This window comes from Streptomyces sp. NPDC001941 (assembly GCF_040296945.1).
In the GTDB taxonomy this organism is placed as follows: Bacteria; Actinomycetota; Actinomycetes; order Streptomycetales; family Streptomycetaceae; genus Streptomyces.
In genome coordinates, this window is record NZ_JBEOYE010000079.1 from 1 (window position 1) to 41,522 (window position 41,522).

General features: G+C 73.1%; 44 protein-coding genes and 1 pseudogene. 17 read left to right on the forward strand and 28 right to left on the reverse strand.

The window, feature by feature from the left end:
* Positions 1 to 16: 16 nt before the first annotated feature.
* On the reverse strand, positions 17 to 544 hold the full coding sequence (locus ABT160_RS35735) for a DUF1707 SHOCT-like domain-containing protein (protein WP_351652151.1): 528 nt from the start codon (positions 542 to 544) through the stop codon (positions 17 to 19).
* 405 nt (positions 545 to 949) lie between these two features.
* Here ABT160_RS35735 and ABT160_RS35740 point away from each other — a divergent pair, with 405 nt between their 5' ends.
* Entirely contained in the window at positions 950 to 1,348 is a 399-nt protein-coding gene (locus ABT160_RS35740) for a hypothetical protein (protein WP_351652152.1), read from the forward strand.
* Positions 1,349 to 1,595: 247 nt separating this feature from the next.
* Here ABT160_RS35740 and ABT160_RS35745 read toward each other — a convergent pair whose 3' ends face one another.
* Positions 1,596 to 1,832, reverse strand: coding sequence for a hypothetical protein (locus ABT160_RS35745; RefSeq protein ID WP_351652153.1), 237 nt, complete (start codon positions 1,830 to 1,832; stop codon positions 1,596 to 1,598).
* Between the two features lie 183 nt (positions 1,833 to 2,015).
* On the opposite strand from ABT160_RS35745, the gene ABT160_RS35750 reads away from it, so the two are divergent.
* Both ABT160_RS35750 and ABT160_RS35755 read left to right on the forward strand, forming a co-directional pair.
* Entirely contained in the window at positions 2,016 to 3,224 is a 1,209-nt protein-coding gene (locus tag ABT160_RS35750) for a helix-turn-helix domain-containing protein (RefSeq protein WP_351652154.1), read from the forward strand.
* Between the two features lie 63 nt (positions 3,225 to 3,287).
* Entirely contained in the window at positions 3,288 to 3,788 is a 501-nt protein-coding gene (locus ABT160_RS35755) for a GNAT family N-acetyltransferase (RefSeq protein WP_351652155.1), read from the forward strand.
* A 26-nt stretch (positions 3,789 to 3,814) separates the two neighbouring features.
* Here the strand turns inward: ABT160_RS35755 and ABT160_RS35760 are convergent, their stop codons facing one another.
* From ABT160_RS35760 to ABT160_RS35770, 3 genes and pseudogenes are all read right to left on the reverse strand, one after another.
* Positions 3,815 to 4,465 (reverse strand): maltokinase N-terminal cap-like domain-containing protein, encoded by a 651-nt coding sequence (locus tag ABT160_RS35760; protein ID WP_351652156.1) that lies wholly within the window; start codon positions 4,463 to 4,465, stop codon positions 3,815 to 3,817.
* Positions 4,466 to 4,673: 208 nt separating this feature from the next.
* The gene (locus ABT160_RS35765) at positions 4,674 to 5,222 is read right to left on the reverse strand and encodes an SRPBCC family protein (protein ID WP_351652157.1); all 549 of its coding nucleotides are present in this window, start codon (positions 5,220 to 5,222) and stop codon (positions 4,674 to 4,676) included.
* 126 nt (positions 5,223 to 5,348) lie between these two features.
* Positions 5,349 to 5,432, reverse strand: a pseudogene (locus ABT160_RS35770) (VOC family protein); the annotation flags it as partial.
* A 220-nt stretch (positions 5,433 to 5,652) separates the two neighbouring features.
* On the opposite strand from ABT160_RS35770, the gene ABT160_RS35775 reads away from it, so the two are divergent.
* Together ABT160_RS35775 and ABT160_RS35780 are read left to right on the forward strand one after the other, a co-directional pair.
* Positions 5,653 to 5,868 (forward strand): DUF6243 family protein, encoded by a 216-nt coding sequence (locus tag ABT160_RS35775; protein ID WP_351652158.1) that lies wholly within the window; start codon positions 5,653 to 5,655, stop codon positions 5,866 to 5,868.
* 145 nt (positions 5,869 to 6,013) lie between these two features.
* Complete coding sequence (locus tag ABT160_RS35780) at positions 6,014 to 6,580, forward strand: NUDIX domain-containing protein (protein WP_351652159.1); 567 nt, start codon at positions 6,014 to 6,016, stop codon at positions 6,578 to 6,580.
* A 27-nt stretch (positions 6,581 to 6,607) separates the two neighbouring features.
* Here ABT160_RS35780 and ABT160_RS35785 read toward each other — a convergent pair whose 3' ends face one another.
* Together ABT160_RS35785 and ABT160_RS35790 are read right to left on the reverse strand one after the other, a co-directional pair.
* Entirely contained in the window at positions 6,608 to 7,705 is a 1,098-nt protein-coding gene (locus tag ABT160_RS35785) for a ScyD/ScyE family protein (protein WP_351652160.1), read from the reverse strand.
* A 426-nt stretch (positions 7,706 to 8,131) separates the two neighbouring features.
* Positions 8,132 to 8,680 carry a GNAT family N-acetyltransferase gene (locus tag ABT160_RS35790; RefSeq protein ID WP_351652161.1) on the reverse strand — a complete coding sequence of 183 codons (549 nt, stop codon included), beginning with the start codon at positions 8,678 to 8,680 and terminating at the stop codon, positions 8,132 to 8,134.
* Positions 8,681 to 9,199: 519 nt separating this feature from the next.
* On the opposite strand from ABT160_RS35790, the gene ABT160_RS35795 reads away from it, so the two are divergent.
* The 3 genes from ABT160_RS35795 to ABT160_RS35805 are packed head-to-tail and all read left to right on the forward strand — an operon-like array spanning position 9,200 to position 12,116.
* Entirely contained in the window at positions 9,200 to 10,291 is a 1,092-nt protein-coding gene (locus ABT160_RS35795) for a hypothetical protein (RefSeq protein ID WP_351652162.1), read from the forward strand.
* Entirely contained in the window at positions 10,284 to 10,949 is a 666-nt protein-coding gene (locus ABT160_RS35800) for a vWA domain-containing protein (protein ID WP_351652163.1), read from the forward strand. The genes ABT160_RS35795 and ABT160_RS35800 overlap by 8 nt, the downstream gene beginning before the upstream one ends.
* A gap of 36 nt (positions 10,950 to 10,985) precedes the next feature.
* On the forward strand, positions 10,986 to 12,116 hold the full coding sequence (locus tag ABT160_RS35805) for a hypothetical protein (RefSeq protein ID WP_351652164.1): 1,131 nt from the start codon (positions 10,986 to 10,988) through the stop codon (positions 12,114 to 12,116).
* 47 nt (positions 12,117 to 12,163) lie between these two features.
* Here the strand turns inward: ABT160_RS35805 and ABT160_RS35810 are convergent, their stop codons facing one another.
* From ABT160_RS35810 to ABT160_RS35825, 4 genes are all read right to left on the reverse strand, one after another.
* Positions 12,164 to 13,732: an alanine/glycine:cation symporter family protein gene (locus tag ABT160_RS35810; protein WP_351652165.1), complete on the reverse strand. Its 1,569-nt coding sequence runs from the start codon at positions 13,730 to 13,732 to the stop codon at positions 12,164 to 12,166.
* Positions 13,733 to 13,856: 124 nt separating this feature from the next.
* Positions 13,857 to 14,963, reverse strand: coding sequence for a glutamate ligase domain-containing protein (locus tag ABT160_RS35815; RefSeq protein ID WP_351652166.1), 1,107 nt, complete (start codon positions 14,961 to 14,963; stop codon positions 13,857 to 13,859).
* Between the two features lie 165 nt (positions 14,964 to 15,128).
* The gene (locus ABT160_RS35820; protein ID WP_351652167.1) at positions 15,129 to 15,548 is read right to left on the reverse strand and encodes a GPI anchored serine-threonine rich family protein; all 420 of its coding nucleotides are present in this window, start codon (positions 15,546 to 15,548) and stop codon (positions 15,129 to 15,131) included.
* 135 nt (positions 15,549 to 15,683) lie between these two features.
* Positions 15,684 to 16,487: a hypothetical protein gene (locus tag ABT160_RS35825; RefSeq protein ID WP_351652168.1), complete on the reverse strand. Its 804-nt coding sequence runs from the start codon at positions 16,485 to 16,487 to the stop codon at positions 15,684 to 15,686.
* Positions 16,488 to 16,901: 414 nt separating this feature from the next.
* Here ABT160_RS35825 and ABT160_RS35830 point away from each other — a divergent pair, with 414 nt between their 5' ends.
* On the forward strand, positions 16,902 to 17,225 hold the full coding sequence (locus ABT160_RS35830; RefSeq protein ID WP_351652169.1) for a hypothetical protein: 324 nt from the start codon (positions 16,902 to 16,904) through the stop codon (positions 17,223 to 17,225).
* Between the two features lie 80 nt (positions 17,226 to 17,305).
* Positions 17,306 to 17,731, forward strand: coding sequence for an OsmC family protein (locus ABT160_RS35835; RefSeq protein WP_351652170.1), 426 nt, complete (start codon positions 17,306 to 17,308; stop codon positions 17,729 to 17,731).
* 169 nt (positions 17,732 to 17,900) lie between these two features.
* Here ABT160_RS35835 and ABT160_RS35840 read toward each other — a convergent pair whose 3' ends face one another.
* The 11 genes from ABT160_RS35840 to ABT160_RS35890 form a co-directional block, all read right to left on the reverse strand.
* Entirely contained in the window at positions 17,901 to 19,337 is a 1,437-nt protein-coding gene (locus ABT160_RS35840) for an amino acid permease (protein WP_351652171.1), read from the reverse strand.
* 111 nt (positions 19,338 to 19,448) lie between these two features.
* On the reverse strand, positions 19,449 to 21,224 hold the full coding sequence (locus ABT160_RS35845) for an LVIVD repeat-containing protein (RefSeq protein ID WP_351652172.1): 1,776 nt from the start codon (positions 21,222 to 21,224) through the stop codon (positions 19,449 to 19,451).
* Between the two features lie 213 nt (positions 21,225 to 21,437).
* On the reverse strand, positions 21,438 to 22,673 hold the full coding sequence (gene kynU, locus ABT160_RS35850) for a kynureninase (RefSeq protein ID WP_351652173.1): 1,236 nt from the start codon (positions 22,671 to 22,673) through the stop codon (positions 21,438 to 21,440).
* A complete protein-coding gene (gene dmpG, locus ABT160_RS35855) occupies positions 22,667 to 23,725 on the reverse strand; it encodes a 4-hydroxy-2-oxovalerate aldolase (protein ID WP_351652174.1) in 1,059 nt (352 codons plus the stop codon). The genes kynU and dmpG overlap by 7 nt, the downstream gene beginning before the upstream one ends.
* Positions 23,722 to 24,636 (reverse strand): acetaldehyde dehydrogenase (acetylating), encoded by a 915-nt coding sequence (locus ABT160_RS35860; protein WP_351652175.1) that lies wholly within the window; start codon positions 24,634 to 24,636, stop codon positions 23,722 to 23,724. Before ABT160_RS35860 ends, dmpG begins: the two co-directional genes overlap by 4 nt.
* Positions 24,633 to 25,655: an amidohydrolase family protein gene (locus ABT160_RS35865; RefSeq protein ID WP_351652176.1), complete on the reverse strand. Its 1,023-nt coding sequence runs from the start codon at positions 25,653 to 25,655 to the stop codon at positions 24,633 to 24,635. The genes ABT160_RS35860 and ABT160_RS35865 overlap by 4 nt, the downstream gene beginning before the upstream one ends.
* Positions 25,652 to 26,221, reverse strand: a complete 570-nt coding sequence (locus tag ABT160_RS35870; RefSeq protein ID WP_351652177.1) for a 3-hydroxyanthranilate 3,4-dioxygenase — start codon at positions 26,219 to 26,221, stop codon at positions 25,652 to 25,654. Before ABT160_RS35870 ends, ABT160_RS35865 begins: the two co-directional genes overlap by 4 nt.
* Positions 26,218 to 26,646: a RidA family protein gene (locus ABT160_RS35875; protein WP_351652178.1), complete on the reverse strand. Its 429-nt coding sequence runs from the start codon at positions 26,644 to 26,646 to the stop codon at positions 26,218 to 26,220. Before ABT160_RS35875 ends, ABT160_RS35870 begins: the two co-directional genes overlap by 4 nt.
* Entirely contained in the window at positions 26,643 to 27,392 is a 750-nt protein-coding gene (locus ABT160_RS35880) for a 2-keto-4-pentenoate hydratase (protein WP_351652179.1), read from the reverse strand. The genes ABT160_RS35875 and ABT160_RS35880 overlap by 4 nt, the downstream gene beginning before the upstream one ends.
* On the reverse strand, positions 27,389 to 28,270 hold the full coding sequence (locus ABT160_RS35885) for a 2-keto-4-pentenoate hydratase (RefSeq protein ID WP_502984362.1): 882 nt from the start codon (positions 28,268 to 28,270) through the stop codon (positions 27,389 to 27,391). Before ABT160_RS35885 ends, ABT160_RS35880 begins: the two co-directional genes overlap by 4 nt.
* Positions 28,267 to 29,694, reverse strand: coding sequence for a 2-hydroxymuconic semialdehyde dehydrogenase (locus ABT160_RS35890; protein WP_351652181.1), 1,428 nt, complete (start codon positions 29,692 to 29,694; stop codon positions 28,267 to 28,269). Before ABT160_RS35890 ends, ABT160_RS35885 begins: the two co-directional genes overlap by 4 nt.
* A gap of 303 nt (positions 29,695 to 29,997) precedes the next feature.
* On the opposite strand from ABT160_RS35890, the gene ABT160_RS35895 reads away from it, so the two are divergent.
* Together ABT160_RS35895 and ABT160_RS35900 are read left to right on the forward strand one after the other, a co-directional pair.
* Positions 29,998 to 30,960, forward strand: coding sequence for a LysR substrate-binding domain-containing protein (locus tag ABT160_RS35895; RefSeq protein WP_351652182.1), 963 nt, complete (start codon positions 29,998 to 30,000; stop codon positions 30,958 to 30,960).
* Between the two features lie 213 nt (positions 30,961 to 31,173).
* Complete coding sequence (locus ABT160_RS35900; protein WP_351652183.1) at positions 31,174 to 31,983, forward strand: thioredoxin domain-containing protein; 810 nt, start codon at positions 31,174 to 31,176, stop codon at positions 31,981 to 31,983.
* 103 nt (positions 31,984 to 32,086) lie between these two features.
* Here ABT160_RS35900 and ABT160_RS35905 read toward each other — a convergent pair whose 3' ends face one another.
* Together ABT160_RS35905 and ABT160_RS35910 are read right to left on the reverse strand one after the other, a co-directional pair.
* Positions 32,087 to 32,605 carry a hypothetical protein gene (locus ABT160_RS35905; RefSeq protein WP_351652184.1) on the reverse strand — a complete coding sequence of 173 codons (519 nt, stop codon included), beginning with the start codon at positions 32,603 to 32,605 and terminating at the stop codon, positions 32,087 to 32,089.
* A 91-nt stretch (positions 32,606 to 32,696) separates the two neighbouring features.
* The gene (locus ABT160_RS35910) at positions 32,697 to 33,275 is read right to left on the reverse strand and encodes a TetR/AcrR family transcriptional regulator (RefSeq protein WP_351652185.1); all 579 of its coding nucleotides are present in this window, start codon (positions 33,273 to 33,275) and stop codon (positions 32,697 to 32,699) included.
* 87 nt (positions 33,276 to 33,362) lie between these two features.
* On the opposite strand from ABT160_RS35910, the gene ABT160_RS35915 reads away from it, so the two are divergent.
* On the forward strand, positions 33,363 to 34,256 hold the full coding sequence (locus tag ABT160_RS35915) for an NADP-dependent oxidoreductase (protein ID WP_351652186.1): 894 nt from the start codon (positions 33,363 to 33,365) through the stop codon (positions 34,254 to 34,256).
* 61 nt (positions 34,257 to 34,317) lie between these two features.
* Here the strand turns inward: ABT160_RS35915 and ABT160_RS35920 are convergent, their stop codons facing one another.
* On the reverse strand, positions 34,318 to 35,601 hold the full coding sequence (locus tag ABT160_RS35920; RefSeq protein ID WP_351652187.1) for a choice-of-anchor A family protein: 1,284 nt from the start codon (positions 35,599 to 35,601) through the stop codon (positions 34,318 to 34,320).
* A gap of 218 nt (positions 35,602 to 35,819) precedes the next feature.
* On the opposite strand from ABT160_RS35920, the gene ABT160_RS35925 reads away from it, so the two are divergent.
* Together ABT160_RS35925 and ABT160_RS35930 are read left to right on the forward strand one after the other, a co-directional pair.
* Positions 35,820 to 36,368 (forward strand): GNAT family N-acetyltransferase, encoded by a 549-nt coding sequence (locus ABT160_RS35925; protein ID WP_351652188.1) that lies wholly within the window; start codon positions 35,820 to 35,822, stop codon positions 36,366 to 36,368.
* Positions 36,369 to 36,448: 80 nt separating this feature from the next.
* On the forward strand, positions 36,449 to 36,889 hold the full coding sequence (locus tag ABT160_RS35930) for a hypothetical protein (RefSeq protein ID WP_351652189.1): 441 nt from the start codon (positions 36,449 to 36,451) through the stop codon (positions 36,887 to 36,889).
* A 72-nt stretch (positions 36,890 to 36,961) separates the two neighbouring features.
* Here the strand turns inward: ABT160_RS35930 and ABT160_RS35935 are convergent, their stop codons facing one another.
* From ABT160_RS35935 to ABT160_RS35945, 3 genes are all read right to left on the reverse strand, one after another.
* Positions 36,962 to 37,477 (reverse strand): hypothetical protein, encoded by a 516-nt coding sequence (locus ABT160_RS35935; RefSeq protein WP_351652190.1) that lies wholly within the window; start codon positions 37,475 to 37,477, stop codon positions 36,962 to 36,964.
* 104 nt (positions 37,478 to 37,581) lie between these two features.
* On the reverse strand, positions 37,582 to 38,763 hold the full coding sequence (locus ABT160_RS35940; RefSeq protein WP_351652191.1) for a helix-turn-helix domain-containing protein: 1,182 nt from the start codon (positions 38,761 to 38,763) through the stop codon (positions 37,582 to 37,584).
* Between the two features lie 104 nt (positions 38,764 to 38,867).
* The gene (locus ABT160_RS35945) at positions 38,868 to 39,509 is read right to left on the reverse strand and encodes an HAD family hydrolase (RefSeq protein ID WP_351652192.1); all 642 of its coding nucleotides are present in this window, start codon (positions 39,507 to 39,509) and stop codon (positions 38,868 to 38,870) included.
* Between the two features lie 330 nt (positions 39,510 to 39,839).
* On the opposite strand from ABT160_RS35945, the gene ABT160_RS35950 reads away from it, so the two are divergent.
* Both ABT160_RS35950 and ABT160_RS35955 read left to right on the forward strand, forming a co-directional pair.
* Positions 39,840 to 41,174 carry a N,N-dimethylformamidase beta subunit family domain-containing protein gene (locus tag ABT160_RS35950; protein ID WP_351652193.1) on the forward strand — a complete coding sequence of 445 codons (1,335 nt, stop codon included), beginning with the start codon at positions 39,840 to 39,842 and terminating at the stop codon, positions 41,172 to 41,174.
* A gap of 126 nt (positions 41,175 to 41,300) precedes the next feature.
* On the forward strand, positions 41,301 to 41,510 hold the full coding sequence (locus ABT160_RS35955; protein ID WP_351652194.1) for a hypothetical protein: 210 nt from the start codon (positions 41,301 to 41,303) through the stop codon (positions 41,508 to 41,510).
* Positions 41,511 to 41,522: the final 12 nt, after the last annotated feature.

The following is a 41,522-nucleotide window of genomic DNA, read 5'->3' on the forward strand; positions in this document are numbered from 1 at the left end:
CACTGCCTACCATCGATCACCGCAAGGTCGTTCCGCTGCCGCACGACCCCCGCCTGGAGGCCCTCTTGCACCGCCGCACCGCGCTCTCCGTGTCCACCACGGTCCCCGGCGGCACGACCAGCGTCAGCCGCCCGCCCGTCATCTCCGCGTCGATCCGCAGCACCTCCTGCGTGACCACCGCTTCGCTGAGGTCGAGCGTCACGTCGCACCAGTCCGTGTCGAGCTCCAGCCGCCTCGGCACCACCCAGCGCCCGGTGCGCGTGACCGGGCTGAAGCGCTGCTCGACCCGCACCACGTCCTTGACCTCGGCCACCGCACCACCGCCCGTGCTCGACACCGGCGGCAGATCGGCGGTGAGGACGGCCAGTTGACCCACCGTACGGGCCGCGTCGGCCGCTTCGAGGCGCTCGTCCAGTTCGTCCGGCGTCAGCCGGCCGTCCCCGGCCGCGACCCGCAGCACCTCCATCGCCCGGTCGCGGTCGGCGTGCGAGGCGCGCAGCTCGGGGGCCGGCACGGTCCCCGTGGGTGTGATCTCTCCCGGCATGGTTCCGTCCTGGTCCAGTCGTCCCTCTCCGCGCGTCGCGGGCAGCGGCGCGACGGGCTGCCAGACTCACGGTATATCGCGATAGTCCTCCCGGCCAAGCCCACCGCGGCCGTACGCCACCGGCCGTACGTCACCGGCCGTACGCCACCGGGACAGCGGCCGCCCTCACGCCGTGCCCAGGGGATGGAGCTCCCCTGAAGCGCGGCGCGCAGAGGGGCGCACGCCCCGGCGCGGGTGGTGCGCCGCGCGCTGCGGCGATCAGGGCAAGATCCGCGTACTCCGCATGATCGACAGCCCGTGTGTGGACAACTGACCTGCGAGCTGTCCCCCTTCACGGCTCGCCAACAGCCGCCCCGTCCAGGGCGGTTCCCCGTCCCACGCTCGTCCCCACGAAAGGACCTGCCCATGCGCGCTCGTCGACGAGCGGCCCCCCGGGCCGCCGCCCTCTGCGCCACCGTGTTCCTCGCCCTCGGGGCGCACACCGCCACGGCGGCCGCCGACCCGAACCCACCCGCCACCGACGCCCCGGCCACGGCGGTCTCGGAGCCGCGTCCCCAGCAGCCCGGTGACGACCCTGCCACCACCCACTGGTCCTACGCCGACCCGGACGGCCACGGCACGTACAGCGTCAGCGTCGACCCCGGCAAGCGCATCACCATCACCGCCGACGAGGGGCTCCGCCCCGGCCACATGGACTGCGCTCCGGCCGCCACCCTGACCCACACCAGCAAGTCCCCCACCACGACCACGACCATCAAGTACAGCGCGTGCGGGCACAGTTCCATCACCGTGTCCCGTCCGTAGGGGCCCGTAGCCGCCGTACGTAGCAGAGAGGCCCGGGGCCGGCGAACACAGCCGGCCCCGGGCCGTACGGAATCCACCGCCTTCAACCAGCTCGACCACGTCACATCGCCAGTTACCGAAGCCGGTAATGGCCGGCAGACTGAATGCGGCCCGTTCAGCGAATTCGCGCGATGCCGCAGGACAGTCAGAACCGGCCCTCCCCATCCGGTCGAGTCGAACGCGAGCCGGCGACACGCTGCCGGGCTCGTCAACGACCTCGTCCGTCGGCGCGGGTGGCGGCGCGGCGGGTGCGGTGTTCCCGACGGTCGGTCCACCAGGTGAGGCGATCGGACGAGTCCTGCGGGAACACCGTCTGGATGGCGGTCGCCACCAGCGAGAGCAGCAGGCAGATGGCCACCCCCCACCAGGGGGCGCCCGCCAGTGCGGTTGCCAGACCGCTCACCGCGCCGACCGAGGCCGGGACCAGGTTCGGGGTGACGGCCATGCCGGGACTCCTCGCTCGAAACGGACCGCGCCGCCGCACCGGTGGCGCCCCCTCCAGCCTCGACATGGCGTGAACTGTGCGGGAGGGGGAAGAAATCGTTTCCAGCGGGGTGGTAACGGCTGTCGGGGTGGGCAGCCGGTTCCCCGCACCGTCAACGCAGGTGGGCGGGGTAGTGGGGGCCCGATGAGCGCGGTTGAGGAACAGCACGACCCCGTCCGGGAGTACGCAGCCGGTCTGCGCACGGCGGTGGCCCCCTTCCTTGCCGGGGGCGGCACCCAACGTGAGTTGGCCCGGGGCCTGACCGTGGCCCCGGCCACCCTGTCGCGTTACCTGGGCGGGGAACGCGTCGCCTCCCGGGCCGTCCTCGACGCCCTGCTCGGCTTCCTCCGGGAACGGGACCGGACCGTGGACGAGGAGGCGGCGGCCCGGCTGCGGGAGCTGTGCCAGCGCGCGCACCGTTCCAGCGGTTCCCCCGGAGTCCGGCTCACCGAAGCCCGGGGCGAGCTGGCGGCCCTGCGGGAGGAACACCGCCGGGCACTGCGGGCGGCCGAGGAGGCCTGCGCACGGCTCACCGGCGAGCGGGACGCGGCCCTGGCCCGGGCCCGTAGGGCCGAAGAGGCCGTCGAGCTGCACCAGGCGCACGTACTGGAGCAGGACAAACAACTGCGGCACTCCCAGGAGGAGAACGGCCGGAACGCCGTGGAGCTGGCCGGCGAGCGGGAACGGTCCGAGGACCGCCGGAAGGAAACCGCCGCCCTCCGCGCCCAAGTCAGGTCGCTGGAGGGGGAGGTCAGCACCCTGCGCGGGGAGAACGGGCCGCCGCCCGGCAAGCAGTACCGGACCGCCGTCGGGAACTCGGCTCGGCACGGGGGCCCGTTCGTGATGGTGGAGGGCGTTCCCGAAAGCGGGAACGGCCCCGCCACGCCCCCGGTGGCCGAGACGACCGGCGGGCCCGGGAACGGCGGCTTCGCCTGGGGGCCGGGCGGGCGGCCGAGCGACCTCGTCCTGGCCCTACGGCTGCTGCGCGGCCGGGACCTCGACGGCGAGCGGCGCTCCGAGTCCACAGTGCTCCGCGACGGCCTCGCCGTCGCCGTGCACCTGGCGCAGATCTGGCTACTGGGCGCAACTCTCTCGGCCTGCCTACGGGCACAGGACCGGCCCTCGGAGTGGGTGCTGCTCCTCTTCGCCAGTCTGGGGTTCTGCTACGCCCTGCTCTGCGGGGCCTGGGCCTACCGCCGGGCCGACTCCTACCCGGGGACGGGCATCCGCGCACCGAACACTCTGGTCACCCTGGCGGTCTGCACCGCGATCCCCGGCGGGGTGGCCGTGCCCGCCCTGCTCGACCTGGACGTCCCGGGCCGCTGGCTGGCCGAGGCAGTCGGCCTCCTGTGATCCCGCCGTCCGGGCCTCACGCCTGATGGAGGGCCGGGACCGCGCGGACGGCAGGATGGGGGCATGCAGATCAGCCCCATCGAGACCGCCGGACTGACCCTCGTCCCGCTCGCCGTGTCGCACGCCGCCGAGATGGCCGGGATCCTCGCCGATCCGGCCCTGCACTCCTTCATCGGCGGGACCCCTTGCTCGGCCGAGGAGTTGACGGCGCGGTACGAGCGCCTGGTCGCCGGTTCCCCGGACCCCGCCCAGCTCTGGTGGAACTGGGTGGTACGGCTCCGCGACGAGAACCGCCTCACCGGCACGGTGCAGGCCACGCTCACCCGTACCGACGGCGGCTGGACTGCGGAGGTCGCCTGGGTCGTCGGCACCGCCTGGCAGGGGCGCGGCATCGCGAGCGAGGCGGCGCGCGGTCTGGTCGACGGGCTGCGGGCGCAGGGGGTGCGGGACGTCCACGCCCACGTGCACCCCGAGCACACGGCCTCCGCCGCCGTGGCGAGGGCCGCCGGTCTCGCGCCGACCGACCGGGTGCGGGACGGCGAGATCAGGTGGGAGCTTCCCTGAGGGCCCAAGAAGAGCTGCCCCCGTCCCTACTCCACGACGGCGAAAGCCCCCTCGACGCGCGCGCCCCCGGGCGTGCGCCACGCACCGGCGAGGTGTCCGTGCCCACCGGCCGGCGCGCCGGGGCGCAGGACCCGGTTGACGCGGATCCGGCTGCCCGGGAGCAGCGTCAGCAGGGTGCCGTCCACGTCGTCCTCAACGGCCTTCAGCCCGGCGCACAGGGACCCCTCACCGTCGTACACCGCCGTGACGTTCCGGTCGGGCACATCGCTCAGCTGCTGGTCCTGGGCCTGGGCGCGGCCCTCGATCAGGGCGGCCAACTCGGCCACCGCGACCGGGTCGTGGCACGCGTCGTACGCGTAGCGCGTGCCCAGGACCCCGTGCTCCATGGTGCCGATGAGAGCGCCCTCGGCCCCTTCCAGCGGGGCACCCCGGTAGGACATGGGAACCAGGTACGTGACCGGCTCCACCCGCTCGTCGCCCTCCCCCGCGCCCGACACGTCGGCGATCACGGCGAACTCGATGCCCACCTCGCCCGCCGGGTCGTCCACCCGGAAGCCGCCCGCCTTCACCAGCTCCGGCCCGGCCGGACCGCCCGCGTACCAGGCTCGGGTGGGGAGCCAGGCGTGGAGCAGCTCCAGCTTCGTGGGCTTCAGGACGGTCTGGTGGATCACGGCCATGGCAGGGGCTCACTTCCGGGGCGTGCGGGCGGTACGAGGTGCGGGGGCGCCGGGCTCGCGTCCGGTACCGGTGTGGTGTGCGCCATCGTAGGACGGTGCACTGACACCACTGCCCGTGTCCCCGTGTCCCTGTGTCCCTGTATGCCCGTGTCCCCGTGTGCTGCCGCACAGGACTCGCGTGTGATGAGTGTGACGAGGACGGACCCGGCTACGGCGCCGTCATCAGCCCCGCGTTCGCCTCTCCGCCGGTGTACGACCACTGCGCCGGCAGGTCCCTGCGCGGCGGGCGCCCCGGGGCGACCACGCGGGCCAGGATGCCGAGCGTCGCCCGGAGCGCCGACTCCGGGACCATCGGGAAGATGCCGCGCTCCTGGTACCGCGGCAGAGCGCCGCTCCAGTCGTAGTACGAGACCACGTGGGTGCCCCGAGGCTGCTGCGGCGTCAAGTGGTACCCGTACCGGTGCTGTACCTGCTCCCCGCCCGCCATCCCGACGGTCCACTCGATGTGACGGGCGGGCGCGAACGCGGTGATCGTGACCTCGACGTCGTACCAGCGCGGCATCTCGTCGTTCAGCGCCGAACGGTCCATCCGTACGGTGAAGCCGTCACCGACCCTCCGTACCGGTCCGCCCCAGGCCGCCTGGAGCATGCCGGAGCTGTCGATGTCCACGTGTCCGTGCGGATCGCACAGCACAGCGAACACCTGCGCGGCAGGCGCGTCCACCACTCGCTCGGCTTCCAGCCGTTGGGTCTGCATGCTGCCACTGTGACCGGCCCCGTCGCGCCGGTCGCCGCATCCGGGCGAGCTACGCCCGAACGAGCGAACCGGCCCGGACGGGACCACGCCACCGGCCCGCGGCCGTGCGACCCCCACCCGGTCGTGTCAGGCCGGTTCCCACAGTTCGACGCGGTGGCCCTCCGGGTCGATCACCCAGCCGAAGCGCCCCACGCCTTCCATGTCCTGGGTGATCGGAAACACCGGGCGCTCGCCGAAGGCCCGGCCGACGCCGGGGCGGCAAAGAGCATGGCAGGCGGGGCCGACGGAACCGGGTAACGTAATTGTCATGTTCTTCCAGACGCCGATTTACGAGTGAGAGCGTTACGGGCCCCGCTGACGTCCTTCGACGTCACCGCCCGCCCCCACCGATGAATCCGCAGATCACTTCACGCCACCACCGGGAGAACCCGTGACCGACAGCAAGAACATCAACAACCCCGTGGGCCAGGGCGGCGGCCAGCGCAAGAAGCTGTCCCGCGCCGAACGGCAGAACAACGGTCCCCACCGCAACCTCGACCGCCAGGGTGCCGCCGACCAGAAGGCGGAGCTGGTACGCAAGATGCGCGAGAAGGTACACGCGGCCGAGGACACCGGCGAGGCGGGCGACGACACCGCACAGAGCTGACGCACCGCCGCCGCAGGGCGGCACCGCACGGAACAGGGCCCGGTCCGCGACACGCAGGCGCCGCCCGTGCCATCCGTCCTATTTGCTACATTCCGCGCCACAGGGATTCGGCGATCACAGCTGCTGAGGCGGATGCGGAGCGTGCATGGACCTCTCCATGACGGCGGGGGTGGAAACGGCGACGGCGACGGGTTTCGCCGACAGGAGCCCGGACGGGGGCGGGACGGACACCCGTGACGCCGTCGACTACGTGGACGTCGACGACCGCCTCGTCTCGACCGGTCCGCACGGCCGCGCCTCCGACAGCGGGCTGCACCACCGCACCGCCGCCACCATCCTGCTCAGCGAGGACGGCAGCCAGGTCCTGCTCTACCGGCGGCCCCTCGCCTCGCGGTTCTACCCGGGCCACCACGACGTGCTCGTCGGTGGGGCGCCCCGGGCCGGAGAAACGTACCGCCAGGCCGCCGGACGCCGGCTGGCCGAGCAGCTGCGCGTGCGGCCCGCCCTGCACGAGGTGCTGCGGCTGCGCGCCGCCACCCCGGCCGGACCCTGCCACCTCACCGTGCACCTCGCCGATCTGCACGGGCCGCTGCGGCCCGATCCGTTGCGGATCCCCCACCACGAAGTGGTCCCGCTGGTGGGGCTGCTGACGGAACCGCCGGAGCCGTTCGTGCCCACGGGGCTCGTCGTGCTCCGGCGGTTGTTCGGCTGAATCCACGCGTGCCCTGGAGTCAGCCGCTCACGGCAGCGGGATGCGCAGCACCCTTCCCGTACCGGCGCACGTGCCGCAGTCGGTGACGTAGGCCGCGCCGTCCTTGATGGTCAGGCCGCCGGGGCCGGTCAGGTCGGTGGTGACGATCTTCCGGGTGCCGTTCCGCTCGACCTTGATCAGTGCTCCGGACGGGTCGCCGGACAGCATGCCGTTGTGGGCGAGTTCGAGCACGTGGAGCGCGCCCCTGCGGTCGAACGCGAGGTCGATGATGCTCGTGAACCCGCCCGCCACGACCGTCGGTTCCTCACCCGGCACCACGCGGAACACGCTGGCCTTGCCGACCGGGAACGGGAACCCGGTGAGCTGGCCGACGTAGTACGCCCCGTCCGGGCCCACGGCCACCGCGGTGGGCACGGCCTGTGCGGTGATCTTGGTGCCGGGCGGCAGCCCGAGTTCCACGGGCGCGTCGACCTCCTGGCCCGGGAAGGCGGCCAGGGTGGAGACCCGCCCGTTCGGCGCGACGCGGACGAGCGTGTTGGCGGCCGAGTCGACCACGACCGCGCCGCTCCCCGTGACCGCCACGGAGTTGGGGTTGCCGCCGTCCGGGTCGGTCTTCGCCGCGTGCCCGGCGATGTCGGCGACCGGGACGACGCGGTTGCCCGCCGCCGTGAGCAGCCAGCCGATGTTGTGGCCCCCGGACGGCAGGGTGTCGCGCTTCGCGGGCGCGATGGCGAGGCCGGCGGTGAACACCGGGACGCCGCCGACCACCGCGACGTCCGACGGGCCGATGGCCCGCGCGCCGTCCGGTGCGGCGATCGAGGGGAGGCCCGTCACCACGCGCCGCTGGGTGCCGCGGCTGACCTTGGTGACGGCGCCGGTGGTGCCGAAGCACTCGAGTTCGGCCTGCGGCCCGGGTAAGCAGGGGCCGGGGCCCCCGACGCCGGACTCGGCGACGTACAGCGAACCGTCCGGCGCGAAGGCCAGGCCGTGCGGGTTGTCGAGGCCGGTCGCGACGGTCGTGACGCCCTGGCCGGAGCCCTGCTCGGCTTCGGCGGCGGCGGGGGTGAACAGGGTGAGCAGGATCGCGGCGCCGAGCGCCGGGGTCATGCGGGTGCGAGTGGTCACGTGAAGTCCTTCCAGAGCGGGCTCGTCCAGTGGTCGGGGCTGGGCTGGGCTTTTCTGGGTCGGGCTGGGCTCGGCCGTCGGGGCCGGGCCGGGCCCCGCCTGCCGGGCCCGGTCCGATGGCGCCGGGCGTGACGAGGGCAGGGCAGGGCACGGCCTGGTGGGGCCGGGGCCGGATCGGGCCGCGCCGGGCTGAGCCGGGCCGGGCGCGGTGCTTGATCGCGGGCCCTCAGGATCGCCGCCGCACCGCGACACGGGCGCAAGGCCGGCGATGTGCGGGATGCGGTGTGTGGGACTCGGTATGCGGGGTGCGGTACGCGGGGTGCGATATGTGGGATGTGGTGTGCAGTATGCGGGGTGCGCGCTGCGGCACACTCGGCCGCGAACTACCTTCCGGTGTCGTGCCGTTGCAGGAGGCCGACCGCCTCCTCAGAGTCCCCGGCTCCCCCGCGGCTGCCACTCCTCCGCCAGCAGGCCGAGCAGCACCTCGTCCAGGAACTCGCCCAGCACCCACGCCGAGGAGCGCAGGACACCCTCCCGTACGAAACCGTTGCGCTCGGCCGCGCGCAGCATCGCGGCGTTGTCCGCCAGGGTGTCGACCTGGAGCCGGTGCAGGCCCCGCACCACGAAGCCGTAGTGGCACAGCGTCGCGACCACGTCCGTGCTGTGCCCCCTCCCCCGGTACGACGGGCGCAGGCCCATGCCGATGTGGGCCGAGCGGCTGTGGGTGTCGATGCCCCACAGCACCGCCGAGCCCATCAGCGCACCGCTCTCCAACTCCACCACGGAGAAGGGGATGTGGCCCTGCTCGGTGTCGTCCACGAAGAGGCCCGTCGCCTTGGAACCGGGGGTGAACGGCCGCCAGGGCTTCGCCTGGGCACGCGAGTGGGAGACCACGTCGTCGTACAGCTCGGCCTGCAGCACCGGGATGTCGTCCTCGTGCCGGGCCCTGAGCCCGACCTTCTCGCCCTTCAGCATGCGCTTTTCCTATCTGACCTGGTCAGCGTCGCGCAATCGCATTCCGCGAGCCCCGCCCGGGCAGCGGCGGGCGGGGCCTGCGACCCGTCGGCCTCGACGTCCGGCGCCAACATCCGCGTCGGTGTCAGGGTCAGGGTCAGCGCCGGTGTCAGCGCACGTACGGGACCACGACCGTCACCAGCGCCGCGATCACCGCAAGGACCTCCAGCACCAGCCGGATCCACCACTGGTGGCGCTGGTACCAGAGGGGGGTCTTCTGCTCGTTCATCCTTCGCTTCCTCTCGGCCTGTCGGCTCGCCGGCTCCTGTCGGCCCGCTCCTGAGTCACCGTGCGTGACAAGCGGGGCGACTAGTGACAAGTGCCGGTAGTCGGTGACCAAGTGGCGGTAGTCTCAAGGCCATTGCTGACAACCCGCCTCTGTTGTCAGCGTTTGACTGCCGCGGTGGCCGACTCTTGACGCTTCTTGCCGTCGCTCCGTGCGACCGGGCCACCGCTGCCGGGAGCCGAGGGGAGCAGTGCGTGACCGAGGACGATCTCCCCGACGGAGCGCACGGCGCTCTGGTGAAGGCGCTCGAGGACCTTCACGAGCGCGCCGCCAAGCCCTCGTTGCGCAAGCTCGCCGAGCTGACCAAGGCGAAGGGCAGGGACGGCGAGGGCGTCAGCTACGAGACGATCCGGAAGATGCTGCTCGGCGCCGGTCTGCCCGGGTGGGACAAGTGGAAGATCGTCGTACGGCACTTATGCCTGATCGAAGGCCACCAGGACCCCTCCGCGGTGGAGCTCCACTTCCGGGACCTGTGGCGCCGGGCCCGGGCCGAGGACCCCACGCCCGGCACGACGCACTCCCCGCACCCCGAGCCGCCCCCACCCTCGCCCGTCTCCCCGCCCCCCTCCCCCTCCCCTCCCGTCTTCTCCCGCGAGACGGCCCTGCGCAACGCACGCGCCGAGGAACTGCTCACCGCCCTCTACGCCCGTGCCGAGGCCGACGCCGAGCAGATACGCGACGCCGCCCGCGCGGAGGCGGCGGCGACGGAGCCGCGGAAGGAGCGACCACCACAACCGGAAGCGCCCGGCGCCCCCCGCTCGGCAGCCCCGCACCGCCGCCTGCCCGGGTTCAGCACCCACACCCTCGCCGTGCTGGGGCTCCACGCGGCGTCCGGCCTGCTGGTGGGCATGGTGATCGGCCTGCTGGTGAAGGGCGCGGTCCTCCCCGCCACCTCGCACGAGCAGTACAACGGCGTGATCGGCGCGATCGCGGGGCTGTTCGTGGGCACGTTCGCGGGCACGGTGATCGCCAGCATGGGCGCCGCCCGGGTCGGGAAGCTCTACCTCATCCGCGAGGCGCTGGGCGGGCTCGCCGGCTGGGGCGGTTTCGCCGGGCTGTTCCTCGGGGTGTCCGCGGGGATCCAGGAGGGCAGGGTGGTCGGCGTGGCCCTGCTGACGGCCGTCGAGGGCGCTCTCTTCGGCTTCGCGCTGGGCGGGATCGTGTACGTGGTGCGGTTCCTGCACCCCGGGACGGAGGCCGCACCGGCCGACGACGTGCCCGGGCCCGCTTCCGGCCCCGGCCGCGATGCCTTCACCTCGCCGCTGGAGGCCCACCGCCTTGACTGACCCCGTCGACCGGCTCCCGGTCCTTCCCGTGTACGTCGCCGCGGACGAGTCCACGTCCATGCGGCCCTTCGCCCGCGACCTCAACGCCGGTGTCGACGCGCTGCACCGGGCGCTGCTGTCCGAGCCGATGGCGGCGGCACGCGTGCGCATCTGCCTGCTGGGCTTCGCCGACGGACCGGTCGTACGGCTGCCGCTGACCGACCTGCGGGACGTCGAGTCGATGCCCGAGCTGAAGCCGACGGGGATGACCCGGTACGGCACCCTGTTCCGGTTCCTCGCGGAGCAGATCCCGGACGACGTGGCGACCCTGCGCGAGAGCGGCCTGCGGGTGATGCGCCCGGTGGTCTTCTTCCTGACGGACGGGCTGCCGACGGACGACTGGCCCGCCGCACACCACGAGTTGACGTCCCGTCATCTCAGCAGAACAGCCCCGCACATCGTCGCCTGCGGCTTGGGCGCCGCCGACGCCCCGGTGGTGGCGGCCGTCGCCACCGAGCCGGGGTTCGGCTTCGTCCCGGGCGAGGCGCTCGACGTACCGCGGGCCGTGGACCGGTTCTTCTCCGCCCTGACGCTCAGCGTGGTGAAGTCCGCGCGGGTGCTTCCCGGCCTGGTCGTGGAAGTGCCCGAAGGCTTCCAGATCGCGATCGACGAGATCTGACGAGACCCGGTGACGGGGGACGGGGGACGGGGTCCGATGGAACCGAGGAGCGGGGCCGCCGGCGCGGCCGGCGTCGACAAGGACCGGATGGTCCTCGGCGACCGGCTCGGCGACGGCGGGCAGGGCACCGTGTACGCGGTACCGCGCCTGCGGATCAACCGGGAATGGGAGGTCGCGTACAAGGAGTACCGCCGCCCGGCCCTGGCCGCGCTCGACGCCGACGTCCTCGACGGCTTGGTCGCGCTGCTGCCCTCGCTCGACTTCGAGAGCGGACGCTGGCTCGGCGAGCACACCGCCTGGCCCGCCGCCGTGGTCCGGGAGAACGGCCGGACCGTGGGGTTCCTCATGCGGACGGCGCCGGACGCCTTCCGCCGCGAGATGGCGTTCGACCCCGGGGTCAGACGGGTGGCCGGCCTGGAGTTCCTGCTCAACTCCCCTGCGTACGTGAAGCGGGCCCTCGGCACCGACCCGTCACCGCGCCAGCGCGTACGGCTCCTGGCGAACCTCGCCCGGCTCCTCGCCGAGCTGCACGACCTGGACATCGCGGTCGGCGACCTCTCCCCGAAGAACGTGCTGTTCGCGCTCGAACCCTCGCCGCGCTGCTTCCTGATGGACTGCGACTCGGTACGGTTCCGGGGCCGCAGCGCCCTGCCCCAGGTGCAGACGCCCGGCTGGTCGCTGCCCCAGGGCGAGCCGCCCGCGACGGCGGCGGGCGACGTGTTCAAGTTCGCGCTGCTCGCCGTGCGCCTGCTCGCCGGTGACCAGGACACGCGGAAGGCCGACGCCCTGGAGGCGGTGGACCCGCGGCTGGGCCGCCTCGCCGAACGCAGCCTCAGGGCGGAGGACCCCGCCGCCCGGCCCACGGCGCGGGAGTGGCAGCGGTGCTTGGAGGAGGCGACCGGGCGGACCCGGACGGGTACCAAGACCGGGACCGGGACCGGGACCGGGACCGGGACGGCGTCCGCGGCCCGGAAGGGGGCGGGGGCCGCGGGCGGCACCACGGCGAAGGGGAAGGACCAGAAGTCCGCCGCCTCCGCACCGCCCCCCGCCTCCGCACCGTCCCCCGCCCGTGCCACCTCCGGCACCACCGGCTACCTGGGCTGCGTCCTCGTGATGGCGCTGCTGGTGACGGGGGTCCTGGTCGGCATCGTCCTGCTGGCGCGCTGACCGGCCGGGGCCGACCAGGGCCGACCGGGGTCGCCCGGGGGCGGTGGCTACCCCTGCCGCCCCGCCGCCTCCGGGACCGCCACCAGCTCCTGCGCGTCGGGCCCGTCCTGTCCGCCCCTCGTCGCCCGGTGGCGCAGGTAGTCCTTCAGCTCCTGCTTCACCGTCGGTGCCATCAGGTACAGGCCGAAGATGTTGATCAGCGCCAGGACGAACAGCAGCGCGTCCGCCAGGTCGAGCACCGCGCCCAGGGTGAGCACCGAGCCCAGGACCACGCAGCCGATCGTGACCAGCTTGAAGGCGAGGTCGCTGCGCCCGCCCGCGCCGAACACGCCCTCCCAGCACTTCTGTCCGTAGTACGACCAGGTCACCGTCGTCGACAGCGCGAACAGCACCACCGCCACGGTGAGCACGTACGGGAACCAGGGCAGCACCGACGCGAACGCCGCCGACGTCAGCTCCACGCCCTCCGCACGGCCCGCCGCCCTGGCGGCCGCGTACTCCGGCGGGTTGGCGACGATGATGGCGAGCGCGGTCATGGTGCAGACGATGACCGTGTCGATGAGCGGGCCGAGCATCGACACCAGGCCGCCCGACGCGGGGTGGCGGGTCTTCGCGGCGGCCTGGACGATGGGCGCGGAGCCGAGGCCCGCCTCGTTGGAGAAGGCCGCGCGGGTGAAGCCGACGACCATGACACCGATCACGCCGCCCGCGCCCGCCGCCGGGTCGAACGCCTCGCGGACGATCAGCTGGAACGCGCCCGGCAGCGCACTGGCGTTCACGGCCAGGACGATCACGCAGCCGATCAGATAGACGACCGCCATCAGCGGCACGAGCCTGCCGACCACCGCGCCCAGGCGCTTGGCCCCGCCCAGCAGGATCACGCCGATCAGCACCGCGATGACGACGCCGATGCCCAGGCCCGCGGCCGAGCCGCCGAGGACCCCGCTGTCGCCGCCCGTCACCGAACGCAGCTGCGCCACCGTCTGGTTGACCTGGAACATGTTGCCGCCGGTCAGGCCGAACACGATGATGATCGGCGCGAAGGCGACGGCAAGCACCCGGCCGAGGCGCGCGAAGCCGCGGTCCGCGAGGCCCCTGCGCAGGTAGTGCATCGGACCGCCGGAGACCGTGCCGTCCTCGTTGACCTCGCGGTACTTCACGCCGAGCGTGCACTCGGCGAACTTCAGCGCCATGCCGAGCAGGCCGCACACGATCATCCAGAACGTCGCGCCGGGGCCGCCGACGCTGACCGCGACGGCGACGCCCGCGATGTTGCCGAGGCCGACCGTGCCCGCGCAGGCGGCCATCAGTGCCTGGAACTGGGTGACTTCGCCCGGCGCGTCGGCGTCCTCTCCCGAGCCGCGCCGCCGGGTGATCTCGTACGCGAGCCTGAGGCCCCGGATCTGGACGGCGCCCAGGTACACGGTGAAGACGATGCCGCCGACGAGCAGCCACGCGACGATGAGCGGGACGCCGACACCGCCGATCGGGACCTCGAAGAAGATCACCTTCGAGACGGCGTCGGTGAGGGGCTGGACGAACTGGTTGACGGCGTCCTCGATGCCGGAGACGACTCCGCCCGCGGCGAGTGCGACGGGGCTGCTGGACACGGGCATGGGCGGAACCTCCGGGGCGGGGGCTGCGGAGCCAAGGGGTCACGGGGTCACGGGGCACTACGGGGCTGAGGGGGGTGCGGAGCTACGGGGCCGGGGTTGCTGGGCTACGGGACGGCAAGGGCCGTCAGCGGCGCCGGTCCTCGCCGCTGCGTTCGAGCGCGGCGAGGATCTTGGGCGCGAGGAGCTCCGCCCCGGTGTCGCCCATGGTGACCACGACGTCCCCGGGGCTGACGAGCGACGACACGAAGCCCGGTGCCGCCTCGGCGTCGCGCAGGGCGAAGGCGCAGGACCCGGCGGACACGGCGGCGTCGACGACGGTCTCGCTGGTGATCGCGGTCGCGGCCGTCCCCTGGGGACGGGGGCCGGCCCCGGAGGGGTCCAGGACGAGCGAGGCGTCGGCCAGCGTGAGCGCGTGGCCCATGGCCGTGCCCAGGTGTTGTTCGCCGTACGCGCGCCCGGGCTGGTAGACCGCGAGCAGGGGCGCGCCCCGCGTCATCTCGCGCAGGGCCTGGAGGTCGGCGGCCATCTCGGTCGGGTGCCGGGCGTCCGACCGGACGACCGTGACGCCGCCCGCCTCGCCGTGTGGCGTGAGGCCGCGGTCCGTGCCGCGCGGCCTGCCCAGGGCGTTGGCGAACTCGGCGGTGTCGAGGCCGAGGGCGTGCCCGGCGGCGAGCGCCGCGACGGCACGGTGGGTATCCGGCAGGCGCGCCGTGTCGTCACCGGTGGCAGGGACGGTGAAGTCGACGGTGTCGCCGGCGGCGACGACGCGGATGCGGAGGGTGGGCCCGTAGGTGACGGCGTCGAGGACGCGCACGTCGGCGCCCTCGGAGAAGCCGTACGTGACGACCCGCGTCGACGCCGCGGAGCGCAGGTAGCGCGTCAGGCGGCGGCTGAGCGGGGAGTCCGCGGAGACGACCCACGCGCCGCTGGGGGCGACCCGGTCCAGGCACTCCTTGAAGGTGTGGCGCTCGGCGTGGGTGCGGTGGGCGACCTCGGCGTCCAGGACGAGCGTGACCTCGGGGGCGAGCGGCGTGGCGCAGCGGTCGCCCTCGTCGGCCGTGACGACGGAGAAGGGGCGGGGACCGGCGGACCGCACCGGTCTCGTCCGCGAGAGCGCGGCGGCGAGCGCCGAGGCGGCGCGGGCCCTGCCGCGGGTACCGACCACCACGATCAGACGGGTGTCCTGGGCCCGGGATCCGGACGGGGGAGGGCTGAGGGAGCTGTGGGGCACGGGAGCCTCCTGGGGCACGGGTCCGCCGCCTGGCCACAGGACCCGGTCGGCACCGATAGGTCTGACTTGTCCATGAGTGTGTGGAACAGGGGATTTGGTCCGCGTTAAGACGCCGGATTCCGGACCGCGCGCACGGCCGGGGCGGCTACCGGGGCGCCGGAGCGGCTAGGCGCGTGCGGCCAGCACGGTGATCGGTGCGCTGAGCGCGTCCGCCGGGTCCCCGGTGGTGAGCAGGACGAGGTACGTACCCGGCGGTACGGGGGGCACGGTGAAGGCCGCCTGCCGCTGCTGGGGCCCGATGCCCTCCGCCAGTACCGCGACCTCGGTGATCCGCCAGCAGTCCTCGTACACCAGCAGGACGTCGACGGGGTGGCGCACGATCCCGTCCAGGGACCAGATCACGCTGTGGTGCCCGCCCGCGCGCCAGACGGTGCCGGCGGCGGGGTGGGTGACCCGGAACGGGGCGGTGGGCGGGAAGGACCGTTCGAGCGCGGCCTCGACGGGCCCGGCGGTGGAGCACCTGCCGTAGGCGCAGCGAAGCCTGCGGAACCTCGCTCTGAGGGCGGCACAGAGCCGGTTTCCCATCTCTCCACTCCTTCGCTCGACCCGCCGACGGACGGCGGGCGGGAGGGCGCGGCGGAGGCGGCAGCAGTCGCTGGGTGCCGCCTCCGCCACGCGGTCAGGTCCGGGGTGCGTCCGCGGACCTGGGAGTCACCCGGGTCAGGAGCTCGGCTGGGCCGGGGTGGTGGAGGTACCGGAGCCGGGCTTCACGGTCTCGCCACCGCCGTCGACCTTCTTCACCGGCGGCGTCTTGACCGGCGGGGTCTTCACCGGCGGAGTGGTCGGCTTACCGAAACCGGGCTTCACCGTCTCGCCCCCACCGCCCACCTTCTTCACCGGCGGCGTCTTCACCGGCGGCGTCTTCACCGGCGGCGTCTTCACCGGCGGCGTCTTCACCGGCGGCGTCTTGACCGGCGGCGTCTGCGCGGAGGGCTTCTTGACCGGCGCCTTCTGGGCCTGCGGCTTGTGGGTGTGCGCCTTCTGGGCGACCGGCTTCGCGAGCTTGAAGGCAACGTTTCCGTTCGCCTTCTTCACCGTCGCGGAGGCGGAGCCGAGGGCCACCTTCTTCGCCGGCTTCGACGGGGTGCCGGCGGGAACCTTGATGGTCGTGCTGTACGACGCCGTGGAGGGCTTGGCGTGCTTGGCCGCCTTCTTGGCCTCGTTGACGCTGGCCTTCTTCGTCTGGGCCTTGGCCGCAACGGCGGGCTTGGCGTGCTTCGCCACCTTCTTGGCCTTGTTGACACCGACCTTCTTCGCCTGGGCCTTGGCCTTGGCCACGTCGACGGGCGTGCCGAGGGACCCGGCCGGACGAGCCGTGTTCGGGTCCTTGACCGGAACCGACTGGCCGGACCCGTTTCCACCCTGCATTCCGTCGGACTGAGTCGCAGAGGCAACCCCGCCCAGGACGACGGTTCCACCCATGACGGTGGCGGCGGCGATTGCAATGCGCTTGCTGGCCTTCACGTTGAGCTCCTTGTTCGCAGTGCTGCTCTGACACCGAGAAAGCTACTGAAGGCGGCATTTCAACCATGTCTGTAAGAAATCGTCTGCTCGATTTACGCAACCCTTAGGGGCAGGGCTCACCCAAAGTCACACCATCTGTGAAATCTCTACGCTTGGAACGTCAACTTGCTTTCGGATCTTGCACTTTGGGGCAGGCCCCGGCATTTACAAGGCCAGCCAATTTCCACTCCTGCGCACATAGGAACCGTTTTCATGAGCGCTCACAGCAAGCACCGGAAAGCCCCCGTTAACCCAGCGTTCACCTGACTACTCTGCGATTTCTCAGAAGCCTCTTATAAAACATCGGTCAAATATCTGCGCACATAACTTGAGCCATCGCCCGAAGGACGACCGCCAGCGATCCTGGATTCCCCCTTGACCTACATAGCGATGTTCCCGACCGAGTCCGAGGCAGTGGAACTCGTCGGCCGCCTCACGGCGGCCCGCGCCTCCTCGCTCGACCGACTCTCCCAACACCTCTGCGACGTGAGGATGTTGCTGGACCAGGAGGAACGGACCGTCTGGTGGGTGACGCGGGCGGAGATCGGCTGGGTCATCGAGAGCACCCCGCCGGGCGAGGCCCTGGACCGGGTGAACGAACTGGCGGGGCCGGACTGGGCGGCGCCCCCTTCCGCCCTCTTCGACTACCACCGCGTCCTCAACATGCTCCTCCCCTCCGGGGGTTCGCGGCGCGGGTGAGGCGTGCGGTGAGGCGCTCGGCGGGACGCCCGGGCGCGGTGCGCGCGGGGCGGCTGCGACCTGGGGTTACTGTCGATGTCATGACAGCTGACTCCCTGCGCTCGGTCACCATCGAGCGAACCGGCCCCGGCCAGTTCACCGCGACCAACTCCCGCGGTGGCACGGTCACCTTCGGCACCGGCTCCGGCGAGGGCTTCACGCCCGTGGAGCTGTTCCTCGCCGCGATCGGCGGCTGCTCGGCGGCCGACGTCGACGTGGCCACCACCCGCCACGCCGAGCCCGACACCTTCTCCCTCACCGTCGACGGCCACAAGGTCGAGGACGAGGGCGGCAACCGCATGACGGACCTGGAGGTCACCTTCACCGTCCGCTTCCCGGAGGGCGGGACCGGCGACCGCGCCCGGGCGATCCTGCCGCGTGCCGTGAAGACCTCGCACGACAAGCTCTGCACGGTGAGCCGTACGGTCGAGGCGGGCACCCCGGTCACGACGAAGATCGTCGACTGACCGGGGACGAGCCGGAATGACGGGTGGTCACCGCTGATCGCACCCGGCGACCACCACCAAGACGGCAGTCGGCCGCCCGGTTTCCCGGGCGGCCGACTGCGTCACACCTCCTGCCCCTCCCCCACGTCGGAGCAGGTACTCGGAGCAAGTACTCGGAGCAGTCACACGGTCAGCGGCCCGCGCCGCCCCCCTTGCGCCGCCAGGCCACCACCGCGTACCCGACCAGCAGTACGGCGGTGAAGGCGAGGCCGACGCCCGCCGCCTGGCGCATGTCCGGGACCTCGATCGCGGTGGCGGCGACGGCGAGCACCCCGGCGCCGGCCAGCACGGCGAGCTTCGGGCCGCCGGGGACGCTGAAGCCGGTGAACTCGGCCGGGTGGGCGTCGCGGTGGCGGCGGAAGGCGATGTACGAGGCGAGGATCAGCAGCCAGACGAGCAGCACCGCGAAGAGCGCGATGGACATCAGGATGCCGAAGATGCCGCCGACGTCGTAGAAGGCGAGCAGCGCGGCGACCGCGATGCCCAGGGTGGAGGCGGCCAGGGCCGCGGCCGGGACGCCTCGGGAGGTGAGGCGGGCCAGCGGGGCCGGGGCCAGGCCGTCGTCGCCGAGCGAGTGCAGCAGCCGGGAGGCGCCGTACAGGTGGGCGTTGGCGGCGGAGACGGCGGCGATGAGCACCACGAGGTTGGTCAGGGTCGCGGCGGCGGGCACGCCGATGTCGGAGAAGACGCGGACGAACGGGCTCGCCTCGACGCTGCCGTCGCCGCCGGCCAGCCGCTTCCACGGGATGAGGGCCGTCACCAGGGTGATGGACAGGACGTAGAACACGCTGAGCCGCCAGGCGAGCTGGCGCATCGCGGTGCGGATGGTGCGCTGCGGGTCGGTGGCCTCGGCGGAGGCGATGGCGACGACCTCGAACCCGGCGTACGCGAACATCACCACGGACATGGCGATCCAGACGGACTTGGCGCCGTGCGGCACGAAGCCGCCGTCGTCGGTGAGGTGGGCGAAGCCGGTGGCCTCGGTGTCGGGCAGGCCGAAGAAGACCAGGAAGGCGGCGCACAGGATGAACGCGCAGAGGGCGGTCACCTTGATGGTGGAGAGCCAGAACTCGGTGGTGCCGAAGGACTTGACGTTGATGACGTTCACCGCGAGGACCACCGCCGCGACCGCGAGGATGGCGACGCCCATCGGGACGCCGGGCCACCACCAGCGGATGTAGAGCGCGGAGGCGACGACCTCGGTGCCGATGACGACGACGGCGCTGAACCAGTAGGTCCAGCGGGTGACGAAACCGGCCCAGGGGCCGAGGTACTTGTGCGCGATGGCGCCGAACGAGCCCTGGACCGGGTGGGCCGCGGACATCTCGCCGAGCAGGACCGCGATGACGGCGACCAGGACGGCACCGATCGCGTACGAGATGATCACCGCGGGCCCGGCGGCGGATATCGCGGAGCCGGAGCCGAGGAAGAGGCCGGTGCCGAGCGCCGAGCCCAGGCCGATCATGGTGGTCTGGCGGGGGGTGAGCGAGCGGACCAGGCCCCGGCCCTCGGGCGCGTCGGCGGGTGCGGGCGGTGCGGCGGGTGCGGGTCTTTCCGGAGCAGCCATGGCGGGGACGTCCTTCTCTGCGGTGGTGCGCGGTGGGAGCGGGGAGCCGGGGATGGCGGGGGCGGCGGGCGGCTCGGCCGCCGCCCCGGGGCCGGGGCCTGGTGGCGGGACCTAGAACTCGCTGTTGCGGAACGGCTTCTCGGGGCGCGTCAGGTGCGGCTTGCCGAGCACCTTCGGGGCGGACAGGGCGTAGATGCCGTGGTTGGTCAGCGCCCAGGCGATGTTGCGGTCCCACTCCACGTACACGCCGTGGGTCTGGTTGCCGTACGCGTAGTCCGGGGTCTGCGGGCCGTACGCCTTCGGCACGAAGTACGCCTCGATCTCGGGCTTCGCGGGCCTGGAGACGTCGAAGAACTGCACGCCCGCGTTGTAGAAGCCGTAGCCGAGGACGCCCGCGTCGTGCTTGCCGGGGTTGGTGTAGTAGCCGGTGCGCTTGGGGCCGAAGCTGCCGCGGCGCTGGCAGAAGTCCGCGAAGCCGGCCGCCCTGGGCGGGGTCGGGCGGGGCAGTACGCCGACGACGCGCGGGTTCTTCGGGTCCTTGGCGTCGATCTGGTAGACGTCCTTGTACGGCTCGTAGCAGTCCTCGGTGAGCGGGTAGCCGGAGTAGTAGATGATCCCGGTCTTCTCGTACTGCGAGACGTCGATGTTGTCGCCCTCGGTGCCGGAGACGGACGGCGGCAGGTCGAGGTGGCCCACCGTCTTCATGTCGGCGGGGTTCGAGACGTCGAGGACGGTGAGGCCGTAGCCGCCCATCGCGGCGAAGGCGTAGCGCCCGCCCTTCTCCACGGGCTTGGGGAGGAACAGCGGCATGCGCGCGCCCATCCAGCTGGTGCGGTTGCCGCAGCGCGGGTTCTTGCGGTACGCCGCGTCCTCACCGGTGCGCTGGCCGGGCAGGTGCCAGGTGTCGAGCAGCTTCGGGCGGGCGGGGTCGGACATGTCCCAGGACTGGTAGCCGGCCGAGTGCAGGTTGGTCGGGTACTCGGAGCCGGAGTAGGTGTCGTCGGGCGCGGTGGCGACGAACATGTACTTCTCGCCGGTCCAGTACGGCACGTCCAGCGAGCCGGAGCCCTGCTGCGGCTTGGTGGTGTCGGAGTGCAGCGGGTCCTTCTGGGTGGCGTCGGTGGAGACCGTCGCGAGGAGCTTCCAGTCCTTCTTGCGCGGGCCGTCGAGGCGGAAGACCTTGAAGCCCTTCAGGCCGGGCTTCTCGCGCAGCTTCTTCACGCCCTCCGGGTTGTTGTACTTGTCCTCGGCGGGGTCGTCGGTGAGCTCGCTGATCTGCCGCTTGTCCTCGAAGCTCATCACCATGACGTAGGCGTTCAGCTTCTTGTTCCACTGGACGGTGGAGGCGCCCCAGTAGTCGTCGGGTGCCCAGGAGGCGTTGCCCTTGGTCTCGTCGCCGTCGACGTCGTCGCGGGTCAGCTTCTCGACGACCTTGACCTTCTTGACGTCGGTGATGTCGTAGACGCGGCCCTCGGAGCGGTCGTACTGGAACATGTACCGGCGGCCGTCGAAGTCGACGACGTTCTGCCAGGTGTGGAAGTAGTCGGGGGTGAAGTCGGCGCCCTCGTAGGCGGCTTCGACCTTCATGTTCTTGATGTAGGACTTGGTGTCGTAGTCCTTGTTCCGCCCCGGGAAGGAGTGCTCGTGCTCCTCGTCGACCGGGGTCTGCGCCGGGTGGCGGAAGCTGCCGTCGAGCTGCATGCCGTACGCGCCGGGGTCGGCCGGCTCGGGTCGGCGGTCCTCGCAGACGTCGACGATGTTCGGGTCGGTCGCGGTCGCGGCGCTGGTGGCGGTGGCGCCGGAGGTGCCGGGCGCGAGCAGCGTCGCCGCGGTGGCGGTGACCACGGCCGTGGCCAGCACCGCCTTCTTGGTGCGGAGGGATCGCATGGGAGTCCTAGGGGTCTCGACGGCGGAGAGGGGACTTGCGATGGGGTGTCGGGGTGGTGCGGGTTCGTGCCGCCGTCCGCGCGCTGGGGGTACGGGGACGGGCCGTGCGGGTCGCGTGCGCGCGCCGGGGTGTGCGTCGCGCACGGGTGACGGGGTGCCGGTCCGGTGGGGGCCGGACCGGCCGGGGATCCCGTCGGTGGGGTGCCGGGGCCGTCAGGTGACGGTCGGGCGCTCCTGGAACTCGGCGGCCCGGTGGGCGCCCGAGGTCGCGATGGCGCGCAGCTCCTCCACGGCGTGCAGGACGTCCGCGTGGGTGAGGTAGAGCGCGTTGAAGCCGAAGCGCAGCAGGTCGGGGGCGCGCATGTCGCCGATGACGCCGCGCGCGGTGAGCGCGGCGACCAGCGGGTACGCCTCCGGGTGGCGCAGCGCGACCTGGCTGCCGCGGCGCTCCGGTTCGCGCGGGGTGGCCAGGGTGAAGCCGAGCCCGTCGAGCAGTTCGTCGGCGCACTCCTGGAAGAACCCGGTCAGGGACAGGCTCTTGGTGCGCACGTCGTCCATGTCCACGCCGTCGAACGCGGTGAGCGCGGCCTCCAGGGCGACCAGCGAGAGCAGCGGCGGGGTGCCGATGCGGGCGCGGGTGATGTCGGGCGCGGGGGCGTAGTCACCGGACATGGAGAAGGGCGCGGCGTGTCCGTGCCAGCCGGTGACCGGGTGGTCGAAGTCCTGCTGGTGGCGGCGGGCGACGTAGGCGAAGGCGGGGGCGCCGGGGCCGCCGGAGAGGTACTTGTAGCCGCAGCCGACGGCGAAGTCGGCCTCGATCGCGTCGAGTCGCACCGGCAGCGCGCCCGCCGCGTGGCACAGGTCCCAGTGCGCCAGGGCTCCGGCGGCGTGCGCGGCGGCGGTGAGCGCGGCCATGTCGTACAGCTCGCCGGTGCGGTAGTCGACGGGGGCGTACGCGGCGACGGCGACCTGCTCGCCCTCGGCGGCCAGCACGGCGGCGGCCTCGCGGGCGGGGACGCGGCGCACGTCGAGGCCGAGCAGGCGGCCGACGGAGTCGGCGATGTACTGGTCGGTGGGGAAGTGGTCCGGGTCGGTGAGCAGCAGGCGGCGGCCGGGGCGCAGCCGGGCGGCGGCGACCAGGGTGTTGAAGAGCTGCACGCTGGTGGAGTCGCCCGCGACGACCTGGCCGGGGGCGGCGCCGATCAGGCGGCCGACGGCGTCGCCGGTGCGGACGGGCGCCTCCCACCAGCCGTTGGCGTTCCAGGAGCGGATGAGGTCGGTGCCCCACTGGCGGTGGACGGCGTCCTCGATCGCGGCCGGGACGGCGGCGGGCAGGGCGCCCAGGGAGTTGCCGTCGAGGTAGGTGACGCCCTTGGGCAGGGTGAAGCGGTCGCGGACGCGGGCGAGCGGGTCGGCGGCGTCGAGCGCGGCGGCGCGCTGGTTCAGCATGCGGGTACTTCCTCGGTACACGAAGGGGCGGTGCCGGTGGGGCCGGCGGTGGACGCGCCCAGGTCGAGCGCGATGTCGGTGAGCAGGTCCTCCTGGCCGCCGACGAGCCCGCGGCGGCCGGCCTCGACGAGGAGGTCGCGGGTGTCGAGGCCGTGGCGCGCCGCGGTGGCCTCGGCGTGCCGCAGGAAGCTGGAGTAGACCCCGGCGTAGCCGAGGGTGAGCGTCTCGCGGTCGACGCGCACGGGCCGGTCCTGGGTGGGGCGTACGAGCGCTTCGGCGGCGTCCATCAGGGGGAAGAGGTCGCAGCCGTGCTCCCAGCCCATCAGGTCGAACACGGCGACGACGGGCTCCAGCGGGGCGTTGCCCGCGCCGGCGCCCTGTCCGGCGAGCGAGGCGTCGACGCGCAGGGCGCCGGCCTCGACGGCGACGACGCTGTTGGCGACGCCGAGCCCGAGGTTGTGGTGGGCGTGGATGCCGATCTCGGTGGTGTCGTCCAGGAGGTCGCGGTAGGCGCGGACGCGGTCGCGCACGCCGTCCATGGTGAGGCGCCCGCCGGAGTCGGTGACGTACACGCAGTGCGCGCCGTAGGACTCCATCAGCTTGGCCTGGCGGGCGAGCAGGGCGGGCTCGGCCATGTGGGACATCATCAGGAAGCCAGAGACGTCCATGCCGAGTTCGCGGGCGAGGCCGATGTGCTGGGCGGAGATGTCGGCCTCGGTGCAGTGGGTGGCGACGCGCACGGAGGTGACGCCGAGCGCGTGGGCGCGGCGCAGGTCCTCGGCGGTGCCGATGCCGGGCAGCAGCAGGGTGGTGAGCCGGGCGCGCTCCAGGACGTCGGCGGCGGCCTCCAGCCACTCCCAGTCGGTGTGGGCGCCGGGTCCGTAGGTGACGGAGGAGCCGGACAGGCCGTCGCCGTGGGCGACTTCGACGGCGTCGACGCCGGCGGCGTCCAGGGCGGCGGCGATGGCGCGGACCTGGTCGGTGGTGTAGCGGTGGGAGACGGCGTGCATGCCGTCGCGCAGGGTGACGTCCTGGACGTAGACGCGGGTCATCGGGCCGGGCTCCGTTCGGCCAGGCGCTCGGCGGTGCGCAGCGCGGCGGACGTCATGATGTCGAGGTTCCCGGCGTAGGCGGGCAGGTAGTGGGCGGCGCCCTCGACCTCCAGGTAGACGGAGACCAGCAGGCGTCCGCCGCCGCCGAGCGCGACGAGCGGGTCGTCGGCGGCCAGGGTGCGGAACTGGGGCTCCTGCTTGAGCCGGTAGCCGGGCACGTACGCGGCGACGGACGCCGCCATCTCCCGTACGGACTGCGCCACTCGGTCGGTGTCGCAGTCGTCGGTGACGCAGTGCACGGTGTCGCGCATCAGCAGCGGGGGCTCGGCCGGGTTGAGGACGATGATGGCCTTGCCGCGGGTGGCGCCGCCGACCTGTTCCAGGGCGCGGGAGGTGGTCTCGGTGAACTCGTCGATGTTGGCGCGGGTGCCGGGTCCGGCGGAGCGGGAGGCGATGGAGGCGACGATCTCGGCGTAGTGGACCGGGGCGACGCGCGAGACGGCGGCGACGACGGGGATGGTGGCCTGGCCGCCGCAGGTGACCATGTTGACGTTCTTGGCGTCCAGGTGCTCGTCGAGGTTGACGGGCGGCACGACGTAGGGGCCGATGGCGGCGGGGGTCAGGTCGATCAGGGTCTTGCCGTACGGCGCGAGGGCCTCGGCGTTGGCGTGGTGGGCGGCGGCGGAGGTGGCGTCGAAGACCACGTCGACGTCCGCGAAGCCGTCCAGGGCGATCAGGCCCCGTACGCCGTCGGCGCTGGTGGGCACCCCGAGGCGGCGGGCCCGGGCGAGGCCCTCGGAGTCGGGGTCGATGCCGATCATCGCGGCGGCGGTGACCGCGCCCGAACCGCGGATGATCTTGATGAGCAGGTCGGTCCCGATGTTTCCGGATCCGATGACGGCGGCCTTCATCGGGCGCCCTCCTTCACCAGGTGGTGCAGTCCGAAGAAGCGGACGGCGTTGCCGCCGAGCACGGCGGACCTCTCGTCGTCCGTCAGCGCGCTCTCGCGCACCAGCCGGCCGATCTCCTCCTCGCCCAGCGGGAAGGGGTGGTCGGAGCCGAGGAGCACCCGCTCCGCGCCCATCACGTCGACGAGCAGGCGCAGCGCGCCGGGGTCGAAGACCGCCGAGTCGACCGAGAAGCGCTCGGTGTACGCGGACGGGGGTCTGGGGCTGTCCGCGCGCACCAGGTCGCGCCGGTGCCAGGCGTTGTCGGCGCGCCCGAGGAGGTACGGGAAGCTGCCGCCGCCGTGCGCGAACAGCAGCCGCAGCGAGGCGGGCAGCCGCTCGAAGGCGCCGGACAGGATCAGCGACAGGATCGTCAGGTGCGTCTCGGCGGCCATGCCCGCGAGCCAGGCGAGCATGTAGCGGGAGAAGCGCGGCCCGGTGGGCAGGTCCCAGGGGTGGACCAGGACGGCGGCGTCCTGCTCGGCGCAGTGGGCGAGGAACTCCACGAGCGCGCCGTGGTCGAGGTCGCGGTCGCCCAGGTGGTTGCCGATGTGCACGCCGCGGAAGCCCTGGCGCATCGCCTCGGTGACGACCTCGCAGGCCGCCTCGGTGTCCTGCAGCGGCACCTGGCAGAGCGGGGCGAGCCGGTCGGGGGCGTACGAGCTGTAGTGCAGGATGCGGGAGTTGACCATGCGGCACCAGTCGGCGGCCCGCCGGGTCTCCAGGCCGTATCCGAACATCAGCGGCGTGCTGGACAGCACCTGCACGTCGACGCCGAGCCGGTCCAGGTCGGCGACGCGTTCGGCCGGGTCCCACAGGGTGCGGCGCACCGGCCGGTACTCGCGGGCGCCGGACATCATCATCCCGGCGTCGGGGCCGTCGGAGGTGCGCAGCCAGGGGCCCTCGTCGGAGCCGGTGAGCAGGCGCGACTCGGCGCGGCCGATCTCGGGGAAGACGTGCGCGTGGGTGTCGACGACGGTCATGCGCCCGCCCCGTCCCTGCGGGTGCGCGGGCGCAGCGCCTCGGGCCACTCCCTGCCCGGGTGCACGGCGCCGCAGTGCTGGCAGGTGCGGGCCGACTCGTCGCCGTAGAAGGCGTCGAAGACGGGCGGCAGGTCGTCGACGATCGAGGTGAGCTGCACCTCGCTGCGGTGCACCAGGTGGTGGCAGTCCATGCAGTACCACTCGAAGGCGTCGCGGCTGCCCTGCGGCCGGGCGAACTCCACGACCAGGCCGATGCTGCCCTCCTCGGGACGCTGCGGCGAGTGGCGCACGTGCGGCGGGAGCAGGAAGACGTCGCCCTCGCGGATGTGCACGTCGCGCGGCGGGCTGCCCTCCTCGTCCATGACGCGCAGCACCATGTCGCCCTCGAGCTGGTAGAAGAACTCCTCGATCGGGTCGTCGTGGAAGTCGGTGCGCCGGTTGGGGCCGCCCACGACCGTCACCATCAGGTCGGCGTCCTGCCAGATCTGCACGTTGCCGACGGGCGGCTTGAGCAGGTGGCGGTGCTCCTCGATCCACGCGTGGAGGTTGAACGGGGGCATGGTCATGCGGGCTGCTCCTGGTTCGTGCCGCTGATCGGCAGGTGGGCGACGGCGCTGATCTCGATCAGCAGCTGGGGGTGCGGGAGTTGGTGGACGGCGACGGTGGTGCGGGCCGGTCCCGTCTCGTCGAAGTACTCCGCGTAGACCTCGTTGTAGCCGCCGAAGTCGTTCATGCTGACGAGGTAGGTGGTGACGGACACCAGGTCGCCGAGCCCGCCGCCGACCGCGCCGAGCAGGTTGCCGATGTTCTCGATGACCGCGCGGGTCTGGGCCCGGATGTCGAGGTCGGTGACGCCCATCGGGTCGGCGCTCGCGCCGGCGAAGGTGCCGTCGGGCCTGCGGGAGCTGGTGCCGGAGACGTACACGAGGTCGCCGGCGCGGCGCAGGTGGGGGAAGCGGCCGCGGGGCTCCGCGGCGCCGGGGACGATCATGCGGTCACGCCCTTGTCGGTGGTGAGGGCCACGGTGCCGAGCCCCGCGACGGTGGCCCGCACGTGGGTGCCGGGCGGCAGCGGTACGGCGGCGGTGGCCGCGCCCGCCAGGATGACGGTGCCCGCGGGCAGTTCCCCGGCGAGCCGGGCGGCGGCGGCCAGGGCGCGCAGCGGGTGGCCCAGGATCGCGGCGGTGGACCCGGTCTGCGCGAGGCGGCCGTCGAGCTCCAGGAGCACGCCGAGGTTGCCCAGGTCGCCGGGGGCGCTCCAGGGGCCGAGGGCGTACCCGGCGGCGGAGGTGTTGTCTGCGATGACCTCGGGCAGCGAGAACCGGAAGCCGTCGTAGCGGGAGTCGATGACCTCCAGGGCGGGGGCCACCGCTGCGACGGCGGCGGACGGGTCGCCGCCGGGGCGCAGCACGTCCCCGAGCAGGAAGGCCACCTCCGGCTCCACGCGCGGGTGGATGAGGCGCGTGGTGTCCAGGCTGCCGCCGTCGGCGACCTCCATCCGGTCGGTGATGCGGCCGTGGATGAGGTCGGAGACGCCCATCTGGCGCATCTTGGCCACGCTGGTGAAGCCGAGCTTGAAGCCGGTGATCCGCTCGCCGCGGGCCACCTTCCGGGCGACCAGGGCCTGTTGGACGGCGTACGCCTCGTCGGTGGTGGTGAGTCCGGTGGTCCCGCCGGGCAGCGCGCGGGCCTCGCGGGCGGCGTCATCGAGCCGTTCGGCGACCGCTTGGACGTTCATCGTCGTGCCTCCTGCTGTTCCGTACCGGCCGCGTCGGGGTTCCCCGTACCGGCCGCGTCCGCGTCGGTGCCGAAGGCCGCGCGGACGGAGCCGAGTCCTTCGATGCGCGCTTCGAGTACGTCTCCGGGGGCGACGGCCGTCATGGGCCCGAGCGCCCCGGTGAGCACGGTGTCCCCCGCCCTGAGCGGGTGGCCGAGGCGGACCAGGGTGTCGGCGAGCCAGACGGCGGCGTGCAGCGGGTGGCCCAGGCAGGCGGCGCCCGCGCCGGTGGAGACGGGCTCGCCACGGCGCTCCAGGACCATTCCGGCGGTGCGCAGGTCGAGGTCGCGCAGGGACACCGGCCGGGTGCCGAGCACGTAGGCGCCGCTGGAGGCGTTGTCGGCGATGGTGTCGACGGCGGTGATGTCCCAGTCGCGGATGCGGCTTCCGACGACCTCGATGGCGGGCAGGGCGAAGCCGGTGGCCCGGATGACGTCGGCGACGGTGTGCCGCTCGTGGGTCAGGTCGTGCTCAAGGACCAGGGCGACCTCGGCCTCGGCCTTGGGCTGCAGGACCGTGCCCCAGGGCAGGTCGGCGCCGTCGGGCACCACCGCGTCGTCCAGCAGGACGCCGAAGTCGGGTGTGTCGACGCCGAGTTGTTCCTGTACGACGGCGGAGGTCAGGCCGATCTTCCAGCCGGTGACCCGGCGCCCCTCGGCGAGCCGGCGGTCGGTGAGCAGGGACTGCACGGCGTACGCGGTGTCCAGGTCGCCGGCGGGCAGCACGTCGCGCACGGGCGCGCAGGGCACCCCGGTGCGCCAGGCCCGCTCGATGCGCTCGGCGGCGGTCCGTACGGGGTCGTTCGCGGCGGAGGTCACGGGACCGGTCGTCGTGCTCACAGCTTCACGCACACGTTCATGGGCTCGGAGAAGAAGTCCAGGGAGTGGTCGCCGCCCTCGCGCCCGATGCCGGACGCCTTCACACCGCCGAAGGGGGTGCGCAGGTCGCGCAGGTTCCAGGTGTTGACCCAGGCGATGCCGACCTCCAGGGCGGGGGCGACCCGGTGGGCGCGGGCGAGGTCGCCGGTCCAGACGGTGGCCGCGAGGCCGTACTCGCCCGCGTTGGCCAGCGCCAGGGCCTCCTCCTCGGTGTCGAAGGGGGCCAGGTGGACGACCGGGCCGAAGATCTCCTCCCGTACCGCCGGGTGGTCCTCGGGCAGGCCCGTCAGGACGGTCGGCTCGACGAAGAAGCCGCCGTCGCGCTCGTCGTCGAAGCGCGGCGCGCCGCCGCCCGCGAGGACCCGGCCGTCGGCGGCGGCCCCGCGCAGGTGGCCGAGGACCTTGTCGCGGTGGGCCGCGGAGACCATCGGGCCGTAGCCGCTGAGCTTGCGCGCCTCTTCCGCGAGCCGCCCGGCGAACTCGTCGAACACGGACCGCTCGACGTACAGCCGCTCGGTGCACAGGCAGACCTGGCCGCTGTGCGTGAAGGCGGAGCGGACCGTGCCCGCGACCGCCTGCTCCAGGTCGGCGTCGGCGAAGACCAGGCCGGCGTTCTTGCCGCCCAGTTCGAAGGAGACGGGCGCCAGGCGGGCCGCCGCGGCGCGCATGATCGTGGTGCCGGTGCCGGACTCGCCGGTGAAGGCGATGGCGTCCACGCCCGGGTGTTCGGTCAGCCACTGCCCGGCGGCGTTCGCGCCCTCGCCGTGGACGAGGTTGAAGACGCCGGGGGGCAGTTCCGCTTCGGCGGTCACCTCGGCGAGCAGGCAGGCCGTGCCCGGGGTCAGCTCGGAGGGCTTGGCGACCACCGTGTTGCCCATGGCCAGCGCGGGCGCGACCTTCCAGGTCAGGAGCAGCAGCGGCAGGTTCCAGGGGGAGATGACCGCGACCACGCCGAGCGGCTTGCGCACCGTGTAGTTGAGCGCGCCGCGCCCGTCCGGGGTCACCGTGTGCCAGGACTGCTCGGCGCGGCCCGCGAGCAGGTCGGCGTAGGCGCGGAAGTTGGCGACGGCGCGCGGGATGTCGACCGTGGCGGCCAGTTCGCGCGGCTTGCCGGTGTCGGCGCACTCGGCGGCGACGAACTCCTCGAAGCGCCGCTCGATACCGTCGGCGATCCGGTGCAGCACCCGGGAGCGGTCGGCCGGGCTCCACGCGCCCCACGGCCCGCGCAGCGCGTCCCGGGCGGCGCCCACCGCGCGGTCGACCAGGTCGGCGGACGCGCCGGGCACCTCTCCGACGGTGCGTCCCGTGACCGGGTCGACGAGCGGGAACGGCTCGCCGGACGCGTCGAACCCGCCTCCCACGTAGTGCCGCACGGGTGAGCTCACCTTGCTGACCTCCTTGCCAGGCCGGGGACTTCGGTTCGTCGCCCCCGGAGCGTGCAGGCATCATGCGCCGACTCGGGTATGCCGAACCAATGCCGATTGGTGTAGTTCCCATATCGATCCGGGTATGGGAGGGTCGGTGGCGCGCCGCGCACGGGGTTCGCGTCCGGTTCGTACGCGGTTCGTGGGCGGTTCACGGGGGTCCACACCGCCGCAACGACGTCATGCGCGGGACGCACTCCCGACGTACTCCCGACACCCCCGGCAGCACTTCCGCAACGAACGCCCCGGAAGGAGCGGTTCGCGTTGGACCTCCTGGACGGCCGGCTGAAGTTCCGGCACCTCACGCTCCTGGTCGCGATCGTGCAGCACGGCGCCGTGGCGCGGGCGGCGGAGTCCCTGCACCTGACCCAGCCCGCCGCCACGCGCACGCTGCGGGAGCTGGAGGCGATCGCGGACCTGCCGCTGTTCGTGCGCGAGCCGCGCGGGATGCGCCCGACGGTGTACGGGGAGGCGCTGGCCGGGCACGCCAGGGCGGTGATCACCGAGGTGCGCAGGGCCGGGGAGCACCTGGAGGGACTGCGCCAGGGCCACGAGGGCACGGTCACCGTCGGCACCCTGTTCGCGGGCGCCAACGTGCTGCTGCCGCGCGCGGTGGCCCGGCTCAAGCGCGAGCGCCCGCGCCTGACGGTGGTGGTGCGGGAGGGCACCCTCGACGTGCTCCACCCGGCGCTGCTCGGCGGGGAACTGGACGTGATCGTGGGCCGGGTGGGCCCCGCGCCCAAGGAGGGCGAGCGGCTGCACCAGCGGATGCTCTACCGGGAGCGGATCATGCTGGCGGTACGGGCCGGCCACCCGCTGCTCGACGACGCGGCGGCCACCCTGACCGACGCGCTCGCCTTCCCGTGGATCCTGCCGGTCGAACAGACCGCGCTGCGACAGGAGTTGGGGGCACTGTTCGTGGAGCGGGGCCTGGCCCTGCCGGTGGACCGGGTGGAGTGCACGTCGATCCTGACGATGCGGGCCCTGCTGCTCCAGACGGACATGGTGGCGCTGCTGCCGGAACTGGTGCTGCGCGACGACGAACGGCTGGCGGCGCTCCCGGTCGAACTGCCCTCGGTGGGCCGCACGGTGGGCACGACGGAAGCATCCCACCGCACCCGCACCCCGGCACTCCAGGCCCTCCTCCAACACCTGGAGGAGGAGGCGGCGCTGCTGCGGGGAACGTTGGGGCGGGGGGCGGGAGACGGCAGCCCGGGGGGAACCTGACTGCCGGGACCGGGGGACGTCGGGGCGGGGGCGTCGGGGCGGGGGCGTCGGGGCGGGGGGGCGTTGTAAGGGTTCCGTGAGGCCCGGTGGTCTTTCGGCTCGGCCGCGGGTGACCTACGCCCCTACTCCCCCGGGCGTCCCTCCGCGAGGCTGGACGGATCACCGTACGCCGGTGAACGCCCGCCGAAGAACGACCGAAAGCACGGACGACCTGTGACTGCCCACCGAAGCGCACGCCAGCGGATGCACGCCGAACGCGAGAAGCAGGCCCGCGCGGCCCGGCGGCGGCGCCACCTGGTCGTCGGCGGCGTCTTGGCCGGGGTCCTGGTGGCGGGCGGCGCGGTCGCCCTCACGGTGAGCGCCGAGGACGGCGACACGAGCAGCAGCGCCGCCGCCGCCGACGGGCCGCTCGTCACGCCGAAGAACACCACGGAGTCCGGCGGTTCCGTCGTCGTCTACGGCAACCCGTCCGCCAAGCGCACCCTCGACGTCTACGAGGACCCGCGCTGCCCGTTCTGCGGCATCGTCGAGCGCGGGCTCGGGTCCACCATGCAGAAGCTGGCGGACGAGGGGAAGGTCAAGGTCCGCTACCACGTCGCGACGTTCCTGGACGACGCGACGGGCGGCGGCGGTTCGAAGAACGCCCTCGCGGCGATGGGCGCCGCTCTGGACCAGGGCCCGAAGCAGTTCGCCGCGGTGCACGCCGCGCTCTACGAGCACCAGCCGGAGGAGTCCTCCGACACCTTCGCCGACACCTCCGAGCTCCTGAAGCTGACCGCCGGGGTCCCCGGCCTCGACCAGGCGGCCTTCAAGAAGGCCGTCCAGGACGGCACGTACCTCCCGTGGGCGAAGAAGGCGGGCAAGGACAACGGGCGGCACCTCGACGACGCCTGGGCGAAGGCGAAGCTGCCGGGCCGTCCGGGGACCCCCGCGGTCTTCCTGGACGGCGAGCGGCTGAACGTGGTGGCGAGCCCCCAGTCGGCGATCTCCCCGGCGGACTTCACCAAGCTGGTCACGAAGTAACCCGCGGCAGCCCGCGCGGAGTGGCCCGATGGGTCGCCCGCGCGGGGGGCCCGAGGGGGTCGCCCGCGCGGGAAGTCCGGGCCCGGCCCTCACGGGAGTCGCCTCACGGGAAGTACAGCGCCGCCTTCTCCAGTACGTGGCCCGTGAACATGCCGCCCCAGGCGACCCGCCCCCGGTACAGGGTCGTCCGCACCACGTCCGGCGCGGCCTCGACCGTGATGGGGCGGCTGATCAGGGTCGTGTCGAGGATCCGGGCGTCCTGGGCCGCCCACTGCGCCGCCTCGGGACGCACCCGCGTGCTCACCAGCGCGGGCAGCACCAGCGCCGCGTTGCGGGCCCCGGGGATGCCGCCCCGCAGCCCCTTGGCGTAGCTCATGGCCCAGACGGTGAACTCCCCCAGCGTCGCCGCGTCGACCTCGGGCACGGCGGCCGCGAAGACGAACAGCTCGGCCTTGGTGCCGAACCAGCGGGCCTTGCGGTCGGCCCGGGCCCCGGCCACGACGCGCCGGTCCTTCCAGGGCGGCGTGGTCACCGTGCACCTGTCGGCGGTCAGTCTCGCGTGGAGCGCCGTGAGGTACGCGGCCGCGGCGTCGGCCGCCGGTTCGGTCTCATGCGGATTCATCCGGGAATCCTCCAACGCCCTTGGCCCGTAAGGGAAGAGGGCGCGACGGCACTCCTACGGGACGCTCGACGCGGCACCCGGCTCGGAACGCTCAGCGCGGCCGCCCGGCCTCCCAGGCGGCCTCGATCATCCGGAAGACCTCGTCCACGGCGGCCTCGGGCTCGTCCGCCTCGCGGGCCAGCGCGTAGGCGTCGATCACGAACCGCGCGAGCGCGCGGCAGGCCGTGTCGCCCGGCGCCGCGCCCAGTTCCGCCGCGACCGCCGCCGCCAGCGCCTCCGTGTGGCGCAGCCGCATCGACTCCTCGTACTCCCGCAGGTCGGCGGTGGCGAGGACCATCTCCCAGACCGGCCCGGCGCCCTCCCCGGTGCAGTGCCGCACCATGACCAGGACCTCGCGGCGCAGGGCGGGGACCAGCGGTTCGCCGGGCGCGCGGCCGGTGACCGCCTCGGTGAGGCGCCGCTCGAAGTCGGCGTCCTGCTCGAAGACCAGCGCCTCCTTGGCCGGGAAGTGCGCGAAGAGCGTGGTCACGGCCACGTCCGCCTCGGCGGCGACCTCGCGGATGCCGACCGCGTCGTACCCGCGTTCCAGGAAGAGCCGCAGCGCGGCATCGGCGATCTTCTGGCGGGTCGCGGCCTTCTTGCGCTCGCGACGTCCGGCGGGCTCGTTCATGCGCGGACGCTATCAGATGCGGAATACTCACGAATTCGAAACACTACCGACTACGAAACACTAACCGTTAGTGTTAACGTCGGCGGCATGAAGATGGTGAGCTTCGCCGAGTTCGGCGGTCCCGAAGTCCTGCACCTCACAGACGCCCCGGAGCCCCACGCGGGCCCGGGCCGCATACGCATCGCCGTCCGCGCCGCGGGCGTGAACCCAGTCGACTGGAGGCTGCGCGAGGGCCAGGTCCTCGGCGCCCACCCGCTCCGGCTCCCCTCGGGGGTCGGCCTGGACGCCGCCGGGGTGGTGGACGAGGTGGGCGAAGGCGTGGAAGGGGTCGCGGTCGGCGACCGCGTCTTCGGCGAAGGGACGTGTACGTACGCCGAGTTCGCCGTCCTGTCGGCCTGGGCCCCCATGCCCCGGGGCCTGGACTTCGAGGAGGCGGCGGGATACCCCTCGGTGATGGAGACCGCCCTGCGGATCATCGGCCAGACCGGGGTACGCCCGGGCCAGACCCTGCTGGTCAGCGGCGCGTCCGGCGGCGTCGGTTCGGCGGTCCTGCAGATCGCCCGCGACCGGGGCATCGCGGTGATCGGCACGGCGGGCGCCGCCAACCAGGACTACCTGCGGGAGCTGGGCGCCCGGGCGACGACGTACGGCGAGGGCTGGGTCGAGCGGGTGCGGGGGCTCGGCCGGGTCGACGCGGCCCTCGACCTGGCCGGCTCGGGCGTGGTCCGCGAACTGGTCGAGCTCACCGGGGACCCGGGGCGCGTCGTCTCCATCGCCGACTTCTCGGCGCCCGCCCTGGGCGTCCTCTTCTCGGGCGAGGCCGGGAGCGTCCCCGACGCGCTCGCGGAGGCGTCCCGGCTGATCGCGGCGGGGAAGCTGCACATCCCGGTGGAGCGCTCGTACACCCTGGCCGAGGCCGCCCTCGCGCACGCCGACAGCAAGGCGGGGCACACGCGCGGACGGCGGGTGATCGTCGTCTGACGGACCCGGCCGGCCGACGGGAACGCGTACGTCAGGAGCACGTACGTCAGGAACGCGTACGTCAGGAACGCGTACGGCGGCGGCGCAGGGTCACGGCGACCAGCGCGCCGCCGGCCACGATCGCGGCCACCGCTCCCCCGATGAGCCCGGGGCCCACCTCGGACCCGGTGCGGGCCAGGTCGCCCGTCGGGGGCTTCGGCGCCCCGCTCCCCTCCCGCGGCGGGACCGGGGCGCCGGGCGACGGGGTCGCGGAGCCCGACGGGGTGGGGTGGCCCTCGGCCGGGGGCCTGGGCGACGGGCTGGCGGGCGTCGCCGACGGCCGCGACGGGGTCGGGCCGGGCGCCGGGGTGTCCTGGGTGCCCGTGGGCAGGCAGCCGCGGAACGGCATCTGGTGGGTCTCCGCGCCGGAGACGCTGGTGAGGGTCTTCGCGACGACCGCGCCGTTGACGTGGCCGGGACCGGTCTCGCCGCCCGGGGTCCTGGCCCCCAGCCGCACCTCGGCGCCGGGCGCGAAGAGGGTGCCGGGCCAGGAGGTGTAGTTCTTCTGGACCCGGGTGGCCTGCGGGAAGTTCCACAGGAGGCGCGAGCGGAGCTGCTTGAAGGCGGGGCTGCCGGCCGCGTAGTCGTCCTGGACGTACGCCCCTCGCTCGGCGTCCCAGAGCAGGACGCTGTGGGTCGGGGCGGTGCCCATGTCGTAGGACGAGCCGGTGACGTTGACGACCGTGGACGACGCGGCCGGGACCTTCACCCGGATCTCGGCGGCCTTCTCCAGGACGGACGCCTCGACGGTGAAGACGTTCAGGCGGGGGTCGCCGCCCTCCAGGGTGAGGGTCGCACCGGACGGGGTGGCCGTGCCGCCGGGCTTCAGCGCGCCCCACTTCCCGGACAGCGCGCGGAGCCTGGCGAACTCCCGGCCGAAGTCGAACGGGGCCGAACCCTGCGCGGCCTTCCCGTCGAGGGCGAACTGCCCCTCGGCGGAGGCGTCGACCAGCTTCCCGTACACGCCCGTGCCGTGGCTGAGGACGACCTGGCTGGCGTGCAGGGTCCCGGCGACGACGAGGCTGTGGCCGCCGGGAAGCGCCTTCAGGTCGTCGGCGGTGAGCTTGGACCCCACCGAGAAGCCCACCTTGGTGGCCGGGTCGCCGAAGCGCGCGTCGCCGCCCACCGCGACGGCGCCCTCGGAGTCCGACACCCGCGTGGAGTCCCCCTCGACGAACTCCGCGTACCGCCCGGCGACGCCCAGCGGCTCGGTGGCGCAGGCGGTGGTGGCGGAGGCGGCGGGGGCGAGGCCGAGGACGAGCGACCCGGTGAGGGTGAGCGCGGCGACGGCTGCGGTCGTACGCATGCGGAACTCCAGGTGGTGACAAGGGAGATGGGAGTGCGGTGACTCTCCGCTACTCGTTGATCACCTGTCAACGCACCATATTTCCGACCAATCTCGACTGACCCGTGAATATCGACTTAAGGGAGTCTGAGGCCCCCTTAAGCCATGATCAACAAGTGGCGCACATCACAGGCCACAAAGCCGTTGCGGCCCGCGGCGGCCGGAGCGACACTCGCCGCATGCGTGATCGACTCCAAGCCGGCGAAGGACTGCTGATGCGCCCCTGGGCGCCCGCGGACGCGGTGGCGGCACTGGCGGCGATGTCGGAGCCCAGCATCCGCTGGCAGCTGCCCGCACCCATGGCGGCGGTCGAGGACGCCGAACGCTGGATCGCCGCCCGCGGCGAGCGGTGGGAGTCGGGCGAGGCCCACCACTTCGCCGTCGTCGACGGTGCGGGCACGCTGCTCGGCAACATGGCGGTGGGCAACGTCAACCACGACCACCGGACCGGTTTCGTGTCGTACTGGCTCGCCGAGGCGGCGCGGGGCCGGGGAGTCGCGACGCGGGCCTGCCGCGCGCTGTGCCGCTGGAGCTTCGACGAACTGGACCTTTTCCGCCTGGAATTGGGGCACCGAACCAACAACCCCGCTTCCTGCAAGGTGGCGCTCGGAGCAGGCTTCACCGTGGAGGGGTACGAGCGCCAGAAGCTGGAGTACGACGGGGTGCGCTACGACGTCGAACGCCACGCCCGCCTGGCCACCGACCCGGAACCGTCCGTACGGGACTGAGGCGACCGCCCGTTGGCGCGAACGGGTGAGACACGCGCGGGACGCGAGCGGCGGGGCTCGGCGCCGGGGAAGCTGCGGGCATGACCAAGACCTCGAAGATCCGCGCGGCCCTCGGCGTGGCGGCGGCGGCCCTGCTGACCACCGGCGCCCTCGCGGCCCCGGCCGCCGCGTACGACGCCCCCGCCCCCACGACGCAGCAGACCACGAGCACCCCGGCCGCCGGCGCGCACTGGCTGGTCGGCTCGTGGGCCGAGCGCGTGGACAAGTCCCGCCCGGGCATCACCTTCTACACCAGCAAGCTGACCTTCACCCGCGACGGCCGCTTCACCCTGGTGCCGGGCGTGCAGTGCAACGACCGGATCTGCCCGCAGTTCAAGCTCGCCCTGAACCAGGGCACGTACCGCGTCACCGGCCGCACGATCCACCTCAAGGGCAACCTGGGCACCCTGCGCGGCCGGGCCCTGTGCCACGACGTGATCGCGGTCGACGACCACTACCTGGAGCGCACTCGGGGGCGTTGAGCCGGGCCGGTAGTCCAGAAACGCGGCACGGAGTGCCGATGGCCCGTCACGGCCACCGGACGTACCCATCGGTCATTCCGTGCCGGCCGAAGCGTCTTCGAGCGCGGCGTCCCCTCGCTCGAGCAACGCGACGACGACACCCGGACGTCCCAGGTGCCGGGCCCTGGCCGGAGGGATCGTCCAGTGCACGGCGTGGTCCGGGGTCGTACGGTTCACCGCCGGGACGGGCATCCACGCCCCGCTGCTTCGACACACGGCGTGCGGCGATGTCCAGTGGGCGGCGGTCTGCGGTGGGACGAGGGCGTAGTACCAATGGTCATAGGTTCGGATCACCGGGCCGAGCCCGAACCGGGAGAGTGCGGTGGCGATGGAGTACGGAGCAGCCGCGTCGTGCCCGGTGGCCGCGTAGACCAGTTGCTCTGGCATGCGAATCGCGTCGAAGAGGGTGCCCATCGGGATCATCGGCGGTCGAAGCCCGTGCCGCCATGCCGCTCGCGCTTCCTCGGGGTGCGGCAGTGCGCTGGCGAGCCACGTGCTGACCTCTCCGTCCGGTTGGGGGTGGTACTGCTCAGTCGGTGTCTGGCGCATCGCCGCTCCATCTGCCTGTGTGCTGAGGACAGCCAGATGGTGGCCCCTGCGAAGCATCACGAGTGCCACACCCTGTAGCACCCCAACTCGTCCGAAGGGGTTGTCTAGAGGGCTCCGACCCATTCGGCGAACGCGGTCAGCTCCTCCGCACCCGAGCGGCGAAGGCGACGCAGCGTGGCCGCGTTCTCCCGGGCCCACGGGTGTTCGCGAGTGTGCTGGGGAGCAACACGTCTGGCGGCCTTGAGGGACTCGAAGGCGTCCTGGGGTCGTCCGGCCCAGAGTTGGGCGCGCGAGAGTTCGATGTAGAAGCCGCTGCGGCGCTCAGCGGGGAGGTCGTCCGGAGGACTCCAATTCGCGGCGATCTTCAATGCTCGGCTGACGTGTGCCTGGCCCATGGCGACGGTGAGGGACAGTTCGTGGATGCGTACGGACGACGGGCCGAACGCCGTCCCGCCGTAGATCCCTTCGCCTACGGTCTCGCTCAGCCGTCGGGCCTCGCGAAGGTGGGTGTCGGCGGCGTGGTGGTCCGGAATGCGCGCGGCGACGACCGCAGCCCTCATGTGCAGGGCGCCCCGGGCGGCCGCCGTGGCGGTGCCGTAGGCCGGGGGTGCTTCATCCAGCGCCGCTTCAAGGGCTTGCAGCCCGGCGCGGTGTTCGCGGGCCGCGAAGAAGACTTCTGTGCGTACGTAAGCCGTGTGGGCGGTGAGAAGGGGATCGTCGGCGTGCTCGCAGGCCCAACGCATGAGGTCGATCAGACGGGCCGACAGGTCACGGGCGCCGTGCTTGTAGGCGACGGCGTCCGCGGCGCGCGCGACGGTGGCAAGGAAGCGGGCCGCCGCGGGACGGTCACGTGCGGTGGCCGTGTGGAGGTGGCGGATCGTATCGGTCAGCAAGGTGGGCGCGGCCAGGGCGAGTTTGCCGTACTGGGCGGCCAGCCTCCACTTGAGGGCGTCGTCCACCGCGGCGCGGAGCTGCGCGGCGTCACGGGCCGGTGGGCCCTGGGGGAAGTCGAACCCTGCGAGCGAGGCGGACATCCTCGGCAGAGCGAGGTGGACGCGGTGTTCGGTGCCGGTGTAGCCGGAGGCGAGGCGCGAGGCATCGACGCCGAGCGCGGCAGCGATGGATTCGAGGGCACTGTCGCTGGGGTTGCGCCGGCCTTGCTCGATGGCGCGGACAGTGGCGAGGGAGAGGTACGCGCAGCGGGCGAGGACGGGCTGGCTCATGCGCTTGGACTGGCGGATGGCGGCGATGCGTCCGCCTACTTCGAGCGCGCTGTCACCGGGCATGCCGTTCTCCATTCGGGTTCCCCGTCGCACCGTATCCGCGCGGAGGACGCCCGGCCCGGGAAAGGCACTACCCAGCACACCGAAGGGTGGTTGTCGCCGGCGTTCTACGGCCGGGCGATGTCGGCGAGGTCGAGGAGGGAGCCGATCCGCCAGTCCGCGGCCGCGATGAGCTCGGGGGCGTCGGCCCACAGGTGTCCCCAGGGGCCACGCCTGAGGTGGGCCGTCCGCAGCCCGGCGGCCCGGGCGGGGAACGTGTCGTTCTGCGGGTGGTCGCCGACGTACAGGGTGCGCTCCGGGGCGGCGCCGGACTCCAGCAGGACGCGGGCGAAGAACCGCGGGTCGGGCTTGGCCACGCCCCACTCGCCGGAGGTGGCGACGAGGTCGGCCGGCAGGTCCAGGGCCGCGAGCATCGCACCGGCCTTCGCGGTCTGGTTTCCCGCGACGATCACCCGGACACCTCGACGACGGAGCTCCGCGAGGGCGGGACGCACGTCGTCGTACAAGTCGCTCTCGTCGAGCAGTTCCCCCTTCCCGGCGGCCTCGCGGGCCGCGTACTCGGCCGCTACGTCCAGGCCAGGCTTGACGAGGCGGAGGGCGTCGGCGTTGTCGCGCCCCTGCGCGACGACGGCGCCGACGAGGGCGGAGACGGTGTGTCCGGGCACGTTCAGCCAGTCGGCCCAGCGGGCCCAGTAGCGGTCGTCACGCGTGAGGGTCTCGCCCACGTCCAGCACCACGGTATCGATCACGACACGAGCCTAGGTCCAGCGCCGGGGCGTTGATCAGCCGCCCGCTCACGCGTTTTGGTGGCGCCTGCACTAAATGTCAGCTTTTGTCTGATCATATGGGCACCGCGGATCGGAGGTCTCGCGGTGTCCACTGTTCCCCGTCGTCTCGCCGTCCGGCTGCTCGCCTGTGCCGGCATGGCCGTGACCGCCGATGCCGTCGACCGTGTCAGGAGGGCGACGAGGAGCTCCTCTCCCCCGGCCCCCGGCTCGCCCGAAGCGGGTGCGCTCACGCGCGTCGGGCGGGAGAACCGGCGGGCGGGGTCGAGCGGGTGGCGGGTGGGGCGCGGTCCCGTGGGGCCGGTCAGGGACGACACCCGCGAGATCCAGGGGTACGCCTCCGCCACCTCCGTCGGGCACGGCGAGCAGATCCGCTTCCACGTGTCGGTGTGCGCGGCGCCGCTGTTCCGGGTCGCCGTGCACCGCCTGGGCCACTACGGCGGCCTGGGCGGGCGGCTGATGGTGATGAGCCCGTGGCTGGAGGGGGTCGTCCAGGCGCCACCGGACAGGGATCCCGACTCGCGCCTGGTGGCCTGCGCCTGGGAGCCGTCCTGGAGCCTGGACGTACCGGCCGACTGGCTCTCGGGGTTGTACGTCGCGGTGTTCGTCTCCGAGACCGGGCACCGCAGTTGCACGCCGTTCGTCGTGCGCGAGCCGGAGCGGCGCTCGGACGTCCTGGTGGTGCTGCCGTTCACGACGTACGCCGCGTACAACGCCTGGCCCCTGGACGGGGAGACCGGCACCAGCCTCTACCAGGGGTACGGCGAGCCGGGGCGGCTGGGCGGGGGTGCCGCGCGTGCCGACAAGGTGTCCTTCGACCGGCCCTACAGCCACGACGGGGTGCCGCGGCTCTTCGAGATGGACAGCAGCTTCGTGCGGTGGGCCGAGGAGGCCGGGTACGACGTCACGTACGCGAGCGGGGTGGACCTGCACGAGGGGCGCGTCGACCCCGCCCGCCACCGCGCCCTCGTCTTCCCCGGGCACGACGAGTACTGGTCCGGCGAGATGGTCCGGGCGGCCGGGCGGGCCGTCGCGGGCCGCACCCACCTGGCCTTCCTCGGCGCCAACAACGTGTACTGGAACGCCCGCCTGGAGCCGTCCGCCTCCGGCGCCCCGCACCGCACCGTGGCCTGCTACAAGGACCGCCCGGACCCCGCGCCGGACGGCGACGGGCCCACCACCCTGTGGCGTGACGTCGGGCCCGGGCGCGCCAAGGCCGAGCAGGGTCTGCTCGGCGTCCAGTACAACGGGATCGTCGACGCGCCCCGCCCGCTGGTGGTGCGCGAGGCCCACCACTGGCTGTGGGCGGGCACGGGGCTGTGGAACGGCGACGAGCTGCCGGGCCTGGTCGGCGGCGAGGCGGACGGCCTCGACCTGACACCCGGGACGCCGCGCCCGGCGGGTGCGGAGGTGACCCTGCTGTCGGCGTCGCCGTACCGCTACAAGAACCACGGCGGGAAGCGCGACGTGACGCGCGTCCAGAACACCGCCCTGACCCGGCACCCGGACGGGACCCTGGTCTTCGTGGCGGGCACCTTCCACTGGCCGCTGGCCCTGACCGTCCCGAAGTACCGGAACGAGCACGTCAGGACCGTGACGCGCAACCTCCTCGCCCGGATGCTGGCGTGAAACGCCGATGCGAGGAAAGCGGGCGGAATCGTCGCTTACCAGGGCTTTAGCGGTGTCCGATTAGCGTTGATTTTGCCCCCTCTTTACCGCCCGGGTCCCGCCCGGGCCCGGCGGACGGAGCTCCTCATGCAGCGCCTCACCACCGTCATCACCGCCCTCAGCGTCCTCGTCCTGGCCGGCATCGTCACCACCATCGCGGTCGGCGTCGCGACCACCAGCAAGGCGACCTCCACCGGGACGTCCTCGGCCTACGGCACCACGAGCGGCTGGCACGCGGGCGCGGGCTCCGGCGTGTTCGTGCCGGAGCCCGCCGACGGCGTCAGCCGTGGTACTTGATGTAGCCGTCGC

Excerpts from the sequence above, each read along its gene's own strand:
- ABT160_RS35860 (WP_351652175.1), bottom strand. The coding sequence starts at position 24,636 with ATGAAGGCCGCCGTCATCGGATCCGGAAACATCGGGACCGACCTGCTC.
- ABT160_RS35740 (WP_351652152.1), top strand. The coding sequence starts at position 950 with ATGCGCGCTCGTCGACGAGCGGCCCCCCGGGCCGCCGCCCTCTGCGCC.
- ABT160_RS35780 (WP_351652159.1), top strand. The coding sequence starts at position 6,014 with ATGGACCTCTCCATGACGGCGGGGGTGGAAACGGCGACGGCGACGGGT.
- ABT160_RS35865 (WP_351652176.1), bottom strand. The coding sequence starts at position 25,655 with ATGACCGTCGTCGACACCCACGCGCACGTCTTCCCCGAGATCGGCCGC.
- ABT160_RS35905 (WP_351652184.1), bottom strand. The coding sequence starts at position 32,605 with ATGAATCCGCATGAGACCGAACCGGCGGCCGACGCCGCGGCCGCGTAC.
- ABT160_RS35750 (WP_351652154.1), top strand. The coding sequence starts at position 2,016 with ATGAGCGCGGTTGAGGAACAGCACGACCCCGTCCGGGAGTACGCAGCC.
- ABT160_RS35845 (WP_351652172.1), bottom strand. The coding sequence starts at position 21,224 with ATGCGATCCCTCCGCACCAAGAAGGCGGTGCTGGCCACGGCCGTGGTC.
- ABT160_RS35765 (WP_351652157.1), bottom strand. The coding sequence starts at position 5,222 with ATGCAGACCCAACGGCTGGAAGCCGAGCGAGTGGTGGACGCGCCTGCC.
- ABT160_RS35880 (WP_351652179.1), bottom strand. The coding sequence starts at position 27,392 with ATGAACGTCCAAGCGGTCGCCGAACGGCTCGATGACGCCGCCCGCGAG.
- ABT160_RS35935 (WP_351652190.1), bottom strand. The coding sequence starts at position 37,477 with ATGCGCCAGACACCGACTGAGCAGTACCACCCCCAACCGGACGGAGAG.
- ABT160_RS35910 (WP_351652185.1), bottom strand. The coding sequence starts at position 33,275 with ATGAACGAGCCCGCCGGACGTCGCGAGCGCAAGAAGGCCGCGACCCGC.
- ABT160_RS35810 (WP_351652165.1), bottom strand. The coding sequence starts at position 13,732 with ATGCCCGTGTCCAGCAGCCCCGTCGCACTCGCCGCGGGCGGAGTCGTC.
- ABT160_RS35735 (WP_351652151.1), bottom strand. The coding sequence starts at position 544 with ATGCCGGGAGAGATCACACCCACGGGGACCGTGCCGGCCCCCGAGCTG.
- ABT160_RS35755 (WP_351652155.1), top strand. The coding sequence starts at position 3,288 with ATGCAGATCAGCCCCATCGAGACCGCCGGACTGACCCTCGTCCCGCTC.
- ABT160_RS35840 (WP_351652171.1), bottom strand. The coding sequence starts at position 19,337 with ATGGCTGCTCCGGAAAGACCCGCACCCGCCGCACCGCCCGCACCCGCC.
- ABT160_RS35760 (WP_351652156.1), bottom strand. The coding sequence starts at position 4,465 with ATGGCCGTGATCCACCAGACCGTCCTGAAGCCCACGAAGCTGGAGCTG.
- kynU (WP_351652173.1), bottom strand. The coding sequence starts at position 22,673 with ATGCTGAACCAGCGCGCCGCCGCGCTCGACGCCGCCGACCCGCTCGCC.
- ABT160_RS35820 (WP_351652167.1), bottom strand. The coding sequence starts at position 15,548 with ATGGGAAACCGGCTCTGTGCCGCCCTCAGAGCGAGGTTCCGCAGGCTT.
- ABT160_RS35915 (WP_351652186.1), top strand. The coding sequence starts at position 33,363 with ATGAAGATGGTGAGCTTCGCCGAGTTCGGCGGTCCCGAAGTCCTGCAC.
- ABT160_RS35940 (WP_351652191.1), bottom strand. The coding sequence starts at position 38,763 with ATGCCCGGTGACAGCGCGCTCGAAGTAGGCGGACGCATCGCCGCCATC.
- dmpG (WP_351652174.1), bottom strand. The coding sequence starts at position 23,725 with ATGACCCGCGTCTACGTCCAGGACGTCACCCTGCGCGACGGCATGCAC.
- ABT160_RS35925 (WP_351652188.1), top strand. The coding sequence starts at position 35,820 with ATGCGTGATCGACTCCAAGCCGGCGAAGGACTGCTGATGCGCCCCTGG.
- ABT160_RS35930 (WP_351652189.1), top strand. The coding sequence starts at position 36,449 with ATGACCAAGACCTCGAAGATCCGCGCGGCCCTCGGCGTGGCGGCGGCG.
- ABT160_RS35790 (WP_351652161.1), bottom strand. The coding sequence starts at position 8,680 with ATGCTGAAGGGCGAGAAGGTCGGGCTCAGGGCCCGGCACGAGGACGAC.
- ABT160_RS35870 (WP_351652177.1), bottom strand. The coding sequence starts at position 26,221 with ATGACCATGCCCCCGTTCAACCTCCACGCGTGGATCGAGGAGCACCGC.
- ABT160_RS35920 (WP_351652187.1), bottom strand. The coding sequence starts at position 35,601 with ATGCGTACGACCGCAGCCGTCGCCGCGCTCACCCTCACCGGGTCGCTC.
- ABT160_RS35955 (WP_351652194.1), top strand. The coding sequence starts at position 41,301 with ATGCAGCGCCTCACCACCGTCATCACCGCCCTCAGCGTCCTCGTCCTG.
- ABT160_RS35835 (WP_351652170.1), top strand. The coding sequence starts at position 17,306 with ATGACAGCTGACTCCCTGCGCTCGGTCACCATCGAGCGAACCGGCCCC.
- ABT160_RS35805 (WP_351652164.1), top strand. The coding sequence starts at position 10,986 with ATGGAACCGAGGAGCGGGGCCGCCGGCGCGGCCGGCGTCGACAAGGAC.
- ABT160_RS35745 (WP_351652153.1), bottom strand. The coding sequence starts at position 1,832 with ATGGCCGTCACCCCGAACCTGGTCCCGGCCTCGGTCGGCGCGGTGAGC.
- ABT160_RS35875 (WP_351652178.1), bottom strand. The coding sequence starts at position 26,646 with ATGATCGTCCCCGGCGCCGCGGAGCCCCGCGGCCGCTTCCCCCACCTG.